Source organism: Shewanella sp. BJSY2023SW007 (genome assembly GCF_047314525.1).
GTDB lineage: Bacteria > Pseudomonadota > Gammaproteobacteria > Enterobacterales > Shewanellaceae > Shewanella > Shewanella chilikensis.
In genome coordinates this window covers 1-57,671 of the sequence record NZ_JBKORL010000100.1, presented here as the reverse complement: position 1 = coordinate 57,671, position 57,671 = coordinate 1, and the positions used below count along the sequence as shown (strand labels likewise).

Annotated in this window: 50 protein-coding genes and 1 pseudogene (1 of these 51 running past the window's edge); 21 read left to right on the top strand and 30 right to left on the bottom strand. The window is 52.9% G+C overall.

Annotated features, from left to right (window positions below):
- On the bottom strand, nt 1–465 hold the beginning of the coding sequence (locus ACMHXE_RS17745) for a M3 family metallopeptidase (RefSeq protein ID WP_101056349.1). 1,701 nt of this gene lie to the left of the window's left edge; 465 of the gene's 2,166 nt are visible here — the first part of the coding sequence; it begins with the start codon at nt 463–465; its stop codon lies beyond the left edge, outside the window.
- A 433-nt stretch (nt 466–898) separates the two neighbouring features.
- Here ACMHXE_RS17745 and ACMHXE_RS17740 point away from each other — a divergent pair, with 433 nt between their 5' ends.
- Both ACMHXE_RS17740 and ACMHXE_RS17735 read left to right on the top strand, forming a co-directional pair.
- Entirely contained in the window at nt 899–2,950 is a 2,052-nt protein-coding gene (locus tag ACMHXE_RS17740; protein ID WP_226564863.1) for a bifunctional 2',3'-cyclic-nucleotide 2'-phosphodiesterase/3'-nucleotidase, read from the top strand.
- A gap of 160 nt (nt 2,951–3,110) precedes the next feature.
- On the top strand, nt 3,111–3,731 hold the full coding sequence (locus ACMHXE_RS17735; RefSeq protein ID WP_413732943.1) for a DUF938 domain-containing protein: 621 nt from the start codon (nt 3,111–3,113) through the stop codon (nt 3,729–3,731).
- A 78-nt stretch (nt 3,732–3,809) separates the two neighbouring features.
- On the opposite strand, the gene ACMHXE_RS17730 is transcribed toward ACMHXE_RS17735, so the two are convergent.
- From ACMHXE_RS17730 to fabB, 10 genes are all read right to left on the bottom strand, one after another.
- Nucleotides 3,810–4,601 carry a class I SAM-dependent methyltransferase gene (locus ACMHXE_RS17730; RefSeq protein ID WP_413732941.1) on the bottom strand — a complete coding sequence of 264 codons (792 nt, stop codon included), beginning with the start codon at nt 4,599–4,601 and terminating at the stop codon, nt 3,810–3,812.
- Between the two features lie 95 nt (nt 4,602–4,696).
- Nucleotides 4,697–6,211 carry an amidophosphoribosyltransferase gene (gene purF / locus ACMHXE_RS17725; RefSeq protein ID WP_101056353.1) on the bottom strand — a complete coding sequence of 505 codons (1,515 nt, stop codon included), beginning with the start codon at nt 6,209–6,211 and terminating at the stop codon, nt 4,697–4,699.
- A gap of 43 nt (nt 6,212–6,254) precedes the next feature.
- The gene (locus ACMHXE_RS17720; protein ID WP_025010464.1) at nt 6,255–6,743 is read right to left on the bottom strand and encodes a CvpA family protein; all 489 of its coding nucleotides are present in this window, start codon (nt 6,741–6,743) and stop codon (nt 6,255–6,257) included.
- A 107-nt stretch (nt 6,744–6,850) separates the two neighbouring features.
- Nucleotides 6,851–7,444 (bottom strand): SPOR domain-containing protein, encoded by a 594-nt coding sequence (locus ACMHXE_RS17715; RefSeq protein WP_025889044.1) that lies wholly within the window; start codon nt 7,442–7,444, stop codon nt 6,851–6,853.
- A gap of 288 nt (nt 7,445–7,732) precedes the next feature.
- Nucleotides 7,733–9,004: a bifunctional tetrahydrofolate synthase/dihydrofolate synthase gene (folC, locus tag ACMHXE_RS17710; protein ID WP_413732938.1), complete on the bottom strand. Its 1,272-nt coding sequence runs from the start codon at nt 9,002–9,004 to the stop codon at nt 7,733–7,735.
- Between the two features lie 68 nt (nt 9,005–9,072).
- Complete coding sequence (truA, locus tag ACMHXE_RS17705) at nt 9,073–9,858, bottom strand: tRNA pseudouridine(38-40) synthase TruA (protein ID WP_144128584.1); 786 nt, start codon at nt 9,856–9,858, stop codon at nt 9,073–9,075.
- Nucleotides 9,859–9,990: 132 nt separating this feature from the next.
- Entirely contained in the window at nt 9,991–13,212 is a 3,222-nt protein-coding gene (locus ACMHXE_RS17700) for a FimV/HubP family polar landmark protein (RefSeq protein ID WP_413732936.1), read from the bottom strand.
- A gap of 242 nt (nt 13,213–13,454) precedes the next feature.
- Nucleotides 13,455–14,471 carry an aspartate-semialdehyde dehydrogenase gene (locus ACMHXE_RS17695; RefSeq protein ID WP_101056356.1) on the bottom strand — a complete coding sequence of 339 codons (1,017 nt, stop codon included), beginning with the start codon at nt 14,469–14,471 and terminating at the stop codon, nt 13,455–13,457.
- The gene (locus ACMHXE_RS17690; protein ID WP_413732934.1) at nt 14,472–15,602 is read right to left on the bottom strand and encodes a 4-phosphoerythronate dehydrogenase; all 1,131 of its coding nucleotides are present in this window, start codon (nt 15,600–15,602) and stop codon (nt 14,472–14,474) included.
- 166 nt (nt 15,603–15,768) lie between these two features.
- Nucleotides 15,769–16,980, bottom strand: a complete 1,212-nt coding sequence (gene fabB, locus ACMHXE_RS17685) for a beta-ketoacyl-ACP synthase I (protein ID WP_028781220.1) — start codon at nt 16,978–16,980, stop codon at nt 15,769–15,771.
- 209 nt (nt 16,981–17,189) lie between these two features.
- Between fabB and mnmC the strand changes: the two genes are divergently transcribed.
- Nucleotides 17,190–19,175 (top strand): FAD-dependent 5-carboxymethylaminomethyl-2-thiouridine(34) oxidoreductase MnmC, encoded by a 1,986-nt coding sequence (gene mnmC, locus ACMHXE_RS17680; RefSeq protein WP_413732932.1) that lies wholly within the window; start codon nt 17,190–17,192, stop codon nt 19,173–19,175.
- A 306-nt stretch (nt 19,176–19,481) separates the two neighbouring features.
- On the opposite strand, the gene ACMHXE_RS17675 is transcribed toward mnmC, so the two are convergent.
- On the bottom strand, nt 19,482–20,087 hold the full coding sequence (locus tag ACMHXE_RS17675; RefSeq protein ID WP_025009505.1) for a peroxiredoxin: 606 nt from the start codon (nt 20,085–20,087) through the stop codon (nt 19,482–19,484).
- Nucleotides 20,088–20,400: 313 nt separating this feature from the next.
- Here ACMHXE_RS17675 and ACMHXE_RS17670 point away from each other — a divergent pair, with 313 nt between their 5' ends.
- Nucleotides 20,401–21,720: a Na+/H+ antiporter family protein gene (locus ACMHXE_RS17670; protein WP_101056360.1), complete on the top strand. Its 1,320-nt coding sequence runs from the start codon at nt 20,401–20,403 to the stop codon at nt 21,718–21,720.
- Nucleotides 21,721–21,831: 111 nt separating this feature from the next.
- On the opposite strand, the gene ACMHXE_RS17665 is transcribed toward ACMHXE_RS17670, so the two are convergent.
- The 3 genes from ACMHXE_RS17665 to ACMHXE_RS17655 form a co-directional block, all read right to left on the bottom strand.
- Nucleotides 21,832–22,281, bottom strand: coding sequence for an Hsp20 family protein (locus tag ACMHXE_RS17665; RefSeq protein WP_028779347.1), 450 nt, complete (start codon nt 22,279–22,281; stop codon nt 21,832–21,834).
- A gap of 268 nt (nt 22,282–22,549) precedes the next feature.
- Nucleotides 22,550–24,244, bottom strand: a complete 1,695-nt coding sequence (gene ushA, locus ACMHXE_RS17660) for a bifunctional UDP-sugar hydrolase/5'-nucleotidase UshA (RefSeq protein ID WP_101056361.1) — start codon at nt 24,242–24,244, stop codon at nt 22,550–22,552.
- Nucleotides 24,245–24,781: 537 nt separating this feature from the next.
- Complete coding sequence (locus tag ACMHXE_RS17655) at nt 24,782–25,453, bottom strand: alpha/beta hydrolase (RefSeq protein WP_101056362.1); 672 nt, start codon at nt 25,451–25,453, stop codon at nt 24,782–24,784.
- Nucleotides 25,454–25,632: 179 nt separating this feature from the next.
- Between ACMHXE_RS17655 and ACMHXE_RS17650 the strand changes: the two genes are divergently transcribed.
- Entirely contained in the window at nt 25,633–26,640 is a 1,008-nt protein-coding gene (locus tag ACMHXE_RS17650) for a glutathione S-transferase family protein (RefSeq protein WP_101056363.1), read from the top strand.
- A gap of 4 nt (nt 26,641–26,644) precedes the next feature.
- Here ACMHXE_RS17650 and ACMHXE_RS17645 read toward each other — a convergent pair whose 3' ends face one another.
- The 4 genes from ACMHXE_RS17645 to ACMHXE_RS17630 all read right to left on the bottom strand — a co-directional run bounded on the left by ACMHXE_RS17645 (nt 26,645) and on the right by ACMHXE_RS17630 (nt 29,728).
- Entirely contained in the window at nt 26,645–26,872 is a 228-nt protein-coding gene (locus ACMHXE_RS17645) for a DUF3389 family protein (protein WP_025009501.1), read from the bottom strand.
- 70 nt (nt 26,873–26,942) lie between these two features.
- Nucleotides 26,943–27,425: an FKBP-type peptidyl-prolyl cis-trans isomerase gene (locus ACMHXE_RS17640; protein ID WP_071239052.1), complete on the bottom strand. Its 483-nt coding sequence runs from the start codon at nt 27,423–27,425 to the stop codon at nt 26,943–26,945.
- A gap of 70 nt (nt 27,426–27,495) precedes the next feature.
- A complete protein-coding gene (locus ACMHXE_RS17635) occupies nt 27,496–28,380 on the bottom strand; it encodes a WYL domain-containing protein (RefSeq protein ID WP_229839795.1) in 885 nt (294 codons plus the stop codon).
- Between the two features lie 136 nt (nt 28,381–28,516).
- A complete protein-coding gene (locus ACMHXE_RS17630; RefSeq protein ID WP_373296851.1) occupies nt 28,517–29,728 on the bottom strand; it encodes a lytic murein transglycosylase in 1,212 nt (403 codons plus the stop codon).
- A 209-nt stretch (nt 29,729–29,937) separates the two neighbouring features.
- Between ACMHXE_RS17630 and ACMHXE_RS17625 the strand changes: the two genes are divergently transcribed.
- Nucleotides 29,938–30,297 carry a DUF2750 domain-containing protein gene (locus tag ACMHXE_RS17625; RefSeq protein WP_101056364.1) on the top strand — a complete coding sequence of 120 codons (360 nt, stop codon included), beginning with the start codon at nt 29,938–29,940 and terminating at the stop codon, nt 30,295–30,297.
- Nucleotides 30,298–30,368: 71 nt separating this feature from the next.
- Complete coding sequence (locus ACMHXE_RS17620) at nt 30,369–31,007, top strand: hypothetical protein (protein ID WP_101056365.1); 639 nt, start codon at nt 30,369–30,371, stop codon at nt 31,005–31,007.
- Here ACMHXE_RS17620 and ACMHXE_RS17615 read toward each other — a convergent pair whose 3' ends face one another.
- From ACMHXE_RS17615 to ACMHXE_RS17605, 3 genes are all read right to left on the bottom strand, one after another.
- A complete protein-coding gene (locus ACMHXE_RS17615) occupies nt 31,008–31,946 on the bottom strand; it encodes a chemotaxis protein CheV (protein ID WP_101056366.1) in 939 nt (312 codons plus the stop codon).
- Between the two features lie 233 nt (nt 31,947–32,179).
- Entirely contained in the window at nt 32,180–32,791 is a 612-nt protein-coding gene (locus ACMHXE_RS17610; protein WP_101056367.1) for a class I SAM-dependent methyltransferase, read from the bottom strand.
- 65 nt (nt 32,792–32,856) lie between these two features.
- Nucleotides 32,857–33,450, bottom strand: a complete 594-nt coding sequence (locus ACMHXE_RS17605) for a hypothetical protein (RefSeq protein WP_101056368.1) — start codon at nt 33,448–33,450, stop codon at nt 32,857–32,859.
- A gap of 379 nt (nt 33,451–33,829) precedes the next feature.
- Here ACMHXE_RS17605 and putP point away from each other — a divergent pair, with 379 nt between their 5' ends.
- The 10 genes from putP to ACMHXE_RS17555 all read left to right on the top strand — a co-directional run bounded on the left by putP (nt 33,830) and on the right by ACMHXE_RS17555 (nt 47,033).
- Nucleotides 33,830–35,281 (top strand): sodium/proline symporter PutP, encoded by a 1,452-nt coding sequence (gene putP, locus ACMHXE_RS17600; protein ID WP_101056369.1) that lies wholly within the window; start codon nt 33,830–33,832, stop codon nt 35,279–35,281.
- Nucleotides 35,282–35,633: 352 nt separating this feature from the next.
- A complete protein-coding gene (locus ACMHXE_RS17595) occupies nt 35,634–36,920 on the top strand; it encodes an OmpP1/FadL family transporter (protein WP_224867575.1) in 1,287 nt (428 codons plus the stop codon).
- Nucleotides 36,921–37,140: 220 nt separating this feature from the next.
- Entirely contained in the window at nt 37,141–37,857 is a 717-nt protein-coding gene (locus ACMHXE_RS17590; protein ID WP_165564923.1) for an SIMPL domain-containing protein, read from the top strand.
- 226 nt (nt 37,858–38,083) lie between these two features.
- Nucleotides 38,084–39,109, top strand: coding sequence for an efflux RND transporter periplasmic adaptor subunit (locus tag ACMHXE_RS17585; RefSeq protein ID WP_101056372.1), 1,026 nt, complete (start codon nt 38,084–38,086; stop codon nt 39,107–39,109).
- 9 nt (nt 39,110–39,118) lie between these two features.
- The gene (locus tag ACMHXE_RS17580; RefSeq protein ID WP_208142858.1) at nt 39,119–42,364 is read left to right on the top strand and encodes an efflux RND transporter permease subunit; all 3,246 of its coding nucleotides are present in this window, start codon (nt 39,119–39,121) and stop codon (nt 42,362–42,364) included.
- 1 nt (nt 42,365) lies between these two features.
- On the top strand, nt 42,366–42,584 hold the full coding sequence (locus ACMHXE_RS17575; protein ID WP_101056374.1) for a DUF2892 domain-containing protein: 219 nt from the start codon (nt 42,366–42,368) through the stop codon (nt 42,582–42,584).
- Nucleotides 42,585–42,660: 76 nt separating this feature from the next.
- A complete protein-coding gene (locus tag ACMHXE_RS17570; RefSeq protein ID WP_224867614.1) occupies nt 42,661–42,981 on the top strand; it encodes a rhodanese-like domain-containing protein in 321 nt (106 codons plus the stop codon).
- 535 nt (nt 42,982–43,516) lie between these two features.
- Entirely contained in the window at nt 43,517–45,889 is a 2,373-nt protein-coding gene (locus ACMHXE_RS17565) for a S8 family serine peptidase (RefSeq protein ID WP_101056375.1), read from the top strand.
- 187 nt (nt 45,890–46,076) lie between these two features.
- Nucleotides 46,077–46,427: a VF530 family DNA-binding protein gene (locus tag ACMHXE_RS17560; RefSeq protein WP_165564920.1), complete on the top strand. Its 351-nt coding sequence runs from the start codon at nt 46,077–46,079 to the stop codon at nt 46,425–46,427.
- A 132-nt stretch (nt 46,428–46,559) separates the two neighbouring features.
- Nucleotides 46,560–47,033, top strand: a complete 474-nt coding sequence (locus ACMHXE_RS17555; protein WP_146225981.1) for a hypothetical protein — start codon at nt 46,560–46,562, stop codon at nt 47,031–47,033.
- Here ACMHXE_RS17555 and ACMHXE_RS17550 read toward each other — a convergent pair.
- The 7 genes from ACMHXE_RS17550 to rssA form a co-directional block, all read right to left on the bottom strand.
- Entirely contained in the window at nt 47,026–47,874 is an 849-nt protein-coding gene (locus ACMHXE_RS17550) for a hypothetical protein (protein WP_224867583.1), read from the bottom strand. The two genes, ACMHXE_RS17555 and ACMHXE_RS17550, sit on opposite strands and share 8 nt — an antisense overlap.
- 10 nt (nt 47,875–47,884) lie before the next feature.
- Nucleotides 47,885–48,502, bottom strand: a complete 618-nt coding sequence (gene ribA, locus ACMHXE_RS17545) for a GTP cyclohydrolase II (protein WP_025011143.1) — start codon at nt 48,500–48,502, stop codon at nt 47,885–47,887.
- 168 nt (nt 48,503–48,670) lie between these two features.
- Nucleotides 48,671–49,027 (bottom strand): YibL family ribosome-associated protein, encoded by a 357-nt coding sequence (locus ACMHXE_RS17540; RefSeq protein WP_025011144.1) that lies wholly within the window; start codon nt 49,025–49,027, stop codon nt 48,671–48,673.
- A 150-nt stretch (nt 49,028–49,177) separates the two neighbouring features.
- Entirely contained in the window at nt 49,178–49,651 is a 474-nt protein-coding gene (gene nrdG, locus ACMHXE_RS17535; RefSeq protein WP_101053095.1) for an anaerobic ribonucleoside-triphosphate reductase-activating protein, read from the bottom strand.
- Nucleotides 49,652–49,740: 89 nt separating this feature from the next.
- Nucleotides 49,741–51,858 (bottom strand): anaerobic ribonucleoside-triphosphate reductase, encoded by a 2,118-nt coding sequence (nrdD, locus tag ACMHXE_RS17530; protein WP_101053093.1) that lies wholly within the window; start codon nt 51,856–51,858, stop codon nt 49,741–49,743.
- 209 nt (nt 51,859–52,067) lie between these two features.
- Nucleotides 52,068–52,811 (bottom strand): hypothetical protein, encoded by a 744-nt coding sequence (locus tag ACMHXE_RS17525; protein WP_101053091.1) that lies wholly within the window; start codon nt 52,809–52,811, stop codon nt 52,068–52,070.
- A gap of 176 nt (nt 52,812–52,987) precedes the next feature.
- Nucleotides 52,988–53,935, bottom strand: a complete 948-nt coding sequence (gene rssA, locus ACMHXE_RS17520) for a patatin-like phospholipase RssA (RefSeq protein WP_101053089.1) — start codon at nt 53,933–53,935, stop codon at nt 52,988–52,990.
- Between the two features lie 232 nt (nt 53,936–54,167).
- Here rssA and ACMHXE_RS17515 point away from each other — a divergent pair, with 232 nt between their 5' ends.
- The 4 genes from ACMHXE_RS17515 to ACMHXE_RS17500 all read left to right on the top strand — a co-directional run bounded on the left by ACMHXE_RS17515 (nt 54,168) and on the right by ACMHXE_RS17500 (nt 57,393).
- Nucleotides 54,168–55,523 (top strand): DEAD/DEAH box helicase, encoded by a 1,356-nt coding sequence (locus ACMHXE_RS17515; protein WP_101053087.1) that lies wholly within the window; start codon nt 54,168–54,170, stop codon nt 55,521–55,523.
- A gap of 47 nt (nt 55,524–55,570) precedes the next feature.
- Complete coding sequence (locus ACMHXE_RS17510) at nt 55,571–56,008, top strand: DUF3010 family protein (protein WP_234596313.1); 438 nt, start codon at nt 55,571–55,573, stop codon at nt 56,006–56,008.
- 4 nt (nt 56,009–56,012) lie between these two features.
- On the top strand, nt 56,013–56,522 hold the full coding sequence (locus ACMHXE_RS17505; RefSeq protein ID WP_101053083.1) for a M48 family metallopeptidase: 510 nt from the start codon (nt 56,013–56,015) through the stop codon (nt 56,520–56,522).
- Between the two features lie 331 nt (nt 56,523–56,853).
- Entirely contained in the window at nt 56,854–57,393 is a 540-nt protein-coding gene (locus tag ACMHXE_RS17500) for a hypothetical protein (RefSeq protein ID WP_165564917.1), read from the top strand.
- 126 nt (nt 57,394–57,519) lie between these two features.
- Here ACMHXE_RS17500 and ACMHXE_RS17495 read toward each other — a convergent pair.
- Nucleotides 57,520–57,671, bottom strand: a pseudogene (locus tag ACMHXE_RS17495) (IS30 family transposase); the annotation flags it as partial.

The window sequence follows — 57,671 nt, the reverse complement described above, 5'->3', positions numbered from 1 at the left end:
GAGGAAAATATTGTCGCTGTGCTCGGTGAGCTTGGGAACGATTTCCCCTTGAATGGCTTGAAGCTCATCATTGGAAAGCAAGCTCACCATACTGAAAAACACTCTTGTTGTGCGGTTGAGAAGAGCGCCGCTCTTTTCCATAGCCACTATAGTGTTATCAAACGAAGCGGCTTCGCTGTCGTTGATTATGCTGGCGATCTGCTGCTTGTGTTCCTTGAGCCCGGCTTCAAAGGCCGGCAGATAGTCTGCTGTCTTTATCTTGTCGAACTGCGGCGCATGATACTGCAGCGGACTTGGGCTGAGCAGCACATTGCTTGCGGTTTGCTCAGCGCTTTTTGCCTCTGGCATACTTTGACTCGCTTCTTTGGCCGGGGTATTGCTGACGGTTTCTTTGGTTTGCTGTTCGGCACAGGCACTCAGCACCAGTGCAGCGCCTATGGCGGTGGCGATTAATGTCTTACGCATCTTGACTCCATTAACGGCAGGCTATTGCTTAGTTATGATTAAATACCCGGGACACCCGTCTCGGCGGGGCAACAGCCCTGTTGATTCCCGCCATTACCTTAACAACTCTTCCGCTCTTTGGACAATGACTTAACTGTAAGAAATTCTGCTTACTTACCGTCAATTCGATATGAATGCGCACGCGTCCAGCCGATAGCTCAAGCATATCTGTTGGACAAGAAAAGTGTGCGCCTGCCACAGCATCGGGTGGCACCAGCCTGCTCGATGTCACAAAATGTCACTGTTTTTTACCGTCCAATGTCACATAAATGTCTTCGCCTTTAGCTATACTGCGCCTCGCCTAACCTGACTAATCATATGATTAACAGCAGGTTAACAAGGTGATGGCGGGAAATCTCCCGGGGTCAATAATAAAAAACAAGAGTAGTAAACAATGCAAACCAAAACATTAATCACATTGGCGATTGCCGCCGCACTGGGTCTCAGTGCCTGTAACAGCGACGACAATGATGAATCAACGGTCAGCGTAGATCTGCGGGTATTGGAAACCACAGATCTGCACACCAACATCATGGATTACAACTATTACAGCGGCAAGGAAGACCCCACTATAGGTCTGGCCCGTACCGCCAGCCTGATCCATGCCGCCCGCAAAGAAGTCACCAACACTGTATTGGTCGATAACGGCGATCTGCTGCAGGGCAGCCCCATGGGCGACTATATGGCCAAGGTAGGCATAGCCGATGGTGAAGTGCACCCCGCTTACAAGGCAATGAACCTGCTTGATTATGCCGTGGGTAACATAGGCAACCACGAATTTAACTACGGCCTGGATTTTCTGGAAAAATCCCTCGCCGGCGCCCAGTTCCCCTATGTCAACGCCAACGTCTATTGTGATGCCGATGATTGCTGGAAGGGAATCAAGAAAGGCGACAACCTGTTTACCCCTTACCTCATCAAGGAAACCGAGGTTAAGGACACTGACGGCAACAGTCACAAGCTCAAGATTGGTTATATAGGTTTTGTGCCTCCGCAAATTATGCTGTGGGACAAGCAGAACCTCACCGGCAAGGTACGTGCCGAGAGCATAGTGGAGAGCGCCAAGAAATTTGTGCCGCAAATGAAGGCTGAAGGCGCCGATATCATTATCGCCATTCCACACTCAGGCATTGGCTCCACCGAAAACCCCGGCGATCCTGATGCCGAAAATGCCACCTATGCCCTCACCTATGTCGACGGCATTGATGCCATCATGTTCGGCCACAGCCACTCCATCTTCCCCGATGCCCGCTATGGCGACTTGCCCAACACAGATGTGGAAAAAGGCCTGCTCAACGGTGTCCCCGCCGTGATGCCGGGACGCTGGGGCGACAACATGGGCCTGGTCGACTTCAAACTGCAACGTAAAGACGGCAAGTGGACAGTGCTCTCAGCCCGCACCGAGGCCCGCCCCATCTATGACGGCACCAACAAAACGCCTCTGGTGGATGCCGACAAGGATATTCACGACGCGGTTGAGCTGGAACACCAAGGCACTATGGCCTTTGTCGAGCAGCCAATCGGGGTCGCCGCCGCCGACATGTTCAGTTTCCTGACGCTGGTGCAGGACGACCCGACGGTGCAGATTGTCTCCGACGCCCAGATAGCCAACGTCAAGGCCAAGCTGCCGGAAGCGCTCAAGTCATTGCCGGTGCTCTCTGCAGCCGCGCCGTTCAAGGCCGGTGGCCGCCATAGCACCACCAGTGATGCCGATCAGTATGTGATGGTGGACAAAGGGCCGCTGACCTTCAAGAACGCCGCCGATCTCTATCTCTACCCCAACACTATGGTGGCGGTTAAGCTAAACGGCGCTGAGCTGAAAGACTGGCTCGAGTGTTCGGCCAACCAGTTCAACCAGATAGATCCTGCCAGCACTGAGCCGCAGGAGCTGGTGAACTATAACCACCCCACCTATAACTTTGATGTTATCGATGGCGTGACCTACAAGATAGACGTGACTCAACCGAGCAAATTTGACGCCGATTGTGCTCTGGTCAATGCCGATGCTTCGCGGATTATAGATCTGGCCTTCACCGACAGCGAAGGCACTGTCTATACCGGTGAAAACCTGGCGGCCAAGGAATTTATCGTCGCCTCCAACAACTACCGCGCCTTTGGCGGAAAGTTTGCCGGCACCGGCAGCGAGCACGTGGTACTGGAACTGCCGGACACCAACCGTGAAGCTCTGGCGGCTTACATCACAGAGCAGTCCAAATACAATCCTGAAACCGGCAAGTATGACGCCATGGTCAACCCCACAGCCGACTACAACTGGGACTTCAGGAATATAGATACGGATGTTGCTCTGGATATCCGCTTTGTCACTCAAGACAGTGATAAGGCCGCTAACTTCATCCAGGCCAACCAACAAAGGACCATGACCAAGCTGAGTACCGATGAGCTGGGCTTTGCTGTTTACCGCATAGATCTCAAGCCTGCCCAATAAGGCTGTCGATTGAGACTGAAAACAACCCAAGCGCCCTCAGGGGCGCTTTTTTATGTTCTACGCAAGATTAGTCTAAACCTCTGGCAATGTTATAAAGTAGGTACGATAAAACACCAGACTCACTCAGCCGTCACGACGGCAAGATTGCAGGAAATCTTTTATGTCTTCGATACCCGCGCTCTTCTCCCAAGCCTGTGAAAACAACCGCGAGCCGATACTCAAAATACTCAAACAGGCATTCTCAGGCTGCCGCAGGGTATTGGAGATCGGCAGTGGTACCGGTCAGCACTCGGTCTACTTTGCCCCAGAGTTGCCGCACCTGGTGTGGCAATGCAGCGATCAGCCCCAGTATCTGGATGGGATCCGCGCTTGGCATGCCAAACTCCCGGCGAGTAACCTGGCCGAGGTGATCACTCTGGAGGTATGTTCACCCTGGCCGCAGGCGGCAACTGAGCCGGCGCCGGATGCCATCTATAGCGCCAATACTGCGCATATCATGAGTCAGCCCATGGTGGAGGCGATGTTTGCCGGTATAGGCAGAGTATTGCAAAGCGGCGGCCGTTTCTGCCTCTATGGCCCCTTCAACTACCGAGGCGATTACAGCAGCGACTCCAACCGGGTGTTCGATGCCATGTTAAGGCAGCGCGATCCGCAAAGCGGCATTCGCGATCAGGAGTGGATCCTGATGCTGGCTGCAGCCCAGGGGCTTGAGCTTTATCAGGACCATGCCATGCCCGCCAATAACCGCCTGCTGGAGTTTATTCGTAAGACAGCTCTCTAACGAATAAAAATTAACTTGTAAAACAAACGCTTTACCTGAAAAGAACAGGCGCTATCAGCCTCTGAAGTGCCTTTGTTTTTACACGACTTTGGCGTAGAGAAACAGATCTGTGGCATTAACCTCGCCCTGCTCCAGATAGGGTTTACGCAGGCTGTCGATGAGCTCAAACCCGGCCGCGGCCAACTCACTGACAAAAAACACTTCGGGATAATAGTGGATAAAAACCCTGTCTCCGGCGCTGGAGCTTTGATAGCCGGACTCTTGATAGTCATCCTCCATGGAGGCCAGATACAGGAGCCCGCCGTCATTCAGTAGCGCACGGCAATCTTGCAGTAAGGCAATCACATCCTGACGTTCAAGATAGGGCGTGACGAAGAGCAGAAGTATTGCATCAAAACCCTCTGGCGTGTCTAAGCCATCAAGGGCATTAAAGTCATCAAGGGTATTAAAGCCATCAGAAACACCAAGGCTTAGGGGCGTTGCTGCACTTTCAGACACATCGAGGGGTGCGATAGCCTGCACGGCATCAGCTTCAAGCAGCGACGAAAGACGACCAAGCTCGCGGCTATCCAGCCGATAAAAACGTCCCTCGGGTAACAATTCACCGGCAAGTGCCACCATGGCCGGCGCCGCATCTATACCCACTATCTCGAGCTCAGGCACCCTTTTTGCCAACATGCCGCTGACATGCCCTGGGCCACAACCGATATCCAATAACCGCAGGCGCCGTCCGGCACAGGCCTGATACTGCTTCAGCAAAGAGGCAAATCGGTTATGGGCCGAGTCATAACAATCGTTGCCGGCAAACTTATCCCGGTAGGTAAGCGCCATTTTGTCAAAGGTTGCTACGGTTTCCCGGTACTTATCCATTGTGCTTCTCTCCCTGCACCATCAAGAGTCGAGGCTCAGCATACTGACTGGCACAGAAAAAAGCCAACCTCAAGGGTTGGCTTTATCAGAGATTATCAAGGATGGCAGACGTTATGCAGCTCCAGGTTGGTACCTATATCCTTGTTGCGGTTGGCCTTGGCATCGTCGTTACGCAACTGGGTCAGATGATCCAGATAGGCCTGATCCACATCCTTGGTGATGTAGTGGCCATCAAACACTGAGGTTTCGAAGCGCTTGATATCCGGGTTTTCCATCCGAACAGCTTCCACTAGGTCGTTCAGATCCTGGAAAATGATGCCATCTGCGCCAATGATACGGGCGATTTCATCGGCATCACGGCCATGGGCAATCAGCTCATTGGAGGTTGGCATGTCTATGCCGTAGACGTTGGGAAAGCGGATCTCGGGTGCAGCCGAGGCGAAATACACCTTCTTGGCGCCGGCTTCACGGGCCATCTCGATGATCTGCTCGGAAGTGGTACCACGCACTATGGAGTCGTCCACCAGCAGCACATTCTTATCCTTAAACTCGGCGCTGATGGCATTGAGCTTGCGTCTGACCGACTTCTTGCGCTCCTGCTGCCCCGGCATAATGAAGGTACGGCCGATATAGCGGTTCTTCACGAATCCCTGACGGTAAGGCAGATCCATGCCACGGGCAATTTCAAGAGCGATATCACAGGAGGTTTCCGGAATAGGGATCACCACATCGATATCATGGTCATACCATTCCTTGCGGATCTTCTCACCCAGCTTGGCGCCCATGTTGACCCGGCTGGCATAGACTGACACCTTGTCTATGGTGGAGTCCGGACGGGCAAAGTAAACGAATTCGAAGATACAGGGGGCATAGCTGGGCGCTTCGGCGCACTGACGGGTAAACAGCTCACCTTCCGTGGTGATATACACGGCTTCGCCGGGAGCCACATCGCGCATCACTTCAAAACCAACCGCATCCAGTGCCACGCTCTCTGAGGCCACCATATACTCGGTACCAGCGGCTGTCTCATGCTTGCCGAGCACCAGAGGGCGAATACCGAAAGGATCGCGAAATGCCACCAGGCCCTGACCAATAATCATGGCCACCACGGCGTAGGCACCACGGGTATCGGCGTGCACCCGGGAGACGGCATCGAACACTTCATCCGGGCTCAAGGTCAGGCTGTCGGTCTTGTCCAGCTCATCGGCCAACAGGTTGAGCAGCACTTCAGAGTCGGAAGTGGTGTTCACATGGCGGCGCTTGTTGCGCAGCCCTTCGGCCAGTTGCAGTGTGTTGGTCAGGTTGCCGTTGTGCGCCAGAGAGATCCCGAAAGGAGAGTTCACATAAAACGGTTGGGCTTCAGAGGCACTGGAGCTGCCGGCGGTAGGATAACGCACATGACCTATGCCCGCATTGCCCTGCAGCCGCTGCATATGTTTGGGTTCAAATACGTCCTTGACCAGACCATTGGCCTTACGCAGGCGAAAGGCATTCTGATCGATAGTCACTATGCCTGCAGCATCCTGGCCACGGTGTTGAAGCACTGTCAGTGCATCATAGATGGTCTGATTGACCGCTGAGCGGCCAACGATTCCGACGATACCACACATGGGTAAGCTTCCTCATTGTAAGATGTTCTGATAATTGTATTTTTTATATTTTGGGTACAAAGCTTGAGGTATTTTCCAAGTAGTCAAAAAACCACTGGATAACCACCCCGAATTCGGGCACCAGTTGCGAACCCTGCCACCAATCGGTTTTGGGCGCGCCGGTAAAGGCATCCATAAAAAAGAGTATGGCACTGACTATCAATGCACCGCGCAGCGCACCGAAACACAGGCCAAGAATTCTGTCCGTTCCCGAGAGCCCTGTCTTGGAGACCAACTGGCCTATCAAATAGTTCACCAAGGCCCCCACAATCAGGGTGACTACAAACAAGATGGCGATGGCAACCCCGTTTCGCAGCACCTCATCATTAATTTGGGTGATATGAACGGCAAGGTCCTGATAAAACTGGCTGGCGATGAAAAAGGCGGCGAACCAAACCACCAGCGACATGGCTTCTTTGGCAAAACCACGGATCAGACTGATAAGGGTCGATAATCCGATAACTATGATAATGGCGTAATCTATCCAAACCATGGGTAGAAGTATCCGGTGAAGATTTAAGTCGGCGGGATTCTACCAGAGAAGGCAAGCATTCTCACCCCCGGGGCGTAAATAATTGCTTGCCGACTCGGGGCAAACTGTCATCTTTCCTGTGGGTTATAGCGAACCACTTTACCCTTGAGTTTGGTCAACTCTTCAACCTTCTTCTGTTGCTGTTTAATGCGATCACTGGAGACATCCGGACCGACAAATACCCGGGTCAATTTGCCGTCCACAGGCTTGTCCGGCAAGGTATAGGCGCTGAATCCGGCCTTGCGCAATTTGGCTACCAGGGCTTTGACATTGGCCGCATTACTGAAGGCGCCGAGCTGTAAAGTCCAGGCTGCATCACTGGGTTTAGCCTTGGGTTCGGGAGTCTTTTTGACCTCCTGAGGCTTGGATTGGGCGGTGTTGGAAACACTGTTTTCGGTAGCCTTCACCTCGGGCGCCGCCGGTTCGACTTCAACCTGAGGCTCGTCTGTCTCCTGTGCCAAGTCCAGAGTCTCAGCGACATCCAGGGTTTCAAACTCTCCCGGCTCCGCCAATTGCGATTCGGTATCCGGCCGCAGCGGAATTTCAGTGAACTGCTCCTGCTGGCGCTCTTTCTTGCCATCGAGAATGTCAGGTAAAAAGATCACCCCCAAGGCGACCAATACTACGGTACCTACCAGACGGTTATGAAACTGAGTCGACAAAATATCTTCCTTCCAGTCAATAAGGGAAGGTGCGAATAAGTCCTCGTGGCACTCTGGCTTGCACAGCAATTGGCGTTCAAGGCATCTGACTGAAGGCATGCCGGGGCCTGTCGAAGTCGGATAACGCAGAGAGCCGGTTGCTGTGAAAGCCCCGAAGGGCGTGGCTTACTGGCCTGCCTGCTGTGTTGTGCTTCTTGCAAAGGACTAAGGCCATTTGCTGCGAACCACGCCTTGCATCCAGACCCGTAAGCCGACGCAGAGCACACATGGGATTTGTTCGCACCTTCCTTAGATAAGCGCTTTAAAGCCCGAAACAGTGTAAAAGGAGCCAAAGACAATTACCACATCTTCGGCGCCGAGTTTGGGTTTGAGGTATTGCCAGCAATCTTGCATCTGTTCAAATTCCCGGGCGTCACAGCCATCCGGCAGGGCCTTTCGCAAACGGCCGGCATCGGCACCACGCTCATTATGCAGCGTCACCAACAACCAGCTGTCTATGCTAGGCGCCAGCGCGTCCATCACGCCTTCGATATCCTTGTCCTTGAGCATACCGCAAACGCCATAGACTCGCCCCTTGGCCTGCAGTTCATCCAGCCTTTGCGCCAGATAGCGGGCCGCGTGGGGATTGTGCGCCACATCCAAAATAATCAGCGGCGCCTCGCAGATATGCTCCATTCTGCCGCTGAGCCTGGCACTGGCGAGCCCTGAGCGAATCGCCTCCTCGGAAAGTTCAGGCCAGAGTTGTTCAAGCGCGGCCAAGCTGGTGGCGGCATTGGGCAGAGGTAATTGCGGCCTGGGTAAGCCCTCAAACTGCCAGTGCTCACCTCGAAAATCCCAGCCTATGCGGGTTTGGCTGTAAGAAAATGCCTGCCCCACCGCCTTGAGTAAGGCGCCCTTTTCATTGGCAACATCAACTACGCTGGCAGGCATCTCGGCATCGCCCACTATCGCCGGGCGGTTCTTACGGAAGATGCCGGCTTTCTCACGGCCAACCAGCTCCCGGGTGTCACCAAGATACGCCTGATGATCAAGATCTATGGCGGTTACCACACTGACATCGGCATCTATGATATTGGTGGCATCCAGCCTGCCTCCCAGGCCCACTTCCAGAATAACCAGATCCAGCTTGGCCTGCTTGAACAGCAGTAATCCGGCCAGCGTGGCATATTCAAAGAAGGTCAGCGAGGTGTCGCCCCTGGCCGCTTCTATGGTTTCAAAGGCCGAGATAAAGTCGCTATCGGGCGCATCGACGTCGTCTATCCGCACCCGCTCATTGTAATTGATGATATGGGGCGAGCTGTAAACCCCGACCCGATAGCCCGCCGCGCGCATGATCTGCTCCAGCATACGGCAGGTGCTGCCCTTGCCATTGGTACCGGCAACTGTGATCACCTTGGTGCTGCCCAATGACAGCGCCCCGAGCCTGTTGGCAACTTGGGTAACCCGCTCAAGCCCCATATCGATTTCGGTCGGATGAATGGCCAACAGGTAGTCCAGCCAAACAGACAGAGGAGCGTCGGCTCCCGGTAACGGATGCAGATGAGCGGATGATTGCGACATTTGATTCTTCCCTTAAATCTTGATGTTGCCGCAAGCAAAAGCGTGGCGGCAACAGCATGCTAACGGTTTCAGTCCGGCATAAACAGGGGGCCCATGGCCAACTTGGGCAGTTGATATTGCTCAGGATAGCTGACATGCACCAGATAGAGGCCATTGGGTTTGGCCGTAGGAGCAGCCTTGGTTCTGTCTTTGAGCTCCAGCAACTGTCCCAGCCAATCCAGCGGCTGATTGCCAAGTCCCACTTCCAGCAGCGAGCCGACAATATTGCGTACCATGTGATGCAAAAAAGCATTGGCTTCGATATCCACTATCACATACATGCCCTGGCGGGTCACACTGACTCTGTGCACATTACGAAACGGGGTGCGCGACTGGCATTGGATCGCCCTGAAACTGGTGAAGTCGCGCTCGCCCAGCAGATACTGAGCCGCCTGATGCATCTTCTGCTCGTTTAGGTCGCCGTGATAATGGCTGACGCCACCACGCAAAATGCCGGGACGGAAATTGTGGTTGTAGATGATATACCTGTAGCGGCGAGCGGTTGCCGAAAAGCGGGCATGAAAACTGTCATCCACCTCTTTGGCCCAGCGCACCGCGATATTGTCCGGCAGATTGGCATTGACGCCCAGGGTCCAGGCGCCTTCTTTACGCACGGCAGAAGTATCAAAATGCACCACTTGCCCGGTGGCGTGTACCCCGGCATCGGTGCGACCGGCGCATTGCAGTGCTATCGGCTCATTGGCGACCATGGATAAGGCCCGCTCCAACTGCCCCTGAACTGAATCCACTTCGGCCTGGCGCTGCCAACCATAATAGCCGCTGCCGTCATATTCGATACCCAACGCAATACGCATCTGTTTCTCCCCTGATCTCAAGGCGGCGAATTCTACCACAGAGCGGGCATTCGCCTCCAAGAAAAAGCCCTGACAATAAACGGACTGCATAAAAAACGGCGCTCCAGGCGCCGTTTGAGTATTGACTGGGCTCTAACCCAAGGTTTTTATCAGGGCTGCGGCTTCCTCTTGCTGGCGGGCGTTGCCGTCCAGCTCCACCTCTTTAAGCAATGCCTTGGCGCTGTCTTTATCATCGATTTCGATATAGGCCCGCGCCAAGTCCAGCTTGGCGTTGACAGAGTTTTCCTCATCATCGACATCGACCATAGCGGCGGCGCCTACGAGAGAGTCGAGCTCACCCATATCCACATCCAGCTCCTTGTAGGGGTCGGTATCACTGTTGCCTTCATCGGCTTCACTGAGCAGGCGCTCAATATCGATAAAACCGTTTTCCTTCTGGAAGGCGCTGAGATCGTGCTCAGGCACCATGCTGGAAGCGACCTTGCCCTTTTCTTTGGCATCGAGGGCCGCCAGCGCTTCATCTACTGTCAGTTTATGATCTTCGAGATCCAGCGAGTCATCATCATCCAGTTCGAGACTGAATTCCTCATCCGCTTCGGCTTCCTTGGCAACGTTTTCAGAAAAAGCGGCCAACAGGTCATCGTCGCTCAGACTCTTATCACTGTCGTCAGTATCCTGGGCCAGGTCAATATCCAGAGCCTGCTCGGTATCTGTTATGCTGTCTTCAACATCAACAGCCTGTTCCTGATTAGAGAGTTCCTCTTGAGCCAAGAGATCTTCTATGGCTGAAGGCTCTTGCTTTTCTTGCGCAGAAGGCTCTTCTTGCGCTAAGGGCTCTTCTTTCGCAGAAAGCTCTTTTTTCGCTGAAGGCTCTTCTTTCGCAGAAGGTTCTTCCTCAACAAAGGGCTCTTTAGGTGCGGAGGACTCCCACTCAAGAATATGGGGATCATGGCTCTTGCCGCCGGCCTTGAGATCGTCAAAGAAGCCAGAATCCTTGTCGCTGCGTTGACCGCTTTGCGGCGCGCTGTCGCTATCCCTGCTCTCATCAGCTAAAGTGTCTGTTTCATCGGGCTTCTTAGGCTCATCCAAGTCCTCAGCCTGCGACAAGCCTGCCAGCATGGCATCCAATTCGGCATCGCTGCGCTCAGTGGCATCATCCGACTCAACCTCTGAGCTATCTTCCTCGTCAGTCTCAGCTATCGCCTCATCAACGATCGCCTCATCAACGTTATCTATCGCAATTACGTCATCCGCGAGCCCGGCCAACAAGGCGTCCAGATCTTCACTCTCTTCCTCTGCTTGAACCTTCTCTGCTTCCGCTTGAGTCTCGACAGCATCGTCCAAGTCATCGAAGCCTGCCAGCAAGGCATCTATGTCGGCCTCTGTGTCGCTGGAATCTATGGCAACCTTGTCATCTTCAAGCTCGGCGGCAATAGCGTCGCTTAAGTCTTCCTCTTCAGAATTCTGTGCTGCCGGTGCATCGAATCCAGCCAGCAAGGCATCAATGTCTGCTTCTTCGCCCAGCTCGGTATCAGCTGAATCAGCTTCATCCAGTTCGGCGGCAATGGCAGCGCTGAGATCTTCCTCGGCTTCAGTCTTACTATCGCCTTCAACTTGAGTACCGGCTTCAATTTGAGGTTCTGTATCTTCTTTGACATCAAACCCGGCCAGCAGCGCATCGATATCGGCTTCCTGTGTCTCATCCAGAGTCTCGTCAACCTGCTCATCTTCGGCCAACTCGGCTGCGATAGCGGCACTGAGATCTTCATCCAGATCTGCCTTCGCTTCTCTCTCTGAGAGCACCTCTTTGTCTTGTTCAAAAGCAAACTCTTGAGCGAGCTCTTGGCTAAAACCCTGTTCAAAAGCAGCAGTCACATCTTCCGGTAGGGTTTCACTCAGATCAGGCTCTGACGCTGGAATACTTTCGGTCTGCAAATCTTCAGGAATAGTTTCCTGTTTATCGGTATCGTCCAATCCAGCCAGCAATGAGTCCAAGTCCTCCTCGCTGGCATCTTCCTGCTCACCGGCCTCTTGTTCGCCCATGGCTTCGGCCCAGAGATCATCGAGCGACTGACCTTCATCTTCGGCCTCTTGGGGAGTATCCCCCTCGCCTGAGTCGATGAACATCTCCTGCGCCATGTCCATCTGCTCGCTGTCACTCTCAACTTCAGGCTCAGGCTGCAATACAGAGCTATCAACATCCAGCAATGAATCAATGGAATCGTTTTGATCATCGTCAAGACGCACGGCCAATTCGTCGTTGGCGTTGGCCATATCGGCCGTAGCCGCGCCGGCAACAGCTGCGGCAGCCATTGGAGCCGCTTCGGTCTGTGGTGCTTGGGCATCACTTTGTTTACGCCTGCGGCGCAGCATGCTCCATAGCAACAACAACAGCAATACCGCGGGTACTGCGGCAGCCAGTACCAAAAGTAATGGGTTACCCATCAAACTGCGCCAGAGATCGTCCGGCTCATTAGCCGTAGCATTGGCGACTTGAAGCTGCTGCTTGAGGTCAGCATTTTCAGCCTTGAGTTGCTGTTCCTGTTTTTTACTGGCCTGCAGTGACTCTTCCAATACCGACAGACGCTGATTCAGCTCATCAATTTGCGCTTGCAGCCCCTGGTTATCGGTATTGGCGACAGTAAGCAGATCCTGAGCACGCCCCAGTTCATCGGTCAGACTCAGATTGCGGCTCTGCAGCGCTTCAATGCTGTTATCGTCAGCCGTTTCCGGAGTTGCTTCTGTGGCTGTTTTTTCGGTTGTGATGGCTGGTGATTTGTCTGCAGCCACTTGAGCTGGCTCAGTCGATGGCTCACTGACTTTTGACTGCTCGCGGTTTTCCTTAGATGGCTGCGCCGCCGTTTGAGTTTGGGCGACCGCCGTTGGCTCTTTTGCGGCTTGGCTTGGGTGCCCGGGGGCTTTGGCGGTTTCAATTTTGCCATCATCTGCCTTTAGCCGCTTACCGGAAGACCAGCTCTTGTCATCCTGTTCGGCGCGAGCTCTGGCCATACTCAATGGAATAGCCTGCATCACCTCTTTGGAGGGGATCAGCAGTATCATGCCCCGTTCCAGGCTGTTGTAGTTATTGGATGAGAAAGCGTGCGGGTTGGCTTCAAAAATCGCGGCCATGACCTGATAGATACTGACGCCGGGATCCGGTCTGACTTTCTGGGCAATGCTCCAGAAGGTGTCCGATGGCGTTGTCGGACCATACTGGCGTACCTGTTGGCGCACTTGACCGTCGGGGCCGGTAATTTTCAGACCTTCTGCATGGGCCGGTTCTATAAGACTACTTGGGTTCAGGGCAAAAAAAGCGGCCATCAGGCCAACAAGATATGAAGTGCGAAAATTCATCCATTCTTCCCTTTCAAGCGCTGGTTTCGCCGACTGACGACTGGCTTTAGGCATTTGTATTTATTGAGATTACTATAAACCAGAAATGTCCGCGCTGCTACTGTTCACATTTGCAAAACAAAAAAAGCCTGCAAGCAGCAGGCTTTTTCAACAGAAACAAAGCGTTTAGAAAAGTGCTTCCAGCATTGTATTCAAGTCTGAAAGCACAGGCAGAGCCTCCGTAGGACTTACTCGCACCTTCCTTAGAGATAGTCGCGGATCAGGATCTCGCCTATCTGTACACTGTTGAGTGCCGCCCCCTTACGGATATTGTCAGAGACCACCCATAAATCTATCCCCAGATCGTGGGAGATATCCTTGCGCACCCGGCCGACATACACAGGGTCGCTACCGGCGCCTTCGGTCACGGCCGTTGGATAATCGTCATCATCTTCAAACAGCACCACGCCTTCGGCATCCCGCAACACTGCCTTGACTTCGGCAGCATCAACCGGTTGCAGCGTCTCGATGTGAATCGCTTCCGAATGACCATAGAACACAGGGACCCGCACCGCAGTCGGGTTCACCAGAACGTCGCTGTCGCCGAGGATCTTATGAGTCTCCCAGACCATCTTCATCTCTTCTTTGGTGTAGCCATTTTCCATAAACTTATCTATGTGCGGCAACACGTTGAAAGCTATCTGCTTATCATAAACCTTGGGCTCTGAAGGCAAGCCCTGCAACAGCTTGGCAGATTGCCCCGCCAGCTCCTCAATCGCCTTTTTACCGGTACCGGAAACCGACTGATAAGTGGCCACATTGATACGGCTGATCCCAAAGGCATCATAGATAGGCTTGAGCGCCACCAACATCTGAATCGTCGAGCAGTTGGGGTTGGCAATAATATTACGGTTACGGAAGTCGGCAATCGCTTCTGGATTGACCTCAGGAATAACCAATGGAATATCCAGGTCGTAACGGAAGTGGGAAGTGTTATCTATCACCACACAACCCGCATCGGCCGCAATCGGCGCCCATTTGGCCGAGACATCACCGCCGGCAGAGAAGAAGCCTATCTGCGCCTGAGTCCAGTCAAAGCTTTCTACATCGAGGATCTCCACCTGTTTGCCGTGAAAACTCACGGTTTCACCGGCGCTGCGGCTACTGGCCAGTGGATACAGATTCGCCACCGGGAAGTTACGCTCCTCGAGGATTTCTATCATGGTTTGACCCACGGCTCCTGAGGCACCCAATACGACAACGTTAAATTCCTGCGACATTTACAGACCGACTCCTGAAAAACCTAAATGAGACAACCAATCTACCCCAGAACCGCCGACATTTGAAAGAGTCAAAGCACTGAATTCTCGCCTATGGCGGTGATTTTTTCTCATGTCATCAAAACCTGTGGGGTTTTTCAGCATTTTCCGGAATTTTTCATCGTCATCACGTAGATCATAAATAAATCGGCACAAGGACAATAATGCCTTTTCATCGGGCGAACTGCTGATATCGAGCCGGGAGTTCCAACGCTCTGGCAATAGCGCCACAAGCGACTTGTCCGCCGGGCGATTGAGTATCGCCATCAAGGCCTGATATAACATGAAAGTGCCCCGGGCCTTGCCCTCCAGACTGTAGCCGGCAATATGCGGGGTAGCAAACTCCACCAAAGGCACCAGCTCCAGCATGGGGTTAGGCTCCCCTTGCCAAACATCCAGCACTAACTTGAGATCCGGCCGCTTGGCCTTGACCCGGATCAGCGCGCGATTATCTATCACTTCACCGCGACAGCAGTTAAGCAACCAGCAGCCGGGTTTCAGTGTCTCCAGTCGCTGCTCGTCAAACAGATACCAAGTAGGATGTTCGCCATCACGGGTCAGAGGTACATGCAGACTAACGATATCGGCGCCTGCAACCAGTTCATCCAGGCTGACAAAGCGGCGGCTGTCGCCAGCCTTGGCCAGTAAGGGGTCGCAGAGCAAGGTATTTATTCCGTAGGCTTCAAGACAGCGTGCCAGCGCCGAACCGGTATTACCAGCGCCGACTATGCCAACAGTTTTGCCCTTAAGCTGAGTATCAAACCTGTTGGCCAGCTCCAACATGGCGATAAAAGCATATTCGCCAACCGCGGTGGCATTGCAACCAGGTGCATTGGAAAAGGGGATATTGCGGGACGCCAGATAAGCCTTGTCCACATGATCTGTCCCTATGGTGGCACTGCCGACAAACTTAAGCTTATGTGCACCAGCCAACAGTGTCTCATTGACCTTGGTGACCGAACGCACCAGTAAAACATCGGCATCGGCTACTGTGGCCGCATCCAAATGACGGCCATCGACGGCTACTATCTCCCCCAGCTCGGCAAACAAGGGCTGCACATAGGGCATATTTTCATCAACCACCAACTTCATCGACTTTCCTGCTCTGTTGTGGATTAAACCGCTATTCTATCAGCGAGCTAGAGGCTTGTCTGAGTCCGGCGCACATTTGAGGAAGCTACTAACAAGTTCTGCGTCAGCTCATAAGCAAAGAAGGAAGCCATTTGGCTTCCTTCTTGTATTGAGTAGAACAAGGCGCTTACTTGTACTTGCGCATCACCAGGGTAGCGTTGGTGCCGCCGAAACCGAAGCTATTGCTCATAACAGTGTTGAGCTCGGCGTCGCGGTATTCACGCACAATTGGCATACCTTCTGCGGCCGCGTCCAGATTGTCGATATTGATGGAAGGCGCGATAAACCCACCTTCAAGCATCAACAGGCTGTATATAGCCTCATGAACACCGGCTGCGCCCAGGGCATGGCCTGTCAGCGACTTGGTTGAGGCAATCGCCGGCATCTGGCCGTCGAAAACTTCACGCAGGGCTTCGAGCTCTCGCACATCACCGACAGGAGTAGAAGTACCGTGAGTGTTAACATAATCGATAGGTGTATCTACTGACTCCAGCGCCATCTTCATGCAGCGCACCGCACCTTCACCGCTTGGGGCAACCATGTCATAACCGTCTGATGAAGCGCCGTAGCCGATGACTTCGGCATAAATCTTGGCACCACGGGCCAGCGCGTGCTCCAGCTCTTCGACAATCACTATGCCACCGCCACCTGAGATAACAAAGCCATCACGGTCGGCATCATAGGTGCGGGAAGCTTTTTCCGGTGTGTCGTTATACTTGGTCGACAAGGCGCCCATAGCATCAAAGCCCATGGTCAGGGTCCAGTCGATCTCTTCGGCGCCGCCGGCAAAGACCATATCCTGTTTACCCATCTGGATAAGTTCCACCGCGTGACCGATACAGTGCGCACTGGTGGCACAGGCCGAGCTGATGGAATAGTTCATCCCTTTAATTTTGAAGGGCGTCGCCAGACAGGCACTGGCTGTAGAAGACATTATCCGCGGCACAATATAAGGTCCCACGCGCTTGACGCCTTTAGCGCGCAGGGTGTCAGCCGCCTGAACCTGGTTGGAAGACGAAGCGCCACCGGTACCGACAATGAGACCTACACGAGGATCTGAATACTGCTCTTCGGTCAGACTGCTGTCTTCAATGGCTTGCTGCATAGCCAAATAGGCGTAGGCTGCGGCATCCCCCATAAAACGCAACGCCTTGCGATCGATAAGTTCTGCGGGATTGAGTTTGATGTCGCCCCAGACATGACTGCGCAGCTGCATCTCCTCAAACTGATCTGAGTGGGTGATACCACTGCGGCCAGCCTTGAGAGATTCTGTCACTTCTTGTTTGTTATTACCGATACTTGATACAACGCCAATTCCGGTGATCACGACTCTTTTCATGTTTTACTATCCATTCCGTACAATTCAGTACCTACTTTTGCTGACGCCATGTTAGCCGTTTTACAGCATTTAAGTGGTCAGCTTTCCGTAAACTTGGGTAAAATAATGCCGAACAAGGCCTCCAGAGTAAAAAATTGCCCGTGAAACAGGAACAACTTCGGCCATCCGGCAGTGAAAATACGCAAACTTGCAGTCAAAATCCCACATCTGTGGAAACAACACAAGCCCCGACGGCGACACTTGAGCCCTATCAACAAATCCGCCTCGGTGACAAGCCCTTCGGGCGGCAAATTTGTCTGGCGGCGGTAGGCAGTGAAGCCCTGTTGCCTCTGCTGCAACTCTGGAGCCAACTGCGACAGGATTATCCCAAGCTTGTGTTACAACTCTTGCTGTTTGCCGCCGATAAAGACTCCCGGGCAGAATCGCTCAAGGTTCTGCAAAGCAAACTGCCATTAGGGCAGACCACCGAAGCTACCGCATCCGCCGAGCATCAAACAAGCGAAGTAATATCTCTCCTTGCCGAGCTGCAGGCAGGTAAACCTCTGGCAATCCCCGGCTGCCAACGCTTTGTGCTCGATGGCGGCAGGTTGACACTGGATCTTTACCTTGAATTTGACGCCACTTTGCTCAAAGAGTTGCCTGGTGTAAACCATAACGGCTGGATAGACAACTGGCTCTGGCTTACTGAGTCCTTACCCTCTCAGGCAGAGGTCTGGCAGATGGCGCGCTTGGCTAAAGACTACGCTTCCTTGCTGTGCCTGCCAAGTAAGAGAAGCGCTCTTGCCTCTATTATGGTCAATAGCGGGCTCAATATAGTAGATTTTAACGGGCCGGCAGCACTGCTTTTGACTCAACAAACTGAGCTCGAGCCCATCGCCAAAGCAGAACGCCTTGCCTTGCGGCGCCAAAGCAATGCCAGACTGGCGCCCTGGCCGCTCTACCGCGAATCCACACTTGCAGCCGATGAATCTATTGCCATTATCGGCGCCGGTGTGGCCGGCAGCCAGCTGGCGTTGTCATTGGCCGAACGTCACCAGCCCAGCCAGGTATTTTGCAGCGAGGAAAACGCGGGTCAAAGTGCCAGTGGCAACCGACAAGGTGCACTATACCCGCTGTTGACACCGGAAACATCCGAGCTCAACACACTATTCCAACAAGGTTTTCTCTTCAGTCGGCGGCGGATAACCGCCTTGGTTGCCGCCGGGTTCGATATCGCCCATGACTTTTGCGGTGTATTACACACAGGCTTTGATGAGCGAAGCCGCACCCGCCTGAATAAGATTGCCGAGGGCCAAAATTGGCACCCGGATATTTTGCGCCGGGTCAACAACTTTGAGGCGACTGAGCTTGCGGGATTGGATATTAAAGAAGATGGTCTTTTTTACCCTCTGGGGGGCTGGGTCTGCCCCAGAGCCCTGTGCCGCGCCGCGATCCAATATGCCGTTGAATCAACTTACTGCGACTTTCAGCGCCGCACCCATATCAGCGAGATTTCAAGAGAAGGTAGCCACTGGTGGCTGAGTGCTACCGATGGTCGCCGTTTTGGGCCATTCAAAAAACTGGTGCTGGCAAGCGGCGCTTCGCTGACAGCACTGCCACAAACCTCGGCCCTGCCCGCCTCACCCTTTCGCGGCCAGGTCAGCGAAGTCGCAACCCAAGGCGGTTTGCGAGCGCTTAAGACAGTACTCTGTGCCAAGGGCTATCTCACCCCGGCCTGGGAGGGGATTCATTGTTTGGGAGCCAGTTATGTCAAAGATCCCGAGCAGCTGGCCTACAGCGACGTCGAGCAGAGAGAAAACCTGCAAAAAATCGCCATGAGTTATCCGGATGCCGACTGGCACCAGGGGCTGGTGATGGGGCAAGGAGCGCGAGTGGGGGTGCGTATGGTCACCCGGGATCACTTCCCCATGTTGGGTCAAGCACCGGATGTCGAGGCACTAATGCAAGTCTATCAGCAGCATCAGCACACTCCCGAGAGTGCCCGCTATTGGCAACAAACACCGGCCCCTGTGCATCCCGGTCTTTATGTTCTCGGTGGTTTGGGCTCCCGCGGTCTCAGCACAGGTCCGTTGGCGGCGGATATTCTGGCATCAGAGCTTTGTCATCAACCCTTGCCGGTAGGAAGTACGCTACTGCAGCGCCTTAATCCAAACCGGATGTGGATGCGTAAACTTATCAAGGGTAAAGCACTTTAATATTGATTGAATTATCCAAGACATACATGGGCGAACCGAGCTTTAGAGAGACAAACTGCCATAATGCACTATTCTAGCTAAAACAAGGCTCTGGATTGGTATTCACAACAGATGAGATAGTCATCAAAGCCTATCACTCAGAAACTATCGCAGCTTGTCAAACAGTTTAAGTTGAATGGAAAGTGCCCGCCCACGAATAACATTTCAAATGAACCAACACAGGAAATCGATCAAGATAAAAAAATGCCGCTCAGTATAACTGAACGGCATTGTGCTTTAAGACTGCTTTTAAAGACTTAAACTATATTACAGTTCTTCAGCATTCTCAGACAGATAGGCAGCAACACCGTCTGGGCTGTCTTTCATGCCTTTCTTGCCTTTTTCCCAACCAGCTGGGCAAACTTCACCGTGCTCTTCGTGGAATTGCAGCGCGTCGATCATACGCAGCATTTCATCGACGTTACGGCCAAGAGGCAGATCGTTAACGACCTGGTGACGCACCATGCCTTCTTTGTCGATCAGGAAAGAACCGCGGAAAGCCACACCGGCTTCTGGGTGTTCAACGTCATAAGCCTTGCAGATGTCGTGGCGAACGTCGGCTACCAGAGTGTATTGAACCTGGCCGATACCACCTTTTTCCACTGGGGTGTTACGCCATGCATTGTGAGTAAACTGAGAATCGATAGAAACACCGATCACTTCAACGCCACGCTTCTTGAACTCTTCCATGCGGTGATCGAAAGCGATCAGCTCAGATGGGCACACGAAGGTGAAATCCAGTGGGTAGAAGAACACTACCGCAGGCTTGCCTTTGATTGCTGCAGTCAGGTTGAAGCTGTCAACAATTTCGCCAGAACCCAGAACAGCTGCCGCAGTAAAGTCCGGAGCCGGACGGCCTACTAATACGCTCATTTTATACCTCCATCTATGGATTGAGCTGTGAATAAAACAGAATCCGTTTTAACTACAGGCCATTATAAGAGGTGCCATCCACCTGACAACCTATTTAGGATCAATATCACGCTTTTGCCCCAATTTAAGGCTTGTCTGGATAAGAAATCGGCAAGAGCGCGGTCACTGCAACAACATGGGTCACAAAGCGGTTCAATAACCTCAGGATCCAGTTCACAAAGGCAGATTTTTTCCCGCAAACACTGATTGCAGCTGGACATCCAAGCCCCCCCAGTCAAAAATAGCCCCTTTGTTTAGCGAATAAGACTTTACTATGAACGCAGTTGTGATTGCCGTCTGTCTGATGCTCGCTCTCAGCCTGGCCAGGGTCAATGTGGTGATCGCCTTGACGATCAGCGCCCTGGTCGCTGGCTTGATGGGGGGACTGGACATCCACCAGACCATAGAAGCATTCAATACCGGCCTGGGCGGTGGTGCCCAAATAGCCCTGAGCTATGCCCTGCTTGGCGCCTTTGCCGTAGCCCTGTCCCATTCCGGGCTGACCACTTTGATCTCCACTACTGTGATCAAGGCCCTTGGCAAGGATCCCAATAGTCAAAACCTCAAGTGGGTTCGCAGCCTGTTGCTGCTGTCGCTGCTGGCCATGGCCATCAGCTCACAAAACATTCTGCCGATCCATATCGCCTTTATCCCCATTCTGGTGCCGCCACTCTTGCATCTGATGTCCAAACTCAAGCTGGACAGGCGTTTGGTTGCCTGTGTTATCACTTTCGGCCTGGTCACCACTTATATGGTGTTACCTGTGGGCTTTGGCGGCATATTTCTAAACGACATACTGCTGGCAAACCTGCAGTCCAACGGCTTAGAGGCCCAGTCAGGTGACATTCCCCAAGCTATGCTTATTCCGGCCGCCGGTATGTTGGCCGGACTGCTGACGGCCGTGTTTATCAGCTATCGCAAGCCAAGAGAGTACCGGGAAGAGCAGATCCTCGCCGCTGAACCGGAAACCGGACTCAGCAAGCGCAACATCATCATTGCTGTGCTGGCTATTCTGGCGACTCTGCTGGTGCAGCTGCAGACAGATTCGATGATTTTCGGCGCCCTGGTTGGCTTTATGATCTTCTCATTCAGCGGCGCGCTCAAACATGTGGCCGATGAAGATATCTTTAACCAAGGCGTGCGCATGATGGCCAACATTGGCTTTATCATGATAGCCGCCGCCGGTTTCGCTGCCGTGGTCAAACAAACCGGTGAAGTACTGACTCTGGTCAGTGCCATAGGTGAGTTGATTGGTGACAACAAGGGCCTGGGCGCATTGTTGATGTTGGTGGTGGGTCTGTTGATCACCATGGGTATTGGCTCATCTTTCTCGACTATCCCCATTATTGCCACCATCTATGTGCCGCTGGCGCTGAACTTTGGTTTCTCTGTGCCTGCGGTTATCGCCCTGGTCGGCACCGCCGCAGCGCTTGGAGATGCCGGCTCACCGGCATCGGACTCAACGCTCGGCCCCACCGCCGGCCTCAATGCCGATGGTCAGCACGATCATATCCGCGACAGCGTGATCCCAACCTTTGTTCACTACAACATTCCGCTGCTAATCTTCGGCTGGATTGCCGCCATGGTACTCTAAGCACTCTTGGGGAGTGATAACCCTGAATACAAAAAGCCAGTCTGTATCAGACTGGCTTTTTTGCTTTAGCGGCCTGCTTTACAAGCCGGGGCCGAGCTTATCGGCGCTGTTTCAGGCCTGAGTTTCTTCTATCAGGCGGTTACCTGAGCCTATCTCAATTTTGCGCGGCTTCATGGCTTCAGGGATCTCGCGCACCAAATCTATATTGAGCAGGCCGTGTTCCAGATGGGCACCTTCGACGGTCACATAATCGGCCAACTGGAAGGTACGTTCAAAGCCGCGCTCGGCAATGCCTTGATACAGGTATTTACGCTCCGGAGCCTGCTCGCCCTTGGTGCCTTTCACCAACAGCTTTTCGCCCTCGCTGGTGATCTCCAGCTCATCCATGGCAAAGCCTGCAACCGCCATGGTGATCCGGTAACGGTTCTCACCCAGGAGTTCGATATTGTATGGAGGGTAACCGGCATTGCCATTGTTGGCGGCGGCATGTTCGGCCAAACGGGCCAGACGATCAAAACCGATAGCGCTGCGGTAAAGGGGAGTCAAATCATAGTTACGCATAGTCATATCCTCATAGATTAAGCAATATGTAGTGTCGGGCCGAATCATCGCACCCTAGGTTCAAACGGCCGCCCAATGGCACGGCCTTTAATTTATCGGTCAAGGCACTTTCCCTGCCGACACTCAATAGATAAGGTCGGGCAAAAGTATTTCAAGTGTCGGTAGAATTAATTGGTTAAAATTCACCCAAATCCACATGACCACCCTGCTCTTTTGCCACAAAAAAGCAGCCCCGAAGGGCTGCCTGTAAAGTGACTTAATGTGCTATTTACTGAGGTACTTCACAACCCAGCGGGCTGTTGGAGTTTTCATAAACGATATCGCCTACCGGCTCGTAATCAACGGCCTTGATGCTTTGTTTCTCTTTCAGGAAGCTGTAGAAGACTTCGGCATCAACATAGCCAGTTTGTACCGGATCCAGCTTGGGATAGCCGTCACCGCCCGCTGCGTTGAAGCTGGGTACAGTGAAGGTGTAGCTATCTGTTGCGCTGTAATCCTTGCCGCTGACTTCGCTGATAGCGACCGACTTGGCCTGACAATCAACTGTCATTTTCACGCCCGTTATCTGGGCATAAGCCCCTGAACCGCGCTGCATGGTAGCCACTACACCCAGATAATCGCTGAGCTCGGCACCTGTCATAGTGCTCAGGGTTATCATGTTACCGAAAGGCTGCACTGTCAGTACATCACGGTAGCTGATATCACCGGCGGCGATAGAGTCACGTACACCACCCGAGTTCATAACGCCGATATCGGCATTAACCTTGGTGGCCTGCGCCATGGCGAGCAAACGGCCCAGGTTGGTCTGCTGACCACGAACCACGCCGCGATCGCCTTCCAGTTTGCCATCGGTAGTGGCGATGATTTCGCCCAGTTTTTCACTGCCCTTGTCCTGATATTGCTGCAGTACAGCTTTGACTGTGGTATCGGCAGGGATCTGCTCACCGGCCAGTTCCTCTGTCTTCTTGCCTTCGGCATCCAGTTTTCTCAGGTTGACCGGGATCAGCTTGTAGCTGGCCAGGTGCAGTTTGCCGCCATAATATTCAAAATCGGCGCGGCCAACATACTTACCCCACTCATGGGCCTGCATGATCCAGGTGCCTTTGTGCTGATCAGGAAGGCAATCATCACCGGGTTTGAAGTCGGCATAGCTCTGACTACCGGGTTCCATACAAACCGGATTCTGTGAGTGGCCACCTATGATGACCTGCAGCTGTCCCTCTTCCAGGGCGCGAGCCATGGCCACGTCACCCGGGGCATTGCTGCCGTTTTGGCCATCGGCATAGTGCCCCATGTGAGTGGTTGCCACTATGATATCGGCGGCTTTGTTATCATTGATCTCTTTGATGACCTTTTTGATCTCTTCTTTGGGATCAGTAAACTCAAGCTCGCCGATAAACTCAGGGTTACCTATCTTGCGGGTATCTTCTGTGGTCAAACCTATGACAGCCACTTTAAGACCTTTAACATCGAAAACCTTGTAAGGCTCGAAGTAACGACTGCCATCTTTTTTGTAGATGTTGGCAGCCAGCATAGGAAACTCGGCGAGCTCGCGCTGCATATCCAACACGCTCAGTGGGTTATCAAACTCGTGGTTACCCACGGCCATGGCGTCATAACCAATCAGGTTCATGCCGATAAAGTCAGGCTCGGCGTTTTGCAGATCCGACTCAGGCACACCTGTGTTGATATCACCACCGGAGAGCAACAGAGTCTGGCCGCCGTTGCTTTCCACTTCGCTGCGTAAGCGCTCAACCAGCGTCTTACGGGCTGCCATACCATACTCACCGTCACTGTTTTCCCAAAAGCGACCATGGTTGTCATTGGTATGTAAAATGGTGAACTTGGTGCAATTATCGGCGCCGCAGACTTCCGGTGCCGGATCCTTGTCATCACTGTTACAACCGGCGAGTGCAGCCAGAATGGCTGTCGCCAAAAGTCCTTTCATCAGCTTATTAGACATTATTAAATCAACCCCATGTTTTTATTTATTTTTACCATCATCATTAATGAGCGGAGAAGCGAACTTCCCGCGCCCGACATACTAGCAAGATTAAGTCAAAAATGTGTCATTTTTATTAACAAATAAACGTTAACTGCATGATTTTAAGGCGGGAAATAACACAACCTGTTCACAATCCAGAATAGGCTTCCAGGGGCTACTCATACTTTAGCGTGATCTGCTGCTGATATTAGAGTGTAATTAGCACCCGAAAAAAGCTATTTCACTGATATATATGAAAATAACTAAAGTATTAGCAGCAACAGGCTATTGTTTGATAATGGAAACAGCCGCTGAAGGGCCGTTTCTATTAAGGGACGACTTATTTTTCAAAAAATCAAAACTGGATATTAGGCAAGTGTAAACAAGTCCCATCTGTGCTCTGTGTTATTAGACTCAGGCAGGCCCCTGCATACCTTCGGTCCGTAGCTTTGAACGCCAATTCTGTGTAAGTCACTCTCTCAATGAGAACGTCGCTAGGACTTATTCGCACCTTCCCTAATTCAAACGCGCCTGCAGCCACTGACTGATGAGATTCAGCTCCTGCGGCACCACGCCGTGCGCCATTGGGAAAGTGTGCCATTCAAGTCGATATCCCCCCAGCTCGAGCGCTTCTTTGGCCATAAGCCCGGCACTGAGGGCAACCACATCATCCTGCTCACCGTGGCATTGCAAAATAGGTGTATCACGGTTGGCGCTGCTCACGTCTTCCGGCAACTGCTCACCACCCGGCAAATAACAGGACAGCGCCATAATACCGGCCAAGGCTTCGGGATAACGCAGTGCGGTAAAGAGGCTCATCACCCCGCCTTGGCTGAAACCGGCAAGCACAATACGGTTGGCGGCAATGCCCTGGGCGACTTGCTGCTCTATCAGTTGCCGAACCAAACGCTCGGATTGCAGTACCCCTGGCATATCGGCTCTGTCATGGAGATTGAGGCTCTTGATGTCATACCAGGCGCGCATCACATAACCACCATTAACAGTAACAGCCTGCTCAGGCGCATGTGGAAACACAAAGCGTATCGAGTGTTCGGCCGGCAGTCCCAATGCCGGCACCACAGGGGCAAAGCCGTCACCCGAGTCACCCAAACCATGCAACCAGATAACGCAGGCCGTGGCCGGCTCGCGGGGTTCAACAACAACGGCATCCAGGGTGGCTGACGACATAACAACATCCTTCTTGATAGGAAAAAAATGTGACCGACATCATATCAGGCTGTAGATTCCTTGCCAGTACCATTCTAAAAATTCGAATAAAAACACGTGTATTTCGCGCTTTACCCATAAATAACCACCACCTAGACTGAAATGCGAGCCATAGATCAAAGCGGTTAAAGGAGCGATAAATGGGATTGTTGCAGCAGGGCAAATGGGTCGACCTGTGGTATCAGACAGACAAAAACGGCGGCAAGTTCGTCCGTGAAGATGCAAAGCTACGAAACTGGATCACCCCGGATGGCAGTCCGGGCCCCAGTGGTCAAGGTGGATTCAAGGCCGAGCCGGGCCGCTATCATCTCTATGTTTCACTCGCTTGCCCCTGGGCCCACAGAACCTTGATATTTCGCGCCGTGAAAGGATTGGAAGCGCTGATCTCTGTGACTGTAGTCGAGCCCCATATGTTGGAAAATGGCTGGGAATTTGCCACAGAGGCGGGCCCCAAGGGTGGCCAGCCTATCCAGGGCGCCGAGCAAGACCCTTTGTTTGGCAAAGCATTCCTCTACCAAATTTACCAGCTCGCCGCGGTCGATTACAGCGGTCGGGTGACAGTACCTGTGCTGTGGGACAAACATCATCAGACCATAGTCAGCAATGAATCGTCGGAAATCATCCGTATGTTCAACTCCGCCTTCGATCATCTGACCGGCAATAACCTGGACTTTTACCCGCCCCATCTTAGAGAGGAGATAGATACGCTCAACGAATTCATCTATCCCAATATCAATAACGGGGTTTATCGGGCCGGTTTTGCCAGCTCACAACAAGCCTATGAAGAGGCCTTTGAGCAGCTGTTCAGTGCCCTTGACAGATTGGAGTTGCAATTGAGTGAACGCCGCTTTCTCACAGGTTCACAACTCACTGAGGCCGACTGGCGCTTGTTTACCACCTTAATCCGTTTCGATGCCGTCTATGTGGGCCACTTCAAGACCAATAAACGCCGCATTGAAGACTACCCGGCGCTGAGCCAATACCTGCGCGATCTGTATCAGTACCCCGGCATTGCCGCCACGGTCAACTTTGAACATATCAAACAGCACTATTACTACAGCCATGGGCAGATAAATCCCAGTCGCATCGTACCCAAGGGCCCCGAGTTAGACTATCAGCGCAGCCATCAACGCCACAGACTGGAATAGTAAATCACTCGGGCGTCAGACCGTAAAAGTCTGCCAGTTGCTCGAGCTGTTCATCTGAGTCGAGCCGCAGCTGCCAACGCACGGCGCCGGCATCGGCCAGCAGAATGCAAGGACCTTTGAGCAAACGGATATCGTCGCTCAGCGCCATCAACACTGTCTGCATGGCCGGCAAGCGTACCTGCAGCTCATTGGGACTCAGCAGCAATCGCCCCTGCTCGCAGTCAATTTTCATCCCCTCTCCTCTCAATGGTTTCTCAATCAAAAACGCCCGCTAAAGCGGGCGTATTCAGTTAAAGCCAAACTCAGTGGTGATGACCACCGACGCCATGGGCATGACCATGGGCTATCTCTTCATGGGTGGCTTCACGGGCTGAGACCACTTCGATATCAAAGGTCAGCTCGCGACCGGCCAATGGGTGATTGATGTCCACTGTGGCCATAAACTTGCCCACCTTGACCACAGTCACTTGACGCTGGCCTTGATCTGTATTGACGACCGCGCGCATGCCTGGCTTCCATACTTTGGCGCCCATCAGGTGTTTTACCGATACGCGCTGCTCGGCGCCTTCAACCCGCTCACCGTAAGTTTCAGAGGCAGGCAAGGTCACACTGAACTTGGCACCTATCTCTTTGCCTTCGATGGCTTTCTCGACTCCAGGCATCATGTTGTCATGGCCATGCAGATAGGCGATGGGATCGTGCCCCTCGTTGGTTTCCAGCACTTCACCCTTTTCATCGCGCAGTGTGTAATTGAACTGCACCACCATATCTTCTTTAACGCTCATTCTGAGTCCTCAGTATTCATGATTCCGGCGCAGCTTAACAAAACTGTCGCCTGCACTCCACTGCTTTGGATTAGCGCCCTGCGCCAGGCACTATCGCCAGATGCTCGAGTCGCTCCAGCACCTGGTGGTTTTTCAGTGCCAACTGACAAACACCACCATCAATTTGATGCTTAACAGAGCAATCCACACTCCAGCTGCGCAGCAGATATCCGGCCAAGGCCGCGTTGCTGGCCACCTTGAGCTCGCCATCCTCCATACGATAGTCGAGCATAATCGCCTCCGGGTGTTTCAGGCTCGGATGGGGAACCAACACCAGTTCCACCGGCGTCAACCAGTTGCTGTCGGCCGCCGGTTGCTCCTTGGGCAAGGGAGAGCCTTCAAGTTCTCTGGCCTGCTTGATACGGGTCACCACAAAGTCGTTGAACTTGCCATGCTGTCGGTCAAATGCCCGTACATGCCAGCGCTGGCCGTTGTTGACCAGGGCATGAGGCACAATTTCGCGCAGGGTTTCACCGCTTGAGGTGGAAACATATTGCAGCGCCAGCGCCTGCCCTTGCTGAATTGAACGCATCAGCGCCGCGATAATCTCGGTATCCGGATGAATAAGCCGCACCGCATCGAAACAGACCTGGCTGGGCACCAGGGGCTGTGACAAACCATCACCAAAGCCACGGGCCAGCCCCGAGAGAATGGCTTCGGGCTCGTGATGAAACAAGGGCTTGAATTCATGCTGGCGCTGATAATGACGGCTGGGGTGCATCAGCTTGAGGTTTTGCGGCGCCAGCTCGCGATAGAGGCTGAAGTCGCGGGTGGCGGCCGCCAATCCGGTGGCAAACTTGGCAATCAAATCCTGACGACTGACCTGGCCAAAATACTGCAGACTGAAATCGATAAAGGCCAGACGCTGTCGCTGGCCGTGACTCAATTTATCTATGTTGCTCATCTCGCTGCTCATATCATTCCCTGAGTTCTAATCGGTGCGGGAAAACGCCAATTTCTGCTGCCAACATTATCCGGGCAGTTGATTGGCGCCTTTATGAGCTAACATTAGCCAATCCCTTGGCTACTGGCAATCATTTTGATTAGCAGAATTAGAGTCCCAGGGCTTTAAAGGTTTCGGCAGAGGGGAAACCGTCGGCCACCAAGCCTTTGCTGAGCTGAAACGCCTGTAAACTGGCGCGGGAGTTACGCCCGAGAATACCGTCCGGCTTTCCGGCATCAAACCCCTGCTCATTGAGCTTTTGCTGCAGCGCCTTTATCTGGGCGCGGCTCAAGCGGGTTTGCTGCGGCGGTGCTTTGGCCAGCCGACCGGCGCCACTGATTCTGTCGGCCAAATGGCCTACTGAGATGGCATAAAACTCAGAACGGTTCCAACGCTGGATCACCTGGAAGTTATCGTAGCCGAGAAACGCAGGTCCCTCGTGCCCGGCGGGCAGATAGAGTCTGGCTTCCATCTGGGCCTGTGGCAGCACCTCGCCATTGCTCTGGGTCAATCCCAGCGCCTGCCAGTCGGCGAGAGACTTTTTCTGCCCCAGGTGCTGATAATCAAACGCCTCAGGTAAGCGAACCTCCCTGCCCCAGCGTTCGTTGCGCTGCCACCCCAGGTGAGCAAGAAAGTTTGCCGCCGAGGTCAGAGCATCATCTATGCTGTTCCAGAGATCCGCCTTGCCATCACCGTCACCATCGACAGCATAACTGGCATAGGCACTGGGCATAAATTGGGTGTGACCCATGGCGCCGGCCCAGGAGCCTTGCATATCGGCTGCGGCAAAACCATATTTCTGGCTCAGCTTCAGCGCTGTCATCAACTCCTGGGTAAAAAAGCCCGAGCGGCGGGAGTCGCAGGCCAGGGTTGCCAGCGAGTCCAACACAGGCATCTTCCCCTTGTAGCCTCCGAAATTGGTCTCCATGCCCCAGAAAGACAAGAGATATTGCGGCGGCACGCCATACTCGCGCTTGAGCTTATCCAGCAGTACCTTGTGCTCAACCAGCAGTTCCCGGCCCTTGGAAACCCGCCAATCTGTTACCCGTTTATCGAAATAGTTGGCAAATGTCTGGGTAAACTCGGGCTGACTGCGATCCAGCTCTATCACTCTGGGTACAAACTTCAGTGGCTTAAGATGTGAGTCGATGGTCTGTTGACTGATGCCCTCGTTAAGGGCCTTGTCCTGCAACTCCACAATACACTGAGGAAAAGCCGCTTCCCCGGCCTTTATCAGGGCTTCTACAGGATCCTCATTCTGGGGGGCTGCCAGCGTTTGCGTGGCCAACAGCAGGGGAAACCAGGATAAAACTCTGAACACCTTCCGACTCCTTAAAAAATTAAACACCCCATCGAGCTCCATCCTAACCAGTCGCACAGCGTTTTTTAAGCCCCACAGGCATAATTCCCTGTCGTTGAGCCGATTTTTAAGCATTTATTCCTGTTTGTTCATCTGAGGTTAAGATTCACTTGGACTCCAGTGCTTATGCCGTATAATGGCGCCACTAACCCTTGCTCAAGAGAAAGATCATGACTGATTTAGCGCCGGCACTGAGCCAATTTATCGATAACGTCAAAGAGCACCAGCAGGTGTGGGGCTTGCAGGACGACTCCGGCGAAGGCTGGGTGGTGTGTGACTCCAGCGAATATGAAGACACAGATGTCATGCCTTTATGGTCTGATCAGGCAGTGGCCCAAAGCCATTGCACCGAGGAGTGGGTCAACTTCGCACCCGTGGCGATTCCATTGGAGGAGTTACTGGAGTTCTGGATTGAAGATCTCAACGAAGATGGCGTATTGATTGGTATCGATTGGCGCGCCGAGCAGGAATGTCCCGAAGTTGAGCCGGTAGAGCTGGCCAAGTTCCTGGTGGACGTGGAAGCCGAATAAGCTTTACCCGGTCGGGAGTCACCAAGGCTCCCGACTTCTTTTAAGACTCAGAGCAACATCTGCACAACCCTATGCCCTGTCCCTTGGTCGACATCCCCTTTAATTGCCGTCACAGCTGCTGGTTTTGTGCCGAGCCCTGCGAACACGTTTTTGCCTTTAGAGCCTCCCCCCATGCAGAACATGCCTCACTGAGCGTGCCCGCCTGTAAGGAGTGCCTGACGCTGGCCCGCCAACATACTCTCACCTCGATATACGAGTGCCGTATTGCGGTTAAAGATGCGCTGATGAAGCGCTACGCCAAACATCTGGCCATAGGGCTGAATTGGACCCGTGAAGAGCTGGAAGAATCGGAGTTTTCCTGCAAAATTCTTGGCGGCTTTAAACGCAGCGCCTGGTTTATGTATGAAGTGGCCAGAGACAGGATCAATGCCAAGGGTTGGTCCCTGTGTATTGAAGGCGTTCCGCTGAGCGACGAGACGCCAAATACCGGGTTTGACTTCGATGGCTTACACTACAGCTCTGTGTTTGCCGCCATAGAGCACTACGCCAAAAATTTTGCGCTGGACAAAGACTTTCTGCAGGCACTGACCGCCATCTGCGGCCGCGACAGATTTGCCTTTGCCGTGCGCCTGGCCAGGCTTAACATTGCCGCGGACAAACGCACCAAGAAGCAACTTATCCGCGAGCTAGAGCAGGAAAACAGCCGTTAATCAGCCCAGCTGGCGAATTCTGTCCTGTACGGCTTCCACCAGCAGATCCGGCTGGAACTTGGAAATAAAACGATCGCAACCCACCTTTTCCACCATCGCCTTATTGAAACTGCCGCTGAGGGAAGTATTGAGGGTAATAAAGAGATCGGCCATCCGCTTGTCGTTGCGCACCTCATAAGTCAAACGGTAACCGTCCATTTCGGGCATTTCAGCGTCGGTGATCATCATCAAAATCTGATCTGTCACCTTGAGCCCCTGATCGCACCAGGACTTGAGCAGCGTCAGCGCCTCGCGCCCATCGCTGCGTTCAATCACTTCAAGCCCCAACTGTCCCAAAGTATCGCGAACCTGGCGTCTGGCGGTGGGCGAATCGTCGACAATTAAAATCTTGTGTCCCGGCATCTTGGCCACCAAGGACTCATCCAACACACCTTCTGAGAGACGCACGTCATAGTGGATGATTTCCGCCAACACCTTTTCCACATCGATAATGGACACCAACTCAGTTTTACCCTGGGTTTCCATCCGAGTGATAGCTGTAAGGTAATGATTGCGGCCGGCGGTTTTCGGCGGTGGCATGATATCGCCCCAGGTCATGTTGACTATATGCTCAACCTTGCCCACCAGAAAACCCTGCACACTGCGGTTGTATTCTGTGATGATAAGGTTGGCGTCTTCGCCCACAGGCATGGGTGAGAAACCTATGGCACTGCGCAAGTTGATAACGGGAATCGAAACACCACGGATATTGGCGACGCCGCTGATGGCAGGGTGGCTGCCTGGCATGGCCGAAAGCTCCGGCAGTTTTACTACCTCTTTAACTTTGAAAACATTGATGGCAAACAGCTGGGTCGAACTGATCCTGAACAGCAATAACTCCAGCCGATTCTCACCGACGAGTTGGGTTCGTTGATCTACAGATTCCAATACATTTGCCATAACAACTACTTGTCCAATTCTACTGCTGAATATGACGTCGATTATAGTGGTAAAGGGGCGCAACAAACCATGCTTCAGGGCAAATTTAAGCTAAATTGTCTTAAATGATATGCACTTGGCTACAGTTATGTAGGTTGCAAAGGAGGAGGGTAAAACGCATCTTCCTTCAAAGGGTTAAGCTGGACTACAGCAAAAGCCCGCGTACGCCCTCTGGTTACCCGTCATTATCCCGTTCATGCTTTGCCGAAGGTTTTACGGGCCAGAATGATGCCCGCCAGCGCCGGCAATTGGTGTTGACGGACAATCTCAAAGTTGCCGCTATCTTCAACAACAGCCAAAAGTTCAGCGTGATTGAAACGATTTTCCTCGGGATGCTCAAACAGACGCCGACTCAAGGGATTACAGATGGCGGCGCGATAAAGCTCTTCCATGACGAAATAGCCGCCTGGGCGTAACACTCTGTGTACTTCGGCCACCGCCTGTTGCCAATCCGGAATATGATGAAAGGCGGCAAAATCAACCACAAGGTCAAACTGGCTATCGGCAAAGGGCAAGGCGCTGCCATCGCCCTGGCACAGATGCAGCCAGTTTTGCTCCAAATACCGCCCGGCGCAGTGGCTGACCATATCGAGATCAAAATCGAGCGCCCACACTTCTTTTGCCCCCAGCTCCTGACGCATAAGAGCTATTCCCTCACCAAAGCCGCAACCTATCTCCAAGGCACAACTAAAAGCCGGTAAAGGCTTGGCAAACAACTTCAACAACATCCGCCGCTCCAGCTGTCTTTGCAGCCACAACCGCAGCGGATGCCTGACTATCGATTTTTCAAAGCGATTAAGTTGCATGAATAGCGATCCACTCAAGACAATTCTTGGTTAACGTTTAAGCGCCCTTGCGGTGACTATCATCTTCACTCGTCCCCAAAAGATTCCAGCGGCAGTTGATCCCAATAAACGCCCTGACCGAAGAAGTCTTCCAACAGCTGATTGAGCCGCAAAAAACTGCTCACCCTTTGCGGCTTACCGCTGATACAGTGCCACACGTACCTGTGGCAGTTATTGTCAAACAGGTCATAATCCCGATATTGAAACAGGCTCTCGCCGGCGCGTGCCAGCGCTTGTTCACTGACCAAGGGCATTCTTTGATGATCGCAGGCGACAAACACCTTGCTGCCGCTGCGACCGGCGAGAAAACGCCTCACCGACACTGGCCTCACAAGGCCGCTGCCGTGGAGCTCGGCCAACGTGCCGTCACCGAGCCAGATACCTGTGTGTTCAATAATCCCGAATACGTGGCAGCACACCAGCATCCCGGGCTGCACTTGTTTGACACTCTGACTGTGAAACCATTCACTGGGTGTCAGCCGCGCCCGCCCCTTGACTCGCTGTACCGACATATCCATGAGTACTCGATTCTGGGCGATCTTCTTACGCTTCTGCTGTTCATCGGCAAGCCAAACGGCGCCGAGGGCTGCAGACCCGAGCCATAGGAGAGGCAGTGCCATAGGCATACTCCTTATATTATCTTTCGCCGAAGATTTGCATCTCTGGCAGATCCGTACCGCGGCAGAGCATAATTCCAAAAAGCACAAATTGCAGATACAACAATTGCAATATAAAAAGCCTGACGCCGGTATCCGCGCTCCAAGGGCCCCTCTTTGCCCTTAAACAAGTCAATATGAGCCACAAGTTTAAATTCTAGTGAAGATTCAGCCAATTAAGCTCACCTTTTTTTGAGTAAATTAACACTCACCACTGCAAACTTTCCGGATCATCTTCTCAGGGAATGGTCAGATCTGCTTCACATAGTCCGTCAACAATGGGCGCTTTGGCAAACTTTTGCTAGTATCCGCGCCAAACAACAACACAAAAGTGTAAACCAGCATGCATATTGAAACCCCGGTAATGATTACTTTTCTGGGCTATTTGGCTCTGATGATGGGGATAGGTCTTTGGGCCTACAAGGCGACCGATTCGGTCGATGATTATATTCTCGGTGGCCGCAAGATGGGCCCGGCGGTGACCGCTCTCAGTGTCGGCGCCTCCGACATGTCCGGTTGGCTGCTGCTGGGTTTGCCCGGCGCCGTCTATCTTGGCGGTTTGGGCGAAGCCTGGATGGGAATAGGCCTGTTACTGGGCGCCTGGCTCAACTGGCTTTTGGTGGCCAAACGCCTGCGGATCTATACCCAAATGGCAGATAATGCCCTCACCCTGCCGGACTTTTTTGAGAAGCGCTTTAACGATAAGGGCGGCCTCCTGAAACTGGTTTCTGCCGTCACCATATTGCTGTTTTTCACCTTTTACGCCTCCTCCGGCATGGTTGGTGGCGCTGTGCTGTTCAGCAATGTCTTCGGCTTCGATTACCTAACAGCACTCTTGATAGGCTCCACAGTGATAGTGGCCTATACCTTTGTCGGCGGTTTTTTTGCCGTCAGCTGGACAGACTTCTTCCAGGGCTGCTTGATGTTGATAGCCCTGCTGATAGTCCCGGTCAGCATGTTTACCCAACCCGAGAGTCACCAAAGTCTGGATGCCCTGGACCCGGCTATGCTGTCGTTATGGAGCGATAAGCTAAGTCTGATAGGCCTGCTGTCGGCACTGGCCTGGGGGCTGGGTTACTTTGGTCAGCCCCATATTCTGTCGCGCTTTATGGCGATTAACAGTGTCAAGGATCTGCCGGTTTCGCGCCGCATCGCCATGAGCTGGATGTTTGTCTCCCTGATCGGCGCCCTGGCGACCGGTATTGCCGGCGCGCTCTACTTTGCCGATGAGCCGCTCAAGAATCCGGAAACTGTGTTTATCCATCTGACTCAGGTCGCCTTTAACCCCTGGATAGGTGGTCTGCTTATCGCCGCTATCTTGTCGGCCATCATGAGCACCATAGACTCGCAATTGCTGGTGTGTTCCAGCGTGATCACCGAAGATTTCTACCGTAAGTGGCTCAGGCCCGAGGCTTCAAGCAAGGAGCTGATGTTGGTCGGTCGTATCGGCGTGTTGGCCATTGCCATTATCTCAGTGGTTGTTGCCCTGGATCGGGAAGCCAGTGTGCTGGGTCTGGTGAGCTATGCCTGGGCCGGTTTCGGTGCCGCCTTCGGCCCTGTAGTGATCCTGTCGCTGTTTTGGCGTGGCTACAGCCGCAACGGCGCCATTGCCACCATTCTAGTCGGCGGCTTGACAGTAATCATCTGGAAGCAATTGGAAAGCGGTATCTTCGCCCTTTATGAAATATTACCCGGATTCATTCTGGCCACCCTGGCCGGGGTTGTGGTAAGCCTTCTATCACCACCATCCGAGGTCACAGAGGCGCAATTCAATCGCTTCGAACAAAGCCTCTAACCACGGTTCTTATACCGCCGCCATCGTTTGGCGTACACTTGTACGCCAAACTCGCCAGCAGTTTGTAATTTATTGTGTCTCTAACTTTTACAGCTTGGCAACACTGTCAGTGCCGGTCTTCAAACACTTAAAACACAGTTATCACTGCTTTTCCTGCCAAGTAGCTACTTGGAAGTTCGTCGCACGTTCGCAGCACATTTGCAGAAATTAACCAAAATATTACAAGTTTTCACATCTGGTCGGAGTTGTTGACACTCTGGAGCATCCATAAGATGCACTGGACTAATAAGCGGGTGTCTGTGGGGTTTAAAGACTGACAGCCAACCTGCAAACATAAAAAGAGAAGATAATAATGAAGTATTTCAACAAGACTCTTATCGCAGTTTCTGTCGCGCTGATCAGTGGCCAATCTCTGGCAGCCGGTTTCCAACTCAACAGCCAATCTGCCACAGGTATCGGCCGCGCCTTTGCCGGTGATGCCGTGATCGCCGATAACGCATCTGTGTTATCCCGTAACCCAGCCGCCATGGCACTGTTTGACAAAGCCGCTATCTCGGTTGGTGTCACTACTGTAGACGTCCAGGTAGATATCAAAGACGTTAACTTCATGGGTGGCCAGGTGGATCTGGGTGGAATTGATGATGCCGGCAGCGTCAAATGGATCCCCAACATCTATTACATCCAGCCGTTGAACGATAAATGGGCCGTTGGTTTTGCGGCCTTTTCCAACTTCGGTACCGGCACAGACAGCGCATCATTGGTCAATAGCAAGACAGTTGCGGCTCCCTATGATCTGATAGGTAATACCGAAGTAACCACCATCAACTTCAACACCAGTGTGTCTTACCGCATCAATGATATGTTGAGTCTGGGCGTCGGACTGGATTTGGTTTATGGCGAAGGCAACCTGGATCGCTATTACAATCAAATGCCATTGGTCGATGTGGATGCCGATGGTTGGGGTATTGGCGGTATTGTTGGTGCCACGCTTGAGCTGAATGAGAACAACCGTTTTGGCCTGAGCTACCGTTACAGCCCCAATGTCGATGTGAGTGGCCATATTGCGACACTGACACCTTTACCAGGCCAAACAAACAGTTTTGCTTCAACCCTGTTTGATGAGCTGGAAGTGCCTTTGGCCGATATCTTCCAGTTGGCCGGTTTCCACCAGTTAACCGAAAACTTTGCGGTTCATTACACGGCTCAATACACCCGTTGGGGCAACTTCGATCAAATTACTGCCAAAGATGGTGTCCGCAGCATTTATGGTACAGGTACTGTAATTGCCAACAATGTAAACGCCCCCCTGAAGCAGTACCAGTGGAAAAACTCCTGGTTGATGAGTGTAGGCGGAACCTACGACATCAATGAGCAGTTCACAGTGCGTGCAGGTTACATGTTCGACAATGGTGTGGTTGATGAAATCAGCTCTATCTCCATCCCAGACTCTGACCGTCAATGGTTCACCGCTGGCCTGAGCTACCACATCAACCAACATCAAACCATCGACTTCGGCATGGCCTTTGTTAAAGGTGAAGAGGTTGAGTTGGTAGAAAACAGTGCAGTAGTTGGCCCGGTTAACGCCATTACCAAATCAGAAGCCATGTACTACTCAGTGCAGTACAGCTATCAGTTCTGAGCCAAAGCTCCAACGAGTTTTAACTAACAAGGCCGCCCTTCTGGGCGGTTTTTTGTTGATTAACAGCAAGTTGTTCAGGCAGCATTCAAACTCATAGATGCATTCTCACCAAGGCTTGGTTATCTTATGGAAGGTGTAAATTGCGCTGCTTCGGCTGGCTTACAGGGCCGGATATCAAGCGTACTTTGTACCTTCCCTATATCACATAAAGGATTTTGAAATGAGCAAAAATTATTCTCTGGCGGCCCTGTTGCTTGGGGGTTTTATTTGCGCCGGTTTACTGCTGCTTGGCACCAGTATTGGAAACAGCCTGCTGGCAATGAAAGGTATGGAGCGAACCGTGGCGGTCAAAGGTCTGGCTGAACGCGAGGTCAAGGCCAACGTCGCCATCTGGCCGATTCGCTTCAATGAAGTGGATAACGATCTCAACACCTTGTATCAGACGGTGCAGCAAAAGACAGATAAAGTGGTAGTTTTTCTTGAACAGCAAGGTTTCAACAAGGATGAAATCTCTGTTTCTCTGCCTTCCATAGAAGACAGGCAAGCCCAGGGTTATGTCGATCCCAATGTTAAGTATCGCTACGCAGCCCGGGTAACAGTCTCGCTTTATACTCACCAGGTGGATCTGCTACTTGAGAGCCGTAACAAGCTGCTGGCCCTGGCCAAAGAAGGCATAGCCATCGCCAGTCAGGACTATGACAGTCGCACCGAATTCCTGTTTACCGAACTCAACAGTATCAAGCCGGCCATGGTGCAGGAGGCTACCCAAAATGCCCGTGAAGTGGCCGAGAAGTTTGCCAAAGATTCAGACTCGGTACTTGGGAAGATCAAACAAGCCAGCCAGGGCACCTTCACCATTTCCGATCGCGACAGTAATACGCCTTACATCAAGAAGGTGCGAATCGTCTCTACCCTCACCTACTATCTCAACGACTGAACTTTTGAAGCGCAAACCTGAAACGGATTTTTCAATATTAAGCAGGTGGCCAAGGCCGCCTGTTTTCGTATCTGTATTCTGGCTGTGTATATTCTGGCCTGGGTATTCAAGGTCTAATCAGTTACTCAAGCCACCTCTTATTTAATCATATTTTTCTAATAATAGTTGCAGGCGACCACCTTATTCATTAGAATTTTCTCATAGATGTTTTTTTGAGAACAGTTCCATGCCCAGAATAACGCCAGTATTGACCCTGTTACTGCCCGCGCTGCTGCTCATTCAACCGGTTAAGGCAGCCGAGCCGGCCACAGTGACTGTCCGCCAGACAGAGCACTCCCAATTGCTGACCCTGGATGGCAGGCTCGAGGCTGTCAAGGCCGCAACCGTGTCGGCCCAGACCTCGGGACGGATCCTCAAGCTTTACTATGATGTCAACGACCGAGTCCCCGCCGGGGCGGCGCTGCTGGAGATCACCAGTGAAGAGCAAGGCGCGTCCCTGGCGGCGGCCGAGGCGGAATACGCCAGAGCCAGAGCCTTGGATACCGAAGCGCAGCTGACGCTCAAGCGCTATCAGGAACTGTTTCCCAAGGGCGCGATTTCCCGCGGCCAAATGGATCAGGCCATAGCCAATGCCAAGTCAGCCTCCCAGGCGGCCAGCGCCGCCAAGGCGAGGATCATTCAGGCAAAGGAATCACTGAAATACACAGTCGTCAGCGCGCCATATGCTGGCATAGTCACGGCCAGGCATGTGGAAGAGGGAGAAACAGTCGCTCCCGGTCAGCCGCTCCTGTCCGGTTTTGCCGACGATGAGATGCGGGTGGTGATGCAGCTGCCGCAGCGTTTTCTTCAGGCCGCTAAAGCCACAGACAAGATGACGGTTATCCTAGCCGATGGCCGCAGTTTTGATGTCACTACCCCCAAGGTCTTTGGTTTCAGTGATGAGCAGAGCCGCGCCTTTCAGGTGAGACTGCCACTGCCGACCAACACAGGCGATCTGCTGCCCGGCAGTTTCGTCAAGGTACGCTTTGCCATAGACAAACGCCAGGAGATAGTGCTGCCCAAAGAAGCGCTTTACAGCGTCAATGAGCTGTCGGCCGTCTACCTCAAGCGCGGCGATAACTTTGTCCTGCAACAGGTACGTCTGGGAGATGTGCGTGACGATGGCGTGACCATACTGGCAGGACTCGAAGCCGGAGACATAGTGGCCGCCAACGCCTACCAGTTGCTGCTCGAGCAGCGCCAGGCCAAGTAAGGGGAACTCATGGCTAATCACAGCGAAAATAACACCGGCATCTCCGGCCGCATTGCCGCCAGTTTCCAGCTCAGTGCCATTACGCCGCTGCTGGCCTTGCTGGGCTTGTTGCTGGGGATGTTTGCCATTATGGTCACTCCCAAGGAGGAAGAACCTCAGATAGATGTGACCTTTGCCGATGTGTTTATCCCCTTCCCCGGCGCCACACCGACCGAGGTCGAGCAGTTGGTTACCCTGCCGGCAGAAGAAGTGATCTCGCAGATAAAAGGCATAGATACCCTCTACTCCTTCTCGCAGCCCGATGGCGCAATGATCATCGTCATCTTTGAGGTGGGTGTGCCCCGCAACGAGGCGATAGTCAAACTCTACAATCAAATCTATTCCAACCTGGACAAGCTGCCCAGAGCCGCGGGTGTGGGCGATCCCTTGATAAAACCCATGGGCATAGACGATGTGCCCATTGTCAGCCTGACTCTCTGGTCAGAAGATCCCAATGTCTCGGCTCAGCAACTGACTCATGTGGCCCATGGGCTCGAAACCGAACTCAAGCGCATTCCCGGCACCCGAGATGTCGAGTCCATGGGATCCCATGAGTTGGTGCTCAATGTGCGCATCAATCCGGCCAAAATGAGTTTTTATGGTGTCAGCTTCGATGCCATCAACCGGGCGCTCGGCGCCAACAATGCGGTCTCCATGCCCGTGTCTCTGGTGCAGGATAACCAGGAGATCAAGGTGCAGACCGGCCAGTTCCTGCGTTCGCTGGAGGATGTGCAGCAACTGGTGGTCGCGGTGCACAATGATAGCCAAGGCAAAGCCGCCCCAGTGTTCCTCAGTGATATTGCCGATATCAGCCTCAAGGCCGATGTCCCCCTCTATGGCGCCTGGCATCAAAACGGTCACAGCGCCGAAGCAGAAGCTAAAGGCGTCTTCCCGGCAGTGACCATAGCCATAGGCAAACAACCGGGTGAAAACGCCGTGGATGTGGCCGATGCAATCCTTGCCAAGGTGGAAAAGAGCCGTAACCTGCTTATTCCGGACAATGTCAATGTCACTGTGTCACGCAACTATGGCGTGACGGCGGCTGACAAGTCCAACACTCTGATCTTCAAGTTGATCTTTGCTACCGCCGCTGTGGTTATCCTGGTGGTGTTCACCATGGGAATGCGCGAGGCACTGGTGGTGGGTGTGGCGATTGTCATTACCCTGGCGATTACCCTTTTCGCCTCCTGGGCCTGGGGCTTTACCCTCAACCGGGTATCCCTGTTTGCACTGATCTTCTCCATAGGTATTTTGGTGGACGATGCCATAGTGGTGGTGGAGAACATCCACCGTCATATGGCCATGGGCAAACGCAGCCTGAGTGAGCTCATTCCTGCCGCCGTGGATGAAGTGGGTGGCCCCACCATTCTGGCGACCTTTACCGTTATTGCGGCATTGCTGCCGATGGCCTTTGTCTCTGGGCTGATGGGCCCCTATATGAGCCCTATTCCCATCAACGCCAGCATGGGCATGTTGATCTCCCTGGCGGTGGCCTTTGTGGTCACCCCCTGGCTCAGCCACAAACTGCTCAGACACAAGGGTGGCGAGGGACATAGCGACAATGCCAGCCCTGTGATGCTCAGGCTGTTTACCCGGCTTATCAAGCCATTCCTCGAGAGCCGCAAGGCCCGAGTAGGCATGGCCGCCGGCGTGTTTGTGCTGATAGGCATGGCTGTTGCCCTGCCAGTTGGCCAGTTGGTGGTGCTCAAGATGTTGCCCTTCGACAACAAGAGCGAATTCCAGGTGATGGTGGATATGCCGGAAGGCACGCCGGTGGAGCAGACAGAAAAAGTCCTCAAGGCCTTGTCCGATTATCTGGTGACAGTACCCGAAGTGCAGCATCTGCAGCTCTATGCCGGCACCCATGCCCCGATTAACTTCAACGGCCTGGTCAGGCATTACTTTGTCCGCAACAGTCAGGAGCTTGGCGATATTCAGGTCAATCTCAGTGATAAACAGCACAGGGACAGAGACAGCCACAGCATAGCCCTGGCGGTGCGCGGCCCGCTGCAGCAAATCGCCCGGGGCTTCAACGCCAATGTCAAAGTGGTGGAAGTGCCCCCCGGCCCGCCAGTGTGGTCGCCGATTGTGGCCGAGGTCTATGGCCCCAGCCAGGATATTCGCCAGCAGGCGGCCAGGGAGCTGCAGTCCCTGTTCCAGGCGACCGAGGATGTAGTGGATATCGATATCTTCCTGCCGGCGGCACAACAGAAATGGCAGGTGCTTATCGATCGCAGCAAGGCCAGTCTGCTGGGCGTACCCTACGCCAACATAGTGGATCTGGTGGCCACCGCTGTCGGCGGCAAGGATATCAATGTGCTGCATAAACCGATGCAGAAACGCCCAGTGCCAATTCGCCTGGAACTACCTGAGGCCGACAAACTGGATTTGACTTCAGTGCTTAACTTACGCCTCGACAGCCTCCATGGCGGCACTGTGCCCGTGGCCGAATTGGTGACAATCCGCAAAGGACAGATAGACGCGCCCATCATTCACAAGAACATGATCCCGATGATCATGGTGATTGCCGACATGGCCGGGCCACTCGACAGCCCACTGTACGGCATGTTTGAAATGGCGGCGGATATCGACTCAGAAGGTGGCCTTGGTTTCAACCAGCACTATTTCAGCCAACCCGATGGCCTGGATGCCATCAGCGTACTCTGGGATGGCGAATGGAAGATAACCTATGAAACCTTCCGTGATATGGGCCTGGCCTATGGGGTTGGCATGATTGCCATCTATCTCCTGGTGGTGGCCCACTTCCGTTCCTATCTGGTACCGCTGATTATCATGGCGCCTATCCCCTTGACCATTATCGGGGTCATGCCGGGGCACGCCTTGCTCGGCGCCCAGTTCACCGCCACCTCCATGATAGGCATGATAGCGCTGGCGGGGATCATAGTGCGTAACTCCATACTCTTGGTGGACTTTATCAACCAGGAAACCGCTGCAGGAGTGCCATTTGAACAGGCGGTCATTCACTCGGGCGCCGTGCGGGCCAAACCTATTATGCTCACCGCCCTCGCGGCCATGATAGGCGCCATGTTTATTCTGGATGACCCGATCTTCAACGGTCTGGCCATCAGCCTTATCTTCGGGATCCTGATCTCCACCCTGCTAACGCTGGTGGTGATCCCGGTACTTTACTATGCCCTGATGCGCAAGCGCATCGACTCAGTGATCAACCAGGCCCAGGCGGCCAAAGGAGCTTAAAATGTCTGTAGAACGTGCCACTATGGCCTTTGCCGGATTTATGGTGATGTTGTCATTACTGTTAACCGCCACTGTCCATCACAATTTTGTATGGCTAACTCTGTTTGTTGGCGCTAACCTATTCCAAAGTGCTTTTACCGGCTTTTGTCCTGCCAGCATGCTGATGCGTAAATTCGGTATGAAAACGGAGGCTGAACAAGCCAAGGCCAATACCCACTGATTAAGGAATGTAAGTGAAGATAATAACCCGTACCCAGCGCCAATTCTTGTGGCTAACGACTCTGCTTTTTGGTGTATTGCTGAGCCTCAGCGTTCGTGCCGAGCAGATGGTTCCCGAAGTTGCGCTGACCAAGGTCGCCCAGGGCGCCATGCTGGTGGATGTCAGAACCCCGGAGGAATACGCCGAGGGACATCTGCCAGAGGCGGTTAATATCCCCTTTGAGCAGATAGCCGAAACCTTTGCCAAACAGGGCATTGCCAAGGACACCCCGGTAGTTGTCTACTGCCGTAGCGGGCGCCGCTCAGGTATCGCCAAAGAGTCGCTGGATAAAGCCGGCTATCAGGAAGTCTATAATGGTGGCGGCTATGATAGCCTCAAGGCCAGCGCCGGTAACTAGCTGACCAGATAGCCATTAAGTACTGCGCCTCTCATGCAACAGGGCCCACTCAAGTGGGCCTTCTCATGAAACGATTAACACAAATAATCAACAATCCCCAAGATAAAATGCAAGTGTCAAAAATGCACTTTTAGTCAAAAAGTCGCCTTTACCCTATACTAAAGTCTTCTTTTCGCAACTATTGTTCTTAAAAGTAATTGCTTATATCAAATTAAAATAACAGGCTTCATTAACTTTATAAATCAATTAATTGCACCTTAATTACATATCAGATTTCAATCCATCCTCACATCGACTCTTATTCAAGCCCGGCAAAATTTCATGCAATCGGCAGTGATGCACTTGGTAACATAAAACGCTTGATTGAATTTATATTCACAAAAAGCAAAATACAACCAAGCTGAAATAGAACGCCATTCCGTTAACATTTGTTTTACATGAATTTTTCGTGACGGTAGATTGCAAAAGGGTCATTTCAGTGAATGCTGAAATGTCCGAGGACAATAAACCAAGATCTGATACACGGAAGACAAGTATGAAAAAAATAACAAATAAACAGTTGGCCCTGAGTCTGTCCATGCTGGCCCTGGCAGTCTCTGCCGGTGTTCATGGCGCACCTTTCAAACCTCAAGCCAATGATCTGTCACAGCAGTCGCCCCTGCCCAAGCGCTATATCGTTAAGTTCAAGGACAACAACGGCCTGCAAACCATGAGTGGTCAAAGCGAACTGAATCAGGTATTCGGCCAGCACAGAGCGCTTAACGGCGTTAAGGCTCGCGAAATGAAGCGCATTGGTCGCAGCCACAGCTACAGCGTCAAGTTGGATAACCCAGGACTCAAGGCGCTGCGTGCCCGCACCGATGTGGAATATATCGAAGAAGATATGCCCCGCCGCTTGTTGAGTGAAACCACGCCCTGGGGGCAAACCTATGTCGGCGCGACTCAGTTGGCCGATAACCTCAGCGGTAATCGCACCATATGTATCATAGACTCAGGCTATGATCGTGCTCACCAGGATCTCAGTGGCAACAATGTCACAGGTACCAACAACTCGGGCACCGGAAACTGGTTCGAGCCGGGCAATAACAATGCCCACGGAACTCACGTTGCCGGCACCATAGCCGCCATCGCCAACAATGAAGGCGTGGTTGGGGTGATGCCGAATCAGAACGCCAATATCCATGTGATCAAGGTATTCAACGAGTCAGGTTGGGGTTACTCCTCTTCACTGGTATCCGCCGTGGATACCTGCGTCGACAATGGCGCCAATGTGGTCACCATGAGCCTGGGTGGCTCAGGATCCAGCACCACTGAGCGCAATGCCATGACCAACCACTTTAACAATGGCGTGCTCTTGATTGCCGCGGCCGGTAACGATGGCAACAACACCCACAGCTACCCGGCTTCCTATGATGCGGTAATGTCGGTGGCCTCGGTCGACAGCAACAAAGACCATTCGGCCTTCTCCCAGTACACCAATCAGGTCGAAATCTCCGGCCCGGGTGAAGCAATCCTCTCAACCGTGACTCGCGGCGAAGGACGTCTGGCTGATATTGTCATTGCCGGTCAGTCGCTGTTTGCCGAAGGGGTGGTGCCTCACAACCGCTTTGTACCATCGGGCAGCAACTATGTGCCCTCACCCATCAGCGCCAGTGCCAGCGGCGAACTGGCCGAGTGTGACACCAGCGCTGGCAGCTACAACTGCGGCAATATGACGGGCAAAGTCTGTTTGGTGCAACGTCTGGAAAACCAAGGTGCCGGTTATCCCGAGATCAATGCGGTTCGCGCCTGTAACAACGCCGGTGCTGCAGCGACTATTGTCTACTCCAACAGCACTCTGCCCGGATTGCAAAACCCCTTCCTGGTTGACTCAAACACTGAATTGACCAAGGCTTCTGTGTCTGTAGACCGTGAAACCGGTCTGGCGCTACGTAACCAAATCGGTCAGCAGGCCAGCGTATCCAACACCACCGGCGAAGACTATGAGTACTACAACGGTACTTCCATGGCGACGCCACACGTATCCGGCGTCGCAACTCTGGTATGGAGCTATCACACTGAGTGTAGTGCCGCCCAGGTGCGTCAGGCGCTGAAAGCCACCGCCGAAGATCTGGATGTCCCCGGTCGTGACGATCGCACCGGCTATGGTTTGGTCAATGCCGTGGCTGCCAAGGAATATCTGGATGCCTCCTGTAATGGCCCGAGCGATCCCGGCACGCCAAGCGATGGTCAGTTGGAAAATGGAGTGGCGGTCAACAACCTAAGCGGTGCCAAAGACGATGAACTGCACTTCTTCCTCGATGTGCCAGCCGGCGCTTCCAACCTGAGCTTCAACCTGAGTGGCGGCACAGGTGATGCCGACCTTTACATGCAGTACGGCGCGGCTCCAACCACCAGCAGCTTTGATTGTCGCCCCTGGAAAGGCGGCAACACTGAAAGCTGTTCGGTCAACAGTCCTCAAGCCGGTACTTACTATGTGATGGTTCGCGGTTACAGCAGCTTCAGCGGTGCCAGCCTGGTGGCTAGCTACACAGGCTCAAGCAGCACCAATCCAGGTGGCGGCGCAGCGAGCTACACCAATGGTGATAATGCCAATATTCCCGACAACAACAGCACAGGTATTACCAGCCCCATCAGTGTCAGCCGCAGCGGTGATTCGGGTGTGGTCACTGTAGATGTCAGCATAGTGCACCCTTACATTGGCGATCTGCAGGTTGAACTGCACAGCCCCAATGGCCAGATTGCCGTGCTGCACGACAACACAGGCAAAGGCACCGACAATATCATCCAGAGCTATTCGGTCGATATGACAGGTGTCGAGTCCAGTGGTACCTGGCTGCTCAAGGCCGTCGACTCGGGTCGCCGTGACCTAGGCTACATCGACAACTGGTCACTGCACTTTAAATAATCTCTCTTTCAAGGGGCCGCTACGGCCCCTTTTTCCTCTCTCGATGGTTTCCCTTGGCTAAAGATCTGCCGAGCATGTATCTGCCGGACAGTTTGACGCAACTTTTTCAACCTTTTTGCAAGGCATTTGAAAAGCTTCTCGGTTATACTGGCGCCGCTTTTATAACACCAGCTACCAAGGCCCATTGATGACAGCTTCCAATTCCCCTCAAGCCAACAAAGATCCCCTGCACGGCCTGACCCTCAAGGCGATACTCACAGAAATGGTGGAACAGTACGGCTTTGATGGTCTGGCACAAAGGATAAGAGTGCGCTGCTTCAGCCATGATCCCAGCATTAAGTCGAGTCTAACCTTTTTGCGAAAAACCCAATGGGCCAGGGAAAAACTGGAACGCCTCTATCTGACCAGCAAGGGCTTGCCCATTCCGCCTCACCTGCTGGGCAATTCAACCCCGGCAACACGGGAAAAACCGGCCCAAAAAACCTGTGCCGACAAGCCTCAGACCAATGCCCATATCTGGGGCAAAAAAACTGACTAACCCGGCCCTGATACAACACGCAACCCGCTATATTTTTAACCAATTTTGCTTCAAAGCTGCTAAAGTTCTTCCCCTTGCAGCCGATAAGTCGTTATCGACTATCAGCACGAACAGATGCCGCCAGGGAGTTTAATGATGAACATTGCAGGCTTAGGTCAAATCGCCACTCAGGGAACCGGTTCCCGCAGCCTGAGTGAAGTCACTGTGGTCGCCAAGGGCACAGCCAAGGAAAGCACTGCCACAAGTTCGGACAGCCAGGATAAAGTGAATATCTCTTCTGCCGGCCGCAAGGCGCTGGCGGATGATGTGGGTGGTCAATTGCACCGAAATAATTCGGCGCAAACCTCAGAAGCGCAGGAAGCCGCCGAGGAAGATACCTCGGGTATGTCTGAAATTGACAAGAAGATTAAGGAACTGCAGAACAAACTCAAGGAGTTGCAACAGGAGTTGCAGCAGCTAAATGGCGATGACTCTGAAGCCGCCGAGATAAAGCGTAAACTGCTGCAAGATCAGATAGCCGCCGTCAGTGGCCAATTGGTCGCCTTAATCAAAGAGAAAACTCACCAGGACAAGAACACCGCCACTGAGGGCTCAGCCCTCAGATAGGCATGCTGAACAGCAGGCGCCAGATCTCCAGCCCGTCACCACTACGGTAACTGATCCCCAATCTGTCTATGCCAAGCACTGGCTTGGCAAGGGCCAGGGTGGCACCCAACTCAATACTGCCGGACACCAAGGTATCCTGGTTGAGATCGCCGGCAAACTGTAACTGGTCAAAATACCAATAACCCAAAGCAAACACCCTGGGCTGCATCTGTAGCCCCTGCCAGGACCAGTGATAAGGCAAGCCGATATCCACTCCGGTTTGCAATACGGAAAAGCTCTGACTGATGCTGAACGCCCGTTCACTGTAGGCAGCAAATTTCAGTCGGGTCACCCACAAAGAATCTGCCCGCCACAACTCAAAAGAGCGCAAGCCACTGATGCCGGCTGCCATGATGGCGACATTACCACCTTGGTCGAAATTACTGCCAAAACCGAGATCGCCATAGGCCTCCATGCGCCAGTTTTCATCCAGACGCCAACGCTTTTCAAAGCCTGGGGTCACGGTCAAGGTACCAACACTGGAAGGCAATTCGAACTCACCGGCATCTTCAAGGCTATAGTTGAAAAAGCCTACAGAGATAGGCAGGCGCAGCAAGAACTCCGTGTCCTCACTCTGCTCCAGCGTAAAGTCCAGCGGTAAGCTGATGACGGTAGCATCCTGTTCGGACGCGCGATAGACCCCGCTGCCCAGATAACTGCCAAAGGCATAGTGGGAGTTGTCCGGCGGCCGAGCGTGGCTGGGAGACTCTTGGGCAAAGATTGGCGCGGCAAGTAGCAAAAGCCCCAGGGAAGACACACTCAATAAACCAACTTGGGTCGATGCTTTCCCCGGTGACTTCATCTTTGCCGACTCAGTCCTGATGACCTTCGGTGAAATGATACTCAGACATCATATGGCCAAGCTCAGTAGACTTGGTCTTGAGGTAGGCTTCGTTATAGCGGTTTTTGCCAACCTGCAGCGGCACCCGCTCGACAACTTCCATGCCGACATCTTTCATCGCCTGCACCTTGCGCGGATTATTTGTCATCAACCTCACCTTATGAACGCCAATTTTTTCCAGCATGGGCGCAATCATATCGTACTTGCGCATATCAGCCGGAAAGCCCAGGCGCTCATTGGCTTCCACTGTATTGGCGCCATCGTCCTGCAGCTCGTAGGCTCGAATTTTGTTCAACAGCCCTATGCCACGACCTTCCTGACGCAGGTAGAGAATAAAGCCCTGACCGGCTTCGGCGACATTTTGCATCGCGGTCTGCAGTTGAAAGCCACAGTCGCAGCGCAGGCTGAACAGGGCATCTCCGGTGAGACATTCCGAATGGATCCGTCCCAGCATGGGTTTATCGGCTTGGAGCTCACCAAAAGTCAGCGCCACATGCTCTTTACCGGTTTCAGTATCCTCGAAACCATGCATGGCAAACACCCCCCAAGGGGTTGGCAATTTGGCGGTGGCGATAAATTTAATAGACATGAATTAACCTTAACGACTGCTCTCATTCCCTGAGACGGTTAACATCCTTCAAAATCAAGATAATAGTGAAGCGCGCTCAGTACTCAGGCCGGTCATTTTATGCGTTTTTACCACCGACCGGAATACCCAAGTGAATTCATTGGTTATTATCTGCTGTCACGGCGGCAGTTAAAATGCCTTGGGTGCAAACCCGGTAACGGCAGTAATACCCATTTCTCTGCCCAGCGCTGTCATAGGATGCACAACGACCAACCCCCGGACAGACTTCTTGAGTTTGCCCATGTCGGCCTGTTCGGCTTTGGTGAGTTCGCGGCTAAAAGGCAGATCGCGAATAGACTGCCCCTGTTTGCCAAGCTGCCGACTCTGCTGCCCCTTGATGGCTGCAATCCGCTTGTTGACGGCGGCGATTTCCCGCTGAAACTGGGCAATGATAGGACCATCGCCACGTTGCTCTGCGGCAGCCAATTTACGGCGATACTGATCCAGCTTATCGTTGAGCTGTTGCAGCTCCTGCTTCAAATTCATTCTGTTACCTTACAAAATCCCGGCACCTGAGAATGGACGGCCTGGTTGCCGTAAATGTGCCGGACAGAAGTATAACAGCAACTCAAGCTCAGGTGACGGGGTTTTTTAGCAGGGAAAAGCAATTGTGTTAACCAGTTTTCACTTTTGTACTTATTGAGGGTCTTTGAGCAGGTGTATCACCTGATTGGCCGAACCACGAAACTTCAATGAGGGGTCCGCTTGCTCCTGCATGAATTTGCCATCCACCAACACATGAACAAGCCCGAGCAATTCCCGCTGCGCCGGACTGAGCTCATCGAGACGATAACCAGTCCAGAGCCAGACATCCTTTCCCGGGCATTCGTCCCGCACCCGCAGCAGCAAGGCCTTGATGGCGTCAAGATTGCCTGGAAATAGTGGGTCACCGCCGGAGAGTGACAGGCCCCTTCTCGGGATCCGGCTATCATTGAGATCGGCAATAATCCTGTCAGACATCGCCTGGTCGAAAGAATGCCCGGAGCGGGGATCCCAGGTTGACTGGTTATAACAGCCCCGGCACTGATGTTCACAACCGGAAACAAACAAGGTTACCCGGGTGCCCGGTCCATTGACCACATCCACGGGGTAATACTGATGATAGTTCATAGCTATATCCACAAGGCGCCCCTCGGGGCGCCTTTATTTAGGGAAAGAGGCAAAAATCCAAGCGTAAGTACACAGAGTACTGTTTTACGTTAGAGATGCTTAACCCGACGCTTGACCTCTTCCTGCTTACCGTGGTTGAAGGGTCTGGCATCCGGGCTGCCGAGATAACCGCAAACCCTGCGGGTCACAGACACCCGGCTGGGCTCATGGTTGCCACATTTGGGGCAGGTAAAGCCCTTGCTGGTACAGATAAACTCACCGGTAAAACCACAGTCGTAACACTCATCTATCGGTGTGTTGGTTCCATAGTAAGGCACCCGGCTGTAGCTGTAGTCCCAGACATTCTCAAGCGCTTCCAGGTTGTGCTGCATATTCGGGTACTCGCCGTAGCAGATGAACCCCCCATTGGCGAGCTCAGGATACGGCTGTTCGAAGTCGAGTTTGTCGTAAGGATTCACCTTTTTCTCCACATCCAGGTGGAAACTATTGGTGTAATAGCCCTTGTCGGTGACCCCATCAACCAGGCCAAAACGCTTGGCATCCAGCTTGGCAAAACGGCTGCACAGGCTCTCGCTCGGTGTGCTGTAGAGGCTGAAACCATAACCGGTTTCCTCTTTCCAACGCACTGTGGCCGCCTTGAGGTGAGCCACTATGGCAACCGCTTTCTGCCTCAATGCTTCATCGTCAAACACATGGGTGTCTGTGCCATAAAGCGCATTGATTGTCTCATGCAGACCAATGTAGCCCAGAGAAATGGAAGCACGGCCGTTTTTGAAGATTTCGGCAATGTTGTCATCACCGCGCAGACGCACGCCGCAAGCCCCTTCCATATAGAGAATGGGCGCCACTCTGGCCTTGACGTTGGCCAGACGTTCGATGCGGGTATCCAATGCCTTGCGGGCCATCTCCAGCCTTTGATCCAAAATGCGATAAAACTCGGCTTCATCGCCCTTGGCCTCCAGCGCCACCCTCGGCAAGTTCAGGCTGACTACACCTAAGTTGTTGCGACCTTCATGCAGCAGTTCACCGTTTTCCTCATAGGTGCCAAGGAAACTGCGACAACCCATAGGAGTCTTGAATGAGCCAGTAACCTTGACCACCTGCTCATAGTTGAGAATGTCCGGATACATGCGAATGCTGGCACACTCGAGCGCCAACTGCTTGATATCGTAGTTGCAGTCACCGGCCTTGTGGTTGATACCATCACGAATGGCAAATACCAACTTGGGGAAAACCGCTGTCTTGCGGTTCTTGCCAAGGCCTTCCATACGGATCCGCAAAATAGACTCTTGGATCAGCCGTGACTCCCAGCTGGTACCCAAACCGAAACCGAAGGTAACAAAAGGCGTCTGACCATTAGCGGTATGCAGGGTATTGACCTCATATTCCAGCGACTGGAAGGCGTCGTGACACTCTTTCTTGGTTTGCTCTGTGGCAAACGCCTTGGCATCGGTAATCCCCCACTTGAGCGCCGTTTGATAATGCTTGTCGTAGCTCTTGGCCACAAAGGGGGCCAACACTTCATCTATGCGGTTGATTGTAGTGCCGCCATAAATATGGCTGGCGACCTGGGCGATGATCTGCGCGGTAACTGCAGTGGCAGTAGAGATGGATTTTGGCGTTTCAATCTCGGCATTGCCCATCTTGAACCCTTGGGTCAACATGCCACCGAGATCGATCAGCATACAGTTGAACATAGGGAAGAAAGGCGAATAGTCGAGATCGTGATAATGGATCTCACCGGCTTCATGGGCGGCAACCACATCCTTGGGCAGGATATGATGTTTGGCATAATGTTTGGCGACAATACCGGCCAGGAGATCTCTCTGGGTGGGGATCACCTTGGAGTCTTTATTGGCATTTTCGTTGAGCAGGGTCGCGTTGCTCTGCTCGACCAGGCCGCGGATCTCCAGATTCAGTCGGCTGCTGGATTCACGGCAGATATCTCTGTCATGACGATATTCGATGTAGCTACGGGCCACTTGCTTGTACGGCCCTTCCATCAACAGGTTTTCGACCCTGTCCTGCAACTCCTGGATATTGACCTCGGCCTTGTCGGTTACCGCCTGGGTGACCAACGCTGCAACTGTGGCCGCATAGTCTGCATCTTCTATACCGCAGTGGCTAGAGGCTGCCAGCACCGCATCCCTTATCCTTGTTTCGTCGAACTGAGTACGGCACCCGTCCCGCTTAATCACTACCGGCATTTCTTTAATCTCCATGTTGTTTATTTAACACCATATATAGTGGTGTTTTATTAACCAAGCACTATATGTGGAGATTAAGCGACAAATCGCTCTTCAATACCATGATCTGGATCATGGTATTGAAGAGGATGAACAACACTATGGGATTAGTGCCGACGAGCACAACTTGTAGAGATTTTTCCCTTGACCGAGCTCCAAACGGCCGCTAGTCAGTATCTCTTTACCAAGGCCAGATAACTGTTGATTTGCCCACTGCCCTGCTGCTGGCTGCCCATAGCTGCGGCGGTGCGCATCAACGCGCTGACACCACTGAGCCGGGACAAGAGTTGAGGCTCTTGCTGTGCGGAATCGGCCTTGACCGCTGGCTTGCTGCTGTTGCCATTGTCGCTCTTGGCGGTTTGGTTTTCGCCCTTGAGCACGGCATCCAACTGAGCCGCCACCTTATTGGCCGCCAAAGAGCTCGATGGGGTATACATCATCCCCATATTACCCATCAAGCTATCAGCTCCCTCAAGTGCGTTGAGCAAAGGGCTTTGGCTGGCCTGTTGTCTGAGCAGACCAATCTGGCCTTGAATAAATTCCTTTAGACTGACGTTATCCTTGGTATCGACTCCCATCAGGCCACTGCCCTGTAATTTGGCCATCTGACTCTCAGACAACAGCCCTTCGTCGCCGAGGCGCGCCAACAGCTTGGGTAAATCGGCACTGCTGAACTGGCCTGAGCCAAAAAACTCCTTGGCCAACTCCTGCAGCCGCGCGGCTCTTTTGCCATCGTTGGAGAGGGATATGCTGTCCTGCCTTATGTTTGCCGAGGCTGAGCCCTGGCTTTTGTTGTCACTGACAGTTTCAGTGTCGACAACCGAGAGGCCGCTGCCGCTGGTCAAACGATTGTTGACGCCATAGGCATCGACCCCGGACAATCTGGGATCCACAGAGGAATGGATAGGCTGCATGTCAGTTTTCCGTCATATTGGCGTCCAACTGGTTGTTTTTAAGACAAGATTGCTTGGAAAATGTCAAAAAAACGCCCTTGAAGCGCCTTGATGCTGATGATGTGCTGACTATGCAGAAAGTGTGCCCACACCGCAGAAAATGTGCCCATACCAAGCATTAACAAAAAGCGCCTGCTTCAGAGACGCCCCAACGCCGCATCAATCAGATGCGAGGCCTGCTGCACCGCCTTCTCCCCGGCGGCAATGGCTTCACTGGCACGGTGAAACTCCATAGTGCCTATGTCAGACACCTTTGGCACGATACAGATATCCGGTGGATCCCCCATCAAGCGCGCGCGCTTGTGGCGCTGCTCCAGAATATCCATCGACTGTGACATCACAGCCAACATGCCGGGTTCGGCCTTATTGCCGAGGGAGAACTTGTCGGTCAGGCCGGAAATATAATCCTTGCCCTTGGCCAACAGATCCATAAAACCACTCTCAGAGGAGTGTTCCGCCACTTTGCTCTGCAATGAAGGTTCTTCGCTATTGAGCGCCACCGGCAATACTTGCAGTTGCTCACGCCTGTGACCATGCAAATCGACGCCTATCACCAAACTTGCACCCATAGCTCTGGCCACAGACACGGGAATGGGATTCACCACAGCGCCATCCACCAGCCAGCGATGCCCCTGACGCACCGGCGACATGATCCCCGGCATGGAACAGGAAGCTCTGACGGCTTGGCGTAAATCCCCCTGACGGAACCAGATCTCCTGCCCTGAGTAGAGGTCGGTTGACACAGCAGTAAAAGGATACTTAAGTTCTTCAATCAGGAGATCACCGATGCGATCTTGAATGGCACTGAATACCTTATCACCACTGATGAGTCCGCCCTTGCCCCAACTAATATCCATCAACCCCAACACATCCCAGCTGGAAAAACTGCGTACCCAGTCTTCCAGCTCTTCGAGACGCTCATTGGCATAGGCCGCACCGACCAGGGCGCCTATGGATGAACCGGCCACCTTATCTGGCTGTACTCCCATGGCTGCCAAGCCTTTGAGTACACCTATGTGGGCCCATCCTTTGGCGGCACCGCTTCCCAGCGCGATACCGATACAAGGGTTATGACTCTGCGTCATCCTCTCTCCTTTATATTTTTCTACCAGTCACGCAGCCTAAGCTTAGACAGCCAAGGCAGCATACACCCGAAGCCAGTACTGCTCCAGATTTTATCCGGCAGGACTCCCGCCACCCACTTGCGACTTTTTTGAACAAAAGTCGCTGCTGTTTCGACACTCCTTTGACTAAATGCATGCCCAGCGCCGTAAAAGCCGTTATAATGTGCGGTCGTTTTTATTGAGGAGTTCACCTTTGCATTTTTCCGATTTTTCGCTGGATCAGCGTCTGCTGCAAACCCTTAAGCATATGGGTATCGATGAGCCTACCGAAATTCAGCGTGAAGCAATTCCCGTGGCGCTGGCCGGGAAAGACCTGATGGCCTCATCCAAGACGGGCTCGGGAAAGACCTTGGCCTTTTTGTTGCCGGCAATGCAAAGGGTGATCTCCACCAAGGCGCTCAGTAAGCGTGATCCCAGGGTACTGATACTCCTGCCGACCCGTGAGCTGGCCAACCAGGTCTACGCCCAGCTGCGTCTGTTGGTTGCCAATACCCAATATCGAGCCATCAGTGTGCTTGGCGGAGAAAACTTCAACGATCAGGCCAAGGCACTGGCGCGGGATCCACACTTTATCGTCGCCACCCCGGGACGGATTGCCGACCACCTGTCACAACGCCATCTGTATCTGGAAGGGCTGGAACTGCTTATTCTCGACGAAGCCGACCGCATGCTGGATCTGGGCTTTGCCCCGCAACTCAAGGCAATCAACGACGCCGCCAACCATAGACGACGGCAGACCCTGATGTTCTCGGCCACTTTGGAACATGAAGAGGTCAATGATATCGCCGCCACCTTGCTCAATGACCCACAGCATGTGGCCATTGGCGCCGCCAATGCAGAGCATCAGGACATACATCAGCGTATTTTCCTCTGTGACCATCTGGATCATAAAGAGGCGCTGCTGATTGAACTGCTAAAGCGCGAGCAACAGCGCCAGGTGATCATCTTCACCGCCACCCGCCAGGATACCGACAGACTGGCCGAAAAGCTCAAGCAAGAAGGCTACAGCGCCGTGGCGCTCAGTGGTGAACTGCGCCAAAGTGCCCGTAACCAGATAATGGATCAGTTCAGCCGTGGCCAGCAGCAAATTCTGGTGACAACCGACGTGGCCTCCCGCGGTCTGGATCTGGTGAATGTCTCCTTGGTGGTCAACTTCGACATGCCCAAGTTTGCCGAAGAATATGTCCACCGTATCGGCCGTACCGGCCGCGCCGGCGCCAAGGGCGATGCCCTGTCTCTGGTGGGCCCCAAGGACTGGTTCAACTTCAAAAAGGTGCAGAGCTTTCTCGGTCGCCGCTTCGAGTTCAGTTCCCTGGAGGGGCTCGAACCCAAATTCAGTGGCCTGGCCGATCCCAAGCGCCAGAGCAGCAAACCCAAGAATACCAAGGCCAGCAAGCCCAAAGGACGCAGCAAGACAGCGGCTAAACCGGGCAAGGCCAAGTCCGGCAGAGATAAGCGCTTTATTACCGGGGTGGATGTGGGCGATGCCCCTATGAGACGTAAACCCGCTCCGGTAGATAACGGCAATGAAAGCGGCTCCGAATCATAAGATTAACATTAGCCGCCGGTGCGGCATGATGAACTACAAGGAATACCATGAAAGTTTGTGCTGTTGAATTAAAAGGCGGCGAAGCCGTCATCTGTTTACTGAGCGCCCAGGGGGACGTATTCAACGTTCCTGATTGCCGCCGTCACTCATTTACCTTGAGCAACCCTGCCAGCCAGGAAGCAATTCGGGAATTCCAATTCGCCTTCAATAAACTGATGGAAGATTATCAGGTCGAACACGTCGTGATTATTGAGCGCGAATACAAGGGTAAGCTGGCCGGCAGCTCTGTCAGCTTCAAGTTCGAGGCGGCCATTCAACTGGGTAAGTTACCGGTAACAATGCTGACACCTCAAAGCATTAAAGAGCAGCTGAAACGCAATCCACCGCAAGTGGACTTCAGCGGCCTGGAGCTGAAAAAGTTCCAGCAAAACGCCTTTGACGCCGCGTACGCCTTCCAGCAGATGCGGATCTACAAGAAGGTCTAAGCCCTTGAACGGTTTTGATTATCTGGCCCACTACAGCGACGAGATAAAACAACAGGTTCAGCAGCTCAGCCAAGCTGGCAAACTGGCTGAATACCTGACAAAACGTCATCCTGAATTACACCAGATCCGCAGTGATAAAGCGCTTTGGGACTATACCCAGGCGCTGAAACAAACTTATCTGCGTCAATCAAACCCGCTCGCCAAAGTGTGTTTTGACGACAAAATCAGCCTCAGCCATCAGGCGCTGGGGCTGCATACCTACGCCGCCCGTAAGCAAGGGCACAAACTCAAGACCAAGAATGAAATCCGTATCTCCTCCCGCCTGAAACGGGCACCCGAAGCCTTCTTGCGGATGTTGGTGGTACATGAACTGGCGCATCTGAAGGAAAAAGAGCACAACAAAGCCTTCTACAAGCTGTGCACCTATATGGAACCGGACTATCATCAGTTGGAATTTGAGTTGCGACTTTACCTCAGTCTTCTGGACGCCAATCAAGACCCTTATCCTGCTTGAATCCCCTCCAGATCCTCAAACAATAGCGGTTAATTGCCAGAGCCGTCGTTCCTTGTTTTTGGAAGCGATAGTGACTCTATGACATTGTGACGCTATGACAAAGCAAATACATGTAGCGGAAAGTCACAGTGATTGACGAAGCAAGGGTTACTCTGCTTCGAATGCCGTCGAATTTATTTATTTTGATATCTATAAACCTGCTTATCTGCTGATAAAGAAGCTTGGCAAGCTATCATTTTTATGGCTAACTTAGCGACGCACTAATAACAGATGGACGCGGTGCCAACATCAAAAAAACATTATAAATATCGTATTAAAGGGAATAATAATTATGATAAGAAGGATTTTAACAGTCCTTGGGGTAATATTTTTTATTAACGCTTGTGCCAGTATTCCACTCGGCACCATGCTCAGCCTGAGTTCTTTCGATGAGCAGGATTTTGCCGAATTAAACCCGCGAGTTATCAGATCGCAAATCCTCATCGATGAACCGGGTAAACTCAAGATTGATGCCACTGAACTGACCCTGGAACTGGATACCAGCCAAGGAATATCCCGGTATAGTTTCCCACTCAAATTGGAGTCTACTCAAGTTATCCCCCAAAATGAGGGCCTCTTCAGCAGCAGTCCAGCACAAAACCATTATCAATTGGCACTCACTGATACGGCAATAAACAGTTTCCAGCAAGTACAAACATTGATAAATACCGAGACACCTACCCAATATAGTTTTTCCATTGATGCAGGTCTTGATGAGATGAGCAAGCCAGTGAAGGAAATTACTTTGTCGGTTATGATCAAACTGACCGAAGAGCAGGGATATCTGACCTTGATAGATAACGCGACACTGAACCTTAAGCAGCAGCCTTGAGCTTGAGCAACAACCTTGAGCATAAAACGACAACAGCCTTAACCCAGGATTTAATTAACACTGAATCCAAAGCAACCAACAACAACTCAGGCGCGAATTCAACTCCGAAGTGCACCACTCGCTAAACTAGGCTGCCTTGCGTAATTCATTGAATACCGCAACAGGTTGCCTGAAGCCGAGGCTCTTTCTCGGTCTGGCATTTAATGCCCGTTCAATCTCACTAATTTGCTTATCTGTTACCGTCCGCAAATCGGTGCCTTTCCGTATGTATTGCCGCA

What these genes read in the sequence shown, in the direction of transcription:
- ACMHXE_RS17655 (WP_101056362.1), bottom strand. Translation starts at nt 25,453, where the DNA reads ATGTCGTCAGCCACCCTGGATGCCGTTGTTGTTGAACCCCGCGAGCCG.
- ACMHXE_RS17540 (WP_025011144.1), bottom strand. Translation starts at nt 49,027, where the DNA reads ATGAATTTGAAGCAGGAGCTGCAACAGCTCAACGATAAGCTGGATCAG.
- ACMHXE_RS17590 (WP_165564923.1), top strand. Translation starts at nt 37,141, where the DNA reads ATGAGCAAAAATTATTCTCTGGCGGCCCTGTTGCTTGGGGGTTTTATT.
- fabB (WP_028781220.1), bottom strand. Translation starts at nt 16,980, where the DNA reads ATGAAAAGAGTCGTGATCACCGGAATTGGCGTTGTATCAAGTATCGGT.
- ACMHXE_RS17525 (WP_101053091.1), bottom strand. Translation starts at nt 52,811, where the DNA reads ATGCAGCCTATCCATTCCTCTGTGGATCCCAGATTGTCCGGGGTCGAT.
- ACMHXE_RS17550 (WP_224867583.1), bottom strand. Translation starts at nt 47,874, where the DNA reads ATGAAGTCACCGGGGAAAGCATCGACCCAAGTTGGTTTATTGAGTGTG.
- ACMHXE_RS17610 (WP_101056367.1), bottom strand. Translation starts at nt 32,791, where the DNA reads ATGCAACTTAATCGCTTTGAAAAATCGATAGTCAGGCATCCGCTGCGG.
- ushA (WP_101056361.1), bottom strand. Translation starts at nt 24,244, where the DNA reads ATGTCTAATAAGCTGATGAAAGGACTTTTGGCGACAGCCATTCTGGCT.
- ACMHXE_RS17740 (WP_226564863.1), top strand. Translation starts at nt 899, where the DNA reads ATGCAAACCAAAACATTAATCACATTGGCGATTGCCGCCGCACTGGGT.
- ACMHXE_RS17500 (WP_165564917.1), top strand. Translation starts at nt 56,854, where the DNA reads ATGATAAGAAGGATTTTAACAGTCCTTGGGGTAATATTTTTTATTAAC.
- ACMHXE_RS17735 (WP_413732943.1), top strand. Translation starts at nt 3,111, where the DNA reads ATGTCTTCGATACCCGCGCTCTTCTCCCAAGCCTGTGAAAACAACCGC.
- purF (WP_101056353.1), bottom strand. Translation starts at nt 6,211, where the DNA reads ATGTGTGGTATCGTCGGAATCGTTGGCCGCTCAGCGGTCAATCAGACC.
- ACMHXE_RS17650 (WP_101056363.1), top strand. Translation starts at nt 25,633, where the DNA reads ATGGGATTGTTGCAGCAGGGCAAATGGGTCGACCTGTGGTATCAGACA.
- ACMHXE_RS17565 (WP_101056375.1), top strand. Translation starts at nt 43,517, where the DNA reads ATGAAAAAAATAACAAATAAACAGTTGGCCCTGAGTCTGTCCATGCTG.
- ACMHXE_RS17720 (WP_025010464.1), bottom strand. Translation starts at nt 6,743, where the DNA reads ATGGTTTGGATAGATTACGCCATTATCATAGTTATCGGATTATCGACC.
- ACMHXE_RS17635 (WP_229839795.1), bottom strand. Translation starts at nt 28,380, where the DNA reads ATGAGCAGCGAGATGAGCAACATAGATAAATTGAGTCACGGCCAGCGA.
- ribA (WP_025011143.1), bottom strand. Translation starts at nt 48,502, where the DNA reads ATGTCTATTAAATTTATCGCCACCGCCAAATTGCCAACCCCTTGGGGG.
- ACMHXE_RS17695 (WP_101056356.1), bottom strand. Translation starts at nt 14,471, where the DNA reads ATGTCGCAGGAATTTAACGTTGTCGTATTGGGTGCCTCAGGAGCCGTG.
- ACMHXE_RS17620 (WP_101056365.1), top strand. Translation starts at nt 30,369, where the DNA reads ATGCCCTGTCCCTTGGTCGACATCCCCTTTAATTGCCGTCACAGCTGC.
- folC (WP_413732938.1), bottom strand. Translation starts at nt 9,004, where the DNA reads ATGTCGCAATCATCCGCTCATCTGCATCCGTTACCGGGAGCCGACGCT.
- ACMHXE_RS17730 (WP_413732941.1), bottom strand. Translation starts at nt 4,601, where the DNA reads ATGGATAAGTACCGGGAAACCGTAGCAACCTTTGACAAAATGGCGCTT.
- ACMHXE_RS17580 (WP_208142858.1), top strand. Translation starts at nt 39,119, where the DNA reads ATGGCTAATCACAGCGAAAATAACACCGGCATCTCCGGCCGCATTGCC.
- ACMHXE_RS17615 (WP_101056366.1), bottom strand. Translation starts at nt 31,946, where the DNA reads ATGGCAAATGTATTGGAATCTGTAGATCAACGAACCCAACTCGTCGGT.
- ACMHXE_RS17665 (WP_028779347.1), bottom strand. Translation starts at nt 22,281, where the DNA reads ATGCGTAACTATGATTTGACTCCCCTTTACCGCAGCGCTATCGGTTTT.
- putP (WP_101056369.1), top strand. Translation starts at nt 33,830, where the DNA reads ATGCATATTGAAACCCCGGTAATGATTACTTTTCTGGGCTATTTGGCT.
- ACMHXE_RS17560 (WP_165564920.1), top strand. Translation starts at nt 46,077, where the DNA reads ATGACAGCTTCCAATTCCCCTCAAGCCAACAAAGATCCCCTGCACGGC.
- ACMHXE_RS17595 (WP_224867575.1), top strand. Translation starts at nt 35,634, where the DNA reads ATGAAGTATTTCAACAAGACTCTTATCGCAGTTTCTGTCGCGCTGATC.
- ACMHXE_RS17640 (WP_071239052.1), bottom strand. Translation starts at nt 27,425, where the DNA reads ATGAGCGTTAAAGAAGATATGGTGGTGCAGTTCAATTACACACTGCGC.
- truA (WP_144128584.1), bottom strand. Translation starts at nt 9,858, where the DNA reads ATGCGTATTGCGTTGGGTATCGAATATGACGGCAGCGGCTATTATGGT.
- ACMHXE_RS17645 (WP_025009501.1), bottom strand. Translation starts at nt 26,872, where the DNA reads ATGAAAATTGACTGCGAGCAGGGGCGATTGCTGCTGAGTCCCAATGAG.
- ACMHXE_RS17605 (WP_101056368.1), bottom strand. Translation starts at nt 33,450, where the DNA reads ATGGCACTGCCTCTCCTATGGCTCGGGTCTGCAGCCCTCGGCGCCGTT.
- nrdG (WP_101053095.1), bottom strand. Translation starts at nt 49,651, where the DNA reads ATGAACTATCATCAGTATTACCCCGTGGATGTGGTCAATGGACCGGGC.
- ACMHXE_RS17625 (WP_101056364.1), top strand. Translation starts at nt 29,938, where the DNA reads ATGACTGATTTAGCGCCGGCACTGAGCCAATTTATCGATAACGTCAAA.
- ACMHXE_RS17675 (WP_025009505.1), bottom strand. Translation starts at nt 20,087, where the DNA reads ATGAGCGTATTAGTAGGCCGTCCGGCTCCGGACTTTACTGCGGCAGCT.
- ACMHXE_RS17575 (WP_101056374.1), top strand. Translation starts at nt 42,366, where the DNA reads ATGTCTGTAGAACGTGCCACTATGGCCTTTGCCGGATTTATGGTGATG.
- ACMHXE_RS17555 (WP_146225981.1), top strand. Translation starts at nt 46,560, where the DNA reads ATGATGAACATTGCAGGCTTAGGTCAAATCGCCACTCAGGGAACCGGT.
- ACMHXE_RS17585 (WP_101056372.1), top strand. Translation starts at nt 38,084, where the DNA reads ATGCCCAGAATAACGCCAGTATTGACCCTGTTACTGCCCGCGCTGCTG.
- nrdD (WP_101053093.1), bottom strand. Translation starts at nt 51,858, where the DNA reads ATGCCGGTAGTGATTAAGCGGGACGGGTGCCGTACTCAGTTCGACGAA.
- ACMHXE_RS17690 (WP_413732934.1), bottom strand. Translation starts at nt 15,602, where the DNA reads ATGAAGTTGGTGGTTGATGAAAATATGCCCTATGTGCAGCCCTTGTTT.
- ACMHXE_RS17510 (WP_234596313.1), top strand. Translation starts at nt 55,571, where the DNA reads ATGAAAGTTTGTGCTGTTGAATTAAAAGGCGGCGAAGCCGTCATCTGT.
- rssA (WP_101053089.1), bottom strand. Translation starts at nt 53,935, where the DNA reads ATGACGCAGAGTCATAACCCTTGTATCGGTATCGCGCTGGGAAGCGGT.
- ACMHXE_RS17670 (WP_101056360.1), top strand. Translation starts at nt 20,401, where the DNA reads ATGAACGCAGTTGTGATTGCCGTCTGTCTGATGCTCGCTCTCAGCCTG.
- ACMHXE_RS17700 (WP_413732936.1), bottom strand. Translation starts at nt 13,212, where the DNA reads ATGAATTTTCGCACTTCATATCTTGTTGGCCTGATGGCCGCTTTTTTT.